Origin of the sequence: Psychrobacter piscatorii (assembly GCF_001444505.1) — a bacterium.
In the GTDB taxonomy this organism is placed as follows: domain Bacteria; phylum Pseudomonadota; class Gammaproteobacteria; order Pseudomonadales; family Moraxellaceae; genus Psychrobacter; species Psychrobacter piscatorii_B.
In genome coordinates this window covers 1-51,405 of record NZ_LNDJ01000049.1, presented here as the reverse complement: position 1 = coordinate 51,405, position 51,405 = coordinate 1, and the positions used below count along the sequence as shown (strand labels likewise).

The following is a 51,405-nucleotide window of genomic DNA, read 5'->3' as shown; positions in this document are numbered from 1 at the left end:
GTGTCTTAAGTTTGGGAGGGTTACCGTCAGACTGAACTATAATTTTAATAACAGCCTTTAAAGCTTCTCTTTGTCTGATTTGGTCATATGCAATACCTATATAAAAACACCCAATAAAAATCCAAAAAAATAAATCGGTGACGGCTACTTTCTTATTTAGAGGTAAGCCAAATAAGTCAATTAAAGCTATTGTAATAGGGGTAAGTACCATTAGTATGCCAAGCAAAAAATATATGAGTCCTAAGGTATTCGCCATTTTTAGCTTATAAGTTAACCAAGGTTTGTAATTCACGATAATATTATTATCTTTAAATTCTAAATGGTGTGTAGCTCGCTGTATATCTTCGCAGTCAATATTAACATCAGATTGACGCTCTATTTGTAATGCAATATCTCTATATTTTTTACTAAGATTTAGGCCATATATTTTCTTAAAAACAGCTCTATCTCTTGCATCCATAAGGCTTAATTTCATCTCATTACTTAGCCCACCTTCGTAGCTTGTTGTGTTGATTATTTGCTTAAATTTCGACATCTCAAAATCAATATAGGTATCTTTGAGAAATTTGAGCAAAGGTAGGAAAGATACAATAATAAGGGTTACTATTGCTATAGGCTTTATTTCATCGGGTATGTACGTCAAATCCATAAAGCAGTCTCATTAAATAAAGTATGAATAGGAATATAAACTATATAACTTATGCAAGAACGCCGCACTGCTTTAATCTCTGCTGCCGTTACAGGTAAGATTGATGCGAGGGGCTGGGTTGCGCCTGAGTAGTTAGTTGTTCTCTTTATACTTATTGCGTTTATCCTCTTTTTCTAAACGTTTAAAAAGCTTGTAGTTATTTAGAATTTCTGAATATATCTTATGCGTACAGCTGATTTCGTCATTAGTTCGGCATTCTATTTCGTTATACTGCTCTTTTTCATATAGATTCCAAACCGCTGTGCCACTTTCAAATTTTTTGCCTGATATGTACTTTAACAAGAGATCTTTTTTTGTTTTTGGATATGCAAACATAGAACTATGATTGAAGGTAGGTATAGCTAAGTTTGAAACATCTATAACGCGAAATTCTGTTTGGAAATAAAAAGCTTCTGCATTTGATAGTAGCTCGTACCTTTTTAATAGATCAAATATCACAGGAATGTCAGAAGATATGATACCGATACCGCATAAGGTTGCAGAGACTCTACCATCATTACCTGCTTTAGCGTCTTGACTGACTTGTTTTAATAGATTGAAAATATCGATCAATAGCGCTTTTTCGGAGTCATAATTCCATAGCCAAAATGATTGAATTTGGTCTGAATCAATATCTAAAGAGTTTTCAAAGTCTTTTGTGGGATTAGCGACAAAAAAAGAACCCCCTAGTAACTTGCAATCTGGATCCCAAGGATTGTAGCTTAGCCCCTTAGTTCTTCTGCTAGACTCTGGAACATAAAATTCTAGATCTAAAAATATGATTCTGCAGTCATGATAATTAATACTAAAGTTACGCATTGAATTTCCGTGCTAAAGTTGTGTTTTGTAATTATAAAATAATGCTACATCTAGCGATAGAGTGTATTACAAGGCACATTAAGAACAAAAGAAAGTTTGTACCTAAAAGTAGATCCTAAAGCCAAAATTATTACTGAAACGGACTTAACATGACAAAAGCGCACAACGTCACTTACGAATCTGTCTTTCAAGCCGATATCGTCACTCAAATGCAAGCGCACGGCTGGCAAGTAGGTCATGCCAGCGGCTATCAGGCTGAGACCGCGCTGTATGAGCAAGATGTACTCGACTTTGTGCAGACCACACAGCCGCAGGAATGGGAGAAGTTTTGCCGTACCTTTCCTATCGACTCTGAGCGCCACTTTATCGCCGCCTTAGTCAAGCAGCTCAACAAAGCGGACGCGCAAGCTACCGATAGAGCCTCGCGCACTTATGGCACATTAGGCGTATTGCGTCATGGGCTTAAGATTCGTAACGCGCGCTTCTCACTTTGCCAGTTCAAGCCTGAGCACAACCTCAATCCTGAGACCATGGCGCGCTATGAAGCCAATATCTGCCGTGTCGTCCCTGAGGTAGTGTATAGCCCTTATACCAGTCTTAAAGACGGCGCTGACGCTAATGGCAAGGTCGCTAAGCGTAACCGTATCGATATCGTGCTATTCGTCAATGGCTTGCCTGTCACCACGATGGAGCTAAAGTCCGAGTTTAAGCAAGCGGTACAAAATGCCATTACTCAGTACAAGAAGACACGCCTGCCAAAAGACCCTGATACTAAAAAACCCGAGCCGCTGCTGACGTTTAAGCGCGGCGCATTGGTGCACTTTGCCGTCAGTCAATATGAAGTTTATATGACCACAAGGCTGGCAGGTGACAGTACTTACTTCTTGCCCTTTAACAAAGGCACTAGTGATGGCGGTGCGGGTAATGACGTGCCAGCGGATAGCAGTCGTTATGCCACCGATTACCTATGGAATGAAGTGCTGACGCCTGATAACTTGCTGGCTATCCTTGGGCACTTTATGCACTTGCAGATTGATGAGGAAGAGGACGCGATCGGGCGCAAGTTCAAAAAAGAGACCATGATGTTCCCGCGCTATCATCAGTGGGACGTGGTGACCAAGCTGGTCGATGCGGCCATTACTGAGGGCGCAGGTCAAAAGTATCTCATTCAGCATAGTGCGGGTTCAGGTAAGTCTAATTCTATCGCATGGACTGCCCATCAGCTATCCACCTTATACAACAGCGACGGCGATAAGCAGTTTGACTCAGTCATTGTCATCACTGATCGCACTGTACTGGATGACCAGCTTCAAGATACTATCTATCAATTTGAACATGCTGATGGCGTAGTCGGCAAAATCAACCGTAAAGAAGGTGACGGCTCAAAGTCTGAGCAGCTTGCCGAAGCACTGGTCAACTCCCAGCCGATTATTATCGTCACTATTCAGACCTTCCCATTCGTACTCAAAGCCATTGAAGACTCTAGCGTTTTAAAATCACGTCGCTATGCCATTATCGCCGATGAAGCGCACTCCTCACAGACAGGCTCTACCGCACGCCAGCTCAAAGAAGTGCTGGTCTCAGGTGATATAGACAGTAATACAGACGATGATAAGCCGCTCTCTAGTGAAGATGTTTTAGACGCCACGCTCGCCGCCCGCCGTAGCAGTCCGAATCTAAGCTATTACGCTTTTACCGCCACGCCGAAGCCAAAAACCATTGAGCTGTTTGGCCGTCTGCCTAACCCTGACTTGCCAGCCGCCAGTGATAACCTGCCAGCCGCTTATCATGTCTATTCTATGCGTCAAGCGATTGAAGAAGGCTTTATCTTAGATGTGCTAAAAAACTACACCAACTACAAAGTGATGTATCAGCTCACTCAAAAGCTGGCTAGCGATGACGATGAGGTCGATGCCCGCCGCGCGAAGATTAAGCTGAATAACTGGGTGCGACTGCATGAGCACAATATCGCGCAGAAAGTAAAAATCATTATTGATCACTTTAACGACAATATTAAAGGCTTACTGGGCGGGCAAGCCAAGGCAATGGTAGTAACTGGTTCACGTAAAGAAGCAGTACGCTATAAGCTGGCCTTTGATAACTATATTGCAGATAGTGGCTATCGCGGTATCAATGCTATGGTTGCCTTCTCAGGGGAAGTCACCTTTAACGATAATGACCCTGATAGCGGCGCACTACTTGGTGAGAAGTTTACCGAGCATAATATGAATATCGGTCTCAAAGGCCGTGATATGCGTAAAGCGTTTGATAGTGATGACTATCAAGTGATGCTGGTGGCCAATAAGTTCCAGACAGGCTTTGACCAGCCGAAACTATGCGCCATGTACGTCGATAAGAAACTGACAGGCGTGGACTGCGTACAGACCTTATCAAGGCTGAATCGTACCTATAAGGGCAAAGCAGAGAGCGGCACGTTTGTACTCGACTTCTTCAATGATCCCCAAGACATCCTCGATGCCTTCCAGCCGTATTATGAGACCGCCACTTTAGTGAATGTGTCTGACCCCGATCAGGTGTATGACCTGTATGAAAAGCTACGCGCCAGCGGTATCTTCTTATGGCATGAGGTCGAGCAGTTTGTTGAAGCTTTTTATAGTAAGAGTAAGTCTAACGCTGCCATTAGTAACATCTGTAAGCCAGCAGTTGAGCGTTGGCAGAAACGCTATAAGCTAGCACGCGAGCAAGCCCAGCACGCTAAGGAAATGCTTGAGCGTACCAAAGCGACAGGCGATGTGGTGCTGATGACCAATGCCGAGAATGACTACAAAGGTTTTAAGGCTGATCAAGATGCGCTAGAGATCTTTAAAAAGGACTTAGGGACATTCACCCGCCAGTATGAGTTTATGTCGCAAATCGTGGACTATGACGATAAAGAGCTGGAAAAGCTGAGCTTATACGCCCGTAACCTGCGGCCATTATTACGCGAAAGTGTGGATAATGAGGATGATATTGACCTAACCAACATCGCTATGAGTCATTACCGCGTCTCAAAGCTGCACCAGCAGGATCTAAAGCTAAAGGAGGGTAGTGGTGAGTTAGAAGCTGGCGGCGGTGGCGGTACAGCAAAGCCAAAGGGTCAGAAAGAAGAGCTGTTATCAAAGGTCATTAATCGATTAAATGAGGTGTTCGCTGGCGAGGACTTTACCGATAAAGATATGATCAACTTTCAAAACACGATTTGGGATAAGGTCACAGAAAATGAGATCGTGGTAAAGCAGTTTAGTAATAACAGTACCGATCAGATTATGCTCGGCGGTTATCCTGATGCGGCGATGGATGCGTTATTTGAAAGCCAAGAAGCCTACGAAGGTATGACCATGCACTTACTGTCTAACCCTGATCAGTTTAAGAAATTTATTAGATTGATGCTTGATACGAAGCTGGGTAATGAGGTTTCGGGGTAGGCGATATAGAGAATAAGAGGTGGTTAAGGGTGATATTTACTTTAAGTGAATACCACCTTTTTTTCTGCTTCCTTTTGATTCCTTTTTTCTTCTCTGATTCCGCTGTACCCATTATAAGTTAAGCGATTGCCAAGATTCCAAAATCATGAAAAAGTCGTTTTTTGCTTCCTAACTTTCTTGCTTCCACGGTTTTGCTTCCTGATTTATGGTATCAGAGATAGTAAATGATGGCAGTTAGGAGGGGTAATCCAAGTTTGGATTAGGGTTTAATTTCAATAAGTTTGTATGCTGATAAATATATTGCTCTCAAGAAAAAAGGCAGACGATACACACCTACCTTTCATTATTAAATTGGGTTTGGAGACAATGCGAAGATGCTACATCTAAATTCGTAAACTTACTCATTTATTGTTCTCCTTGTTATCTAGCGTTTCAAGATATGCTTAATAGATGCTTTCGGCCATTGGCATCATTAACTTATAAAAACGCTTGTCACCTGTTTTATCAACACTACATAGCCTCACTACTTGTCTATAAGGATCGAACACATAAAATTCTCTGTATGGCTTACCGTTGTGTTGAATATCTAAGAATAGCTGCTTAAACTGCTTAAGTTGGTTGTAACCTATAATAGGTGTACGACTGGCTTAAGATAGGTGTTTGCTTAGTGTTGCTTAAACTGCTTAGATTCGTCTCAATTTGGCTGGCTTTAAGTTAAGTTTAAGCACTTTAAGCAAGTTTAAGATTTAAGAGTCTTAATTAAAAACCCCTAAATATAAAAGCTAAAGATTATTTAAGCAGCTTAAGCAAATTTCCTTGAGTGTTAATACTAGTCGTATAGTTTAGGGTTAATAAATATCACCCTGCTACGACCTTCCATTTCTTGCCTGATATGTTTAGCAGACTCTAACTTGTCTAACTCAATCTGTAATAACTTTGTGCTTTTACGCATGGGATTAGGTACATTGTTAGCAATATAAGTTCTATTTAATTTATGAGGGTTTTTATTTCTTGCTTTATCCACTAGCCAGCTACTTAACTTTTCGCTATCGTTCTGTTCACCTGTGGGCATTGCATCAAGATAGCGTAAGCGTTCGGTTGTTGAATATTCTACTAACATAAAGCCGCGTTTTATATCATCAGTGGTAACGGTCTTGCGGCCATCAAAGAATGCCATTAGTGAGGCTATGCGCGTGGCATTTTCTGCCATACGTGAGGCGTACGCTTTGAGATATTCTAAAACCTGTCCGCTTGCTTGGCGGTTCTCTATCGCTTGCATACCGTCCTCAAAAGCCTGTAATGCTTCATTGCTTGCCCATTGCATTTTAATGCGAATGGGTGCGCCTGTGCTGTCGTTTGGTAGATTGGCTGGTAGTGGGTCAAGTAAGCTTTGACAGCGTAACCAGTAGTCTATTAAGTAAGGGTTATCATGTGGCCTGTCATTCCTACGCTTTGGATCATTCCATACTCTTTTACCTCTTAAGTCCTCAGGGCAAGCAATCATAGCCCGTGCTAAAAATCCTTGTCCGCTCATCAGTGGGTCGGTTAATGCTTTCTCTAAGACTACGCGCTGTCCTTGTAGTAAAAAAGTCATACGCACATCATAAGCTTTGGTTCTTGGGTTTGCGTAAGCGTTCTTTTGCGAGCGTGTGCGTCCTGCTATGCCACTACTATAAAGCTTGGTTATCGCGCCTAACGCGCTGCCAGCGGTGTCACTTTTCATGGTGTGACCATTAAAAAATTGGCCTGCTTCATCAGTGGATAAACTGGCGTTATACATCTCACCATCAACAAAACGATCAATAAGCGGTTCAATCGTTGCATCATCAAACATAGTGACGGGGTTAGGCGGCTTTGGGTTTTCATCTAAAAAAGCGGCTCTGTCTTTACCTTTTAGACTTAATAAATTATTTTCCCATGATGATACGTCACTTAAATAATTAGAATATAGCTGCTTCTCATGCTGATCTATCTTAAAGTGACTTAGGCCCATTACTTGTGTTTTGCCTGTACCGCTTTCGCCCTCTGTAATGATAATAAGGCTCGTTGGCTTGTGTTCGCTGCCCATCGGTGCATCAATATGCGCTTGCCCTATATGGGCTATTGCACCTAAAACGGCTTGCCCTGCCATCGCTAACGGTACTTGAGTATAGTAAGCAATCGCTTCTATTGGCTTTCGCAGTATCGGCGGCCATGCTTCGATTGGGTAGCGTGTCGGTTTGCTTGGGTCGCTTAATAATGGTTCAGGTGTGGGCCATGCCAATATTGACAAGTCGATAGTGTCCGCGTCTGCAATAAGGTTACCTATCAAATCACCTTCATTCAGTCTGCTAATGATGGTATCTATCGTGATATGAGCAATGGCATTCACACCTGCTAAGCGGCTCGTTAATGCGTCTTTGTGCTGGGCCGTGTCTATAATATGAATGGTTTTGACCTCACTAAAATGTCTTAACGTCATATCAAACATACTTTGATTAAGGCACGCTAACACAGTCACTTTATTATCAAGTATCGCAAGAGCTGCATATAACGTAACGGCATCTTTTAAACTGGTCACTAGCCACCAGTCACTATCACGGCTCATTGAGCCAATAGCATACGCGCTAGGCTGTGTGGTGTCCGATATGATAGGCGGCTTGTCATCGCTGTTTATTGTGCGTGCTGCTATGTTGACAGGTTCGGCTTTATTGTTGACCATGACAAGGCCGTACCTGCCATTGGTATTGGGCAGTTTTTCACCTTTGCTATTGCCACCCCTCATGCTAATATCATCGTGTAGATAACGCGTATTATCTATATGATTGGTTGGTAGGTTTAAACCATCTTGCAAGCCGTCTAACTGGCTAATACTGTCATCTTGTGCGCGCTGTTCAGGTGTCGCATTTTCAATATCAGCAATATAGCCAATGAAGTTGCCCATGTTGTCCGCATGGGCTTTTTCTTTGCTGTCAATTTGTGGTGTAGTGGTCATCTATTCCCCCTTGCTTGCGACTGGTTCGGCTGGCATGTGACTCTATATCTCTTGTAGTAGGTTTTCATAGGCTGCTCATCCCTATAATGAAGACTACAGGTTGGTTTGGCTGGCAAGCTATCAATGAAAGTAGCAAGCCAATACCTGCTACCCATACCATGAATATGATAAAGCTAAGTAGCAAGCCACGCTTATGTGGCTGGCTGGTGCTGGGCTGCCCGTGACGGGGCTTTAGATTGGCTTTGTTATCGTTACTCATGGTCTTTTGCCTCCATTTGGTAAGGCAATGCGTAGTCACAAAACATTTCGCTAACAACACCTGCCAGCTCGCTATTGGCAAACAATGCCGCCTTGACTGCCACAAGAACGCCTTGGCTAACGTGGTCTTTTGTTTTGATAGCGTCTAGCGCGGTGGCTAAGTGTTCAGTACTGTTATAAATGTCTTGTACGCGATCATTCATAAGGCGTAAGTACATACTATCCACGGTTACTAGGCGTTCGACTGGAGTGTCGATAGTTACGCTGGGATGGTTATTCATAGGGTCACCTCGCTGTCGGTCGTGTTGGCTGGCTGGTCTATCCAGTAAGACTTGTACCGTTTGCCGTTTTTCTCAATCACTTCATCTTGAATAGCTATACCTGCAGCGCGTAGGTCACTAATACGCTGCAAGAAACAAGTCATACCGTACTGGTCGTAGGCTTGCATATTGGAAAGCCTTTTACCTGCCAGCATATGATTAAGGATTATTTGACTATAGGTTTGCTTGGTTGGCTGTTTTGAGGTAGTCATGACTTATACCTCGCTAGTAGTTGTGGCATGGCTGGCAAGCCATGCATTAATATCAGACAAACGCCACAAGCTAGCACGTCCGATCTTTACGGGTGCTGGGAACTTGCCTTCATTGATTAAATGGTAGATGTGCTTAGCAGAGAAGCCAGTGATGCCGCGTGTGGCGGCTTTGGCAGTGACGGTGCGCTGTTGGCCTGATCTAGTGGTATAAGTCTTGGCTTTACGCTCAGGTTGATTGGCAAGGTCTGCCATTCTTAGATATTGATCGACTAAGGTCATAATCATTTACTCCATAGCGGGGTTGGTTATAGCCAGTAATTGGCTGTGCTATGGGGCAAATGTTACGGATTAAGATAAGGTTATAAGGGTCACATGACGGTCACATGACCCTAAAATATTTGATATGACCCTATTTTGTACTATCGCTTTTAGCTTGATTGGCTAGTTCAATCCATTTTGCTATAAAGTTTCTAGTTATGGGAGTGCCATGAATTTGGGAAGCATTTTCTATCAATTCGTTTGCTTTACCTCTTGTAGCTGTAATGTCATATTTATGCTCTTTCAAGATTCCGTAAAGCATCCTAGCTACGCCCATTTGTGAGTTGTACGGCAATTCTTTATCCTCAGTTGCTTTTTGTGCTTGCTCGGTTAAATGTTTATTGAGCCTATTAATTTCTTGATCTTGTCGTTCAATTTTTGCATTAGCATCTGCTAACTCTTTGATTAGTTGCTCATTAGTCCTAGGTTCACCATGCGATAATGTTGGCGTTCCCATTGTAAAACTGCCATTAGATTTTTCTGCTTCTAACTCATCTACTCTTTCTTGTAGACGTTGCAACTCAATGAGAGATGCTGCATTAATCAAAGAAGAATTCATTTCTAAAGGACGAAGTTCTCCTGCGCCGAAAAATAATGGATTAGTAAAATCAACAATACCATTAGGAAGTACCTGTTCTATAGATTCTTTAAGCCAAAAGTAATTCTTAAATTGGTTCTGAATCTCTACTACTTCAGTAGGCGCAAGTTTTTTACCAGACTTTGGAAGTAATATTTTTAAAAATAGCTTTGCTTCATCAGTCTCTGGTTCATCTATTTGACTAAAAGTAAAATCATCAGGATCATAAATAAAGTAGCGAACTTTTTCATGCAGTTTCAATCTTAATAAAGCCTCTACTACTGTTGGATAAGTTTCATTACTAGCGTAAGAGCTATCGCTTCTTTCCTCATCAACAGCAATGATATTAGAAACTAACCCCCAAAAAGAAATATATTTATTATCCTGTCTGTCTTTTAACGTATCAAGTAACGCCACATTCGCACCCTCACACCCCTAAAGTAAAAAAGGAGCAAGGCGCTGACAGCTAAGGGTGCAGTTGCTGTCGTTCGGGTAATTAGTCCTAGCCTTGCAATTGGTTGTGACAGCGATTGACGCTATCATGTTCGGTTTTGTCAGTTCTGGCAGTGCTGTTTTGTGGCATATTTATAGCTAAAAGCTGACGTGTCATGTTGTTAAAGCTGCTCGGCAAGTTTGGCTAATATCTCTTGCGATACGCCTTTTGATTTTAAATAGCGAATTAGAGTCTCTTTTTCGTATGCTACAATTTGCATTTCCTGCCTGCCTCTTTCTGTCATGACATTATTTAATGCTTCAGGACTTAATAAGCCAAAGTTAACTGCGCAACCTGTTCGTAAGTTATCAATATGTCTTGCCCATTGATTCATCATTACTTGGCGTTCAGCAAGATGAGCAGATAGATCGTATCGGTTTTTAACACTCGATTGATCAAGATGCGATAGTTGGATTTCAATAACATTTTTCGAGAATTTGAGTTCATACAGCCCTGTGCTGGCAAGTTGCCTAAAACCATGGCCAGTCATCTTAGGGTAGGGATCGCCTGTGTAACCCATACGCTGTAGCGCCTGATTGAACCATGCTTCACTATAAGTCTTGTTTGACTCAAAGTTATAGAACACATAGCCTGTATGCTCTGTTAGGGGACGCATACGTTCAATGACCGCAATTGCTTGCGGTGATAAAGGAATAATATGATCTTGGCGCATTTTCATTTTATGCGCTGGAATGCGCCATACATTTTTATGATAGTCAATTTCTGACCATTCAAAAAATCTTAACTCTTTAGTACGAACAAAGCATAGTGTCATCAGTTGCAAGCCAGCAACCGTCTGCTCATGACCGTTAGGGTGGTTTTTTATATAATTGTCAATATGACGTAGCAACTCGGGGAATTGGTGCTGCTCTACCGCTTTCATGCGTTCGGCTTTATGCGGTCTAAGTGCCTTGTTACGTCCAATAGCAATATTGGTAATATCATAGCCTAGCGTATTAATAGCATACTCAAAGATGGCGCTGATCAACCCCATGCACTTATGCGCGGTCTCTGAGGTGTGTTTGCCTTGCTGCTCAAAAGTGGCTTGAATGGCAAGCCCTGTCTTAATAATATCTTGCGCGGTGATGGCACCAATAGGGTAGTCACCTAAATGTTTTAAGATGTGGTTGTCTAAGAACCCTTGCAGCTTTTGTACGTTCTTTGCGGTGGTCTTGGATTTTTCATCAAGATAGCTTGTAGCAATGACTTTAAATAAGTCCTTTTGCTCAAAGTTGTTCTTCTCAACGCTTTTGTGTTCGGTGGGGTCGATACCATCAGCCAATAATGCTTTTGCCTTGTCACGTTCGATACGCGCTTGCTTTAGTGATACTTGCGGCTTGAATGATGAATCAATCACTTGTTTTGATGATTTATAGATACCGATTTGGTAGGTTTTTTGTTTGGGCTTAATGTCTTTGACCGATTGATAGCGGTATGACATTTGCCAAAACAGTGAGCCGTTAGGATGTTGTATTAGAGATAAACTATTACCATCACTGTGACGGGTGACTTTGTCAGGTGCCGACTGCTTAGCTATGGCCTTCACACCGTTATCAGTTAATAGATAGTCTTTTCTCATAATCAGGGCGCCGTAAAAGATGTTAAATGTTTTAACAACAAATTTAACAACATTCTATAGGTGCTACTAGGTAATGACAAGTAATATTAAAAGACTTGAAGTTTTGATATTAAAGGGCTTTAGAGGTTTGAGGTAATGCTAGGAAGTGGTGAAATACGATGATTGGTGCGCTCGGCGGGAATCGAACCCACGACCCTCGGCTTCGGAAACCGATACTCTATCCAACTGAGCTACGAGCGCATATGATAACGATATGTCTGACTGTCACGCTTAGATGCGCATGATAACCAGCATAAGATGCCTAGAAATAAAGACCGCTTAGTCTAACAAATAAAACGCATAAAGCCAATAAATGACAGTCGTGATTGAGGTTTTTTAAGAAAAAACAGCCAAGTCATTAAACAAGCATGGCAATTTACCTGCCTTTTCCCTTATAATGTTGGGGAGAATTCATATTTATAATCACCGATTGCAAGTGCGCTGGCACGCGGGATGGCTGTCTGCTATTGAGGACTTAGAGGTCGTCAAAGGAGGACAGACAGAATGTCTGCGCCGTGCTAGTCCTTGTATACGTAATAAGAGAACGTGACGAATGAGAAAAGTAGTTATGTTATCGGCAGCTGCCATTCTAGGAATCGCTAGTATCGCGGTGAGCCAAGCTGAAGATATTGTCGACACGCCTGTAACTGTGACTGACGTCGCAGAAGGCCAAGAAGTCGTAGAAGAGGCGCCGCAAACGCTAGGTGGTGAGCCCCAAGCTGCTGCAGACACCACAGATGGCGCTGCACCTGCTGATGGTGCCGCTCCAGCAGGAGGCGAAGAGACCGCCGCTGCAGCACCTGCCGCTAACGAAGAGCCGATTCCGCAAGATACGCCGCAAGTACAAAAGCTGATTGCTTTGTATCCTAATCTGATTGCCCGTATTCAACCTGTTGCAACCGTATGTTTTGAAGACGATGAAGTGTGTGACGTAACAGCACGCTCATCTGGCCCATCTGCTGGCGACGGTCCTCGTGATGGTAAAGCGGTATACAATGCGGTATGCCATACTTGTCACGCCGCTGGTCTGTTAGGCTCACCTATCTTTGGTGATGCTGGCGCTTGGGGACCACGTATCGCGAAAGGTAAAGATACGCTATATACCCATGCTATCAATGGTTTCAATGCGATGCCTGCCAAAGGCGGCGCGGACATTCCTGATGAAGAAGTCCAAAACGCTGTAGACTATATGGTTGCAGAAGCAAGCTAATTTTTGCTAGCGGCTTTGCTGGCTCTTACAACAGTTATCGATAAAGCGCCTATTTCAGTAATGAGATAGGCGCTTTTTTATGATAAGTATTATTAATACGGTACTTCAAATATAAAACAGTTGAAATTTGCGATTAGCAGCCTCATTTTATGAGATTACACCGTGTCTTCTAGATAGTAGAGCGTGTTGAACATTTTTATATGGCCTCGGTCAGTATGATAATGACAGTCGAATGTTCAACACGGCCTATTATTCTAAAATCGTGTTTTATACAAATTGATAAAAAATAAGAGGTCTTCATGTCTGATGTACCAGCACTTTCTATCCAAGGCTTATCCAAAACCTATGACAATGGGTTTTCGGCGTTAAAAGGGGTTGATTTAACCGTACCACAAGGTGGGTTCTTTGCACTGCTTGGCCCAAATGGCGCAGGTAAGTCCACCATGATTGGCATTATCAGTTCACTATTTAAGCCAACAACGGGTAGTGTCCATATTTTTGGAACAGATTTATTAGAGAACCCTTCGATTGCCAAACAGTACCTTGGCGTAGTACCGCAAGAATTTAATTTCAACATGTTTGAGAAAGTCGAAGATATCTTGATTACGCAAGCAGGTTACTTTGGTATTCCAGCAAAAGAAGCCAAACCACGCGCAAAAAGACTGCTGACAGCACTGGGGCTTTGGGATAAACGCGACAGCAAATCACGTGATTTATCTGGCGGTATGAAGCGCCGTCTGATGATTGCCCGAGCGTTGATTCATAAGCCAAAATTATTGATTCTCGATGAGCCAACGGCTGGAGTCGATATTGAACTGCGCCGCTCGATGTGGGAGTTTATGCAGCAGATTAATATCGAAGAAAACACCACGATTATTCTAACGACTCATTATCTGGAAGAAGCTGAGCAGCTGTGTAAACGCATTGCGATCTTGGATCACGGTGAGATTCGTATTAATACAGAAATGAAAGATTTATTGGCGCAGTTGTCAGTAGAGACGTTTGTCTTTGATCTAGAGACGCCGCTCAATGAGCAATTGGCCCTGACCGGAGTGACAGACATCTCCCAGCCAGATAAGCAGACGCTAGAAGTCACCCTGACAGAAGGCGAGTCATTAAATGGTGTCTTTGATCAGTTGTCTGATAAAGGCATCAAAGTCGGTAGTATGCGTAATAAAGCCAACCGTCTAGAAGAGTTGTTTATGCGCTTGGTTGACAAAAATATTGAAAGTGCAAACAGCATGAAGGAGGCGGGATTATGAGTCAGGAACTAATCGATCATAATAAAACGATGTCACTCAGTAAAAAGTGGATTGCGTTTCGTACTATTTGGTTCAAAGAAGTGCGCCGTATTCTGCGTATTTGGCCGCAGACGCTATTACCGCCAGTGATTACGATGAGCTTGTACTTTGTCATTTTTGGTAAGATGATTGGCTCGCGCGTAGGTGAGATGGGCGGCGTGCCCTACATGCAGTTCATCGTACCAGGTTTGATCATGATGTCGATCATTACCAACAGTTACTCGAACGTGGTCTCAAGCTTCTTTAGTGCCAAATTCACGTCTAGTATCGAGGAGCTGCTCGTTTCACCCGTCTCCAAGCATGCAATTTTGATGGGTTATATCAGCGGTGGTATCTTCCGTGGACTGGCTATCGGGGTGATTGTCTCGATTGTCGCGTTATTCTTTACTGACCTCGGTATCGAGCATTTATTTGTCACTGTATTTACGGTACTTGGCACGTCTATTTTGTTCTCACTAGGCGGTTTTATCAATGCGGTGTTTGCGCGATCATTTGATGATATCTCTATCATTCCAAGCTTTGTATTGACCCCGCTGACCTATCTTGGCGGCGTGTTCTATTCGATGGAAAATTTATCACCATTTTGGCAAAACATCTCGCTATTAAACCCTATCGTCTATATGGTCAACTCTTTCCGTTACGGTATCTTGGGCTACTCTGATGTCAACGTTTGGTATTCGATGGCAGCGATTTTTGTGTTCTGTGCGATATTTTATACCATTGCTTATCGCTTGCTCAGTAACGGTTCGCGCGTGCGTTTGTAGTTTGCTTTATCGTCTAAGCTGCTGATTGTTAGTAGTTTGACGCCTTGTCTTTTTTCTTATTCAATTTGGTAGCATTATTTTTCGGATAGGTGTGTAGGTCTTGGTAATTTCTTTTGTGATAAAAGAAAGCATCAGTCTTATCATACCTATCCGTTTTTTTTGAATAAAATGACACTTGTTATGTAAATGCAGGGGTTAATCAGCACAAAGATAAGCTATAAAATGCCAGTAATAGTGCCGTTGTGCCTGCTAAACTGCGCTGCATATGACCCCAAAAAATGGCGTCTTCAGGGTCTTTTTGCGCGCAAGGGTGGTGCCAAAAATGACGAGGGCAGGCAATAGGGAGCGCCAAAACGCCAGTTCATCTTCATTCATGTGCAAGTTGGTGGCGGCATTTTTGACCAAAATACTCATCGTGGCAAACAAGAATGCAGCGTTGACCATCCAAGCTGAGCCTAAAGGGATTTTTTGTATCATAGGACGTGACAAGCAAAAAAAGGCAACTGTAACATTCCAAGCGATATAGGTTTTGGCTAATTTTGGTCAAACAATGAGGATAGTTAAAGGCAGCTTTATGATATCGCGCAACCTTTTCATAATGTAAAATATGACAGCGAGACACACATAAAAGGCGCACGCTGACAAGTCGATTGGGGTAAAATAGCGACCTATCAATATTACGTACATTATTTAGCAACTTATTTAGCAGTTAGGGCCGTTTATGAGTATTCATGGTATTTTAGGAGAACAAACCACCGATTATCCGACTGAGTATAGCCCAGAGACGCTATATCCTATTGCACGTAGTATGGGACGTGATGTGATTGGCTGGCACGCTGACAAACTAACGGTCGGCGTAGATTGGTGGCAGGCATTCGAGATCTCTTGGTTAAATCTACAAGGTATTTCGCAAGTGGCGATGGCGCGGTTTAGTATTCCTGCCAGCTCGCCCTTTATCGTAGAGTCAAAATCGCTCAAGCTATATTTGAACAGTATCAATTTTACAGAGTTCGCCAGTTGGAATGACGTTCAAGCGTTGATCGCTAAAGACCTGTCAGCCTGTTTGCAAGCGGAAGTACAGGTGGAGTTATTTACGCTGAATGATGCAGCAAGCCTGCTAATAGCCCAGCCAACAGGTATTTGTATTGATGACGCATTGGCAGGTAGCACGGGAAAAATCGAGTTAACTGAGCATCCTGATGCATCACTGTTGAGTAATGATGAAACAGAAGCGAGCAGTGAACGTGTGGCAAATAACAGCAATCAGCCTTATGTTTTTTATTCTAATCTGCTGCGTAGTAATTGCCCTGTGACCAATCAGCCAGATTGGGGCACACTAGCCGTGTCGATAACGACTGATAAGACTTTTAACAACGCAAATATGCTACGTTATATATTAAGTTTTCGTCAGCACAACGGCTTTCATGAGCAGTGTGTTGAGCAGATATTTGCAGATTTGAGTCAGTATTATCAGCCAGAGACGCTGATGGTGCGGGCATGGTACACGCGCCGCGGCGGTATCGATATTAACCCTTGCCGTGTTAGCGATATGGCACTATTGCCTGCGCCGAGTCGCCTGATTCGCCAATAATTTATAAGTCGTACAAAAAAGCGCCTATCTCATTTAATGGGATAGGCGCTTTTCTTGTGTCTCAAATCAAACATATCTGACGTTCAATTTACTGACGCTGTATGCTTGGACTACGATTTATTCACAGCCCAATTTTGCCAGTAGCTCGTCACGGCTAAGCAACTCTTTTTCACCGTCACGACGATTGACATATTCGTATTTGTCTTCAGCGATGTTACGATCAGACACGACGATACGGTGTGGAATACCAATCAATTCTAAATCAGCAAACTTCACTCCTGGGCGTTCGTTACGATCGTCCAGTAGGATGTTGACACCTTTGGCCTTTAGCGTCTCATAAAGCTCAGTGGCAGTCTGCATGACCGTCTCTTCTTTTGACTTCATCGGTACGATAGCCACTTCAAAAGGCGCAAGTGAGTCTTTTACATCAGGCGTTTGTGGCCACATGATACCGTTATCATCGTGGTTTTGCTCGATGGCAGCCGCGATGATGCGGCTGACGCCGATACCATAGCAGCCCATCATCAAGGTTACCGGCTTGCCAGCTTCGCCTGAGACGCTGCAGCCAAGTGCTTGTGAGTACTTATCACCCAACTGGAAGATATGACCAACTTCGATACCGCGTTTGATTTGTAGGGTTCCCTGACCATCAGGTGAGGCGTCGCCTTCGAGTACGTTGCGGATATCAACGATGCGTGTGATGTGCGCGTCACGATCCCAATTGACTCCGGTTGCGTGTTTGTTGACTTCGTTGGCACCAGCGACAAAGTCAGAGAGAATAGCCGCTGCGCGATCGACGAACACAGGGATATCTAGATCGACACCGATATAGCCTTTGAGCAGTCCTGCGGCTTTTAGCTCCTCTTCACTCGCCATAGTCAGCGGCGTGTTTACTTCTTCGATTTTTTCCGCTTTGATGTCGTTGAGCGTATGATCGCCGCGCAGTACCAACGCAACCAACTGCTCTTCGCCTTCTGGCGTATGACCTTTGACAATCAAAGTTTTCACGGTGGTGGCAAGTGGAATATCTAAATGCGCAGCAACCGCTTCGCAGGTTGGCATATTAACGGTATCAACGTTGGTCAGTTCTTGGGTCGCAGGCTGACGCTCGCCTGTGCTAATGGCTTCAGCAAGCTCAATATTGGCTGCGTAGTCAGAGATGGTTGAGAAGGCAATGTCATCTTCGCCACTGTCTGCCAAAACATGAAACTCATGTGAGGCAAAGCCGCCGATAGAGCCTGAATCCGCTTGTACCGCGCGAAAGTCAAAACCCAAACGGCTAAAGATACGAGTATAGGCGTCGTACATATCTCGATAAGTCTCAGCAAGTGAGGCTTGATCGATATGAAACGAGTAAGCATCTTTCATGGTAAATTCGCGTGCGCGCATCACACCAAAGCGTGGACGAATCTCGTCACGGAATTTGCTTTGAATCTGAAAGAAAGTAATCGGTAGTTGCTTATAACTACGTAGCTCGCCTTTTGCCAGATTGGTGATGACTTCTTCATGCGTTGGACCCAGCACAAAGTCACGATCATGACGGTCTTTGAAACGCAGTAGCTCAGGGCCGTAGTCTTCAAAGCGTCCGCTGGTCTGCCATAGCTCAGCAGGCTGCGTCATCGGCATCAGCAACTCTTGTGCGCCGATGTTTTGCATCTCTTCACGAACGATGCGCTCAACCTTTTGCAAAATACGCAGACCCATGGGCAACCAAATATACAATCCAGAAGCGATCTTGCGGATAAGACCAGCACGCACCATCAATTGGCTTGAGGCGATGTCGGCATCACTTGGGGTTTCTTTTAGTGTGGCAAATAAAAATTGACTGGCTTTCATAAATAAAGCGTAACCTTATCTTTGATAAAAAAATAAGAAATAGTAGGATGTTGAGCGTATGGCTAATCGTTTCATTGCCGCCGCAAGCTTACCTTTATCACTTAGCAATATTCTAGGGTATTTCCTAGTTACTCACATGCTGGTATAAAAAAGCACATCAGTAAGAACCACTCTTATAAGAGTAAACAAGAGAGGCAAATTTGATTTGAGGTATGAACATGCCGAAATGCAAGATATTCAGGGCAAGAGCCTGATAATGCTAAAAGACTGACATTTTATACATACAATCTGACTATGTTAGGTAAAGTTCGCCTAAGACGCAATGACTTTTTATCTTTTCAGACCGAACGTTATACAAAGGCTGAGATGAGGCTCGAATAATTGAGTTGTTGATAAGCTTTTAAGCCAAAGGTAATGTATGTTTTGGAGATTGCCTGATTTATGTATTATGTAGAAGATTGGTAGCCACTACTTGAATTTACTGCACAATAGTCGCATTTACAGGTTAAGTATTTGTTTTAATTACATAAAATCGTTAGTCATCTGAAAAACGATGCACTCTTATAACGATGCACTTTTATAAAGGTAACTTCTATGAGTAGTCCTGATATGAACAGTACCAATGGCACCCACAAGCCAGCGAAGCAGCCTATTGCTACGATGTCTTGGGTGATATTGCTCATTGGCTTAGCAGCCATCGTTTTTGCTATTTATAGCGCGCAAAAAATCACAGAAGAAGAACCGATAGAAACCATCACTCGAGAAGGCGTGGTCACGCAAATCCAGCAATTAAACAGACTCCATACCGTCGCGTTCAGCGTTGATACGGTGATTACGAGTGAGCGTCCAGGGAGTTGGATGAAGCTGTGGCAAGATGAACAAAAAGCGCTTTTCATCGCTCATGGCCGCGTCGAAGCAGGGGTTGATCTGAGTGCTTTGACGCCTGAGATGGTGCAGGTCATTCAGCCTACTCAAACTATAACTGATGCAGAGGATGAGCAAGCAGCGAATAATGCACCTGCCTCAGCCATGCCACAAATCAATATTACCTTACCACCTACAGAGATATTTTCAGTATATTTAGATGATATCGAGATTTATGACTGGCAGACAGGCGCTTTTGGCATGATGCAAGTTGATCCTAAGATATTGGCGCAAGCACAAACCATGGCAAAAAAAGAAGTGCTAGAGCGTGCTTGCCGAGGAGATGTCATGAATATGGCGCTGCAAAATGCTCAAACGCAATTGCAGCAGCTGTTTGCTTTAACGGGTGCTGTCGTGACGGTCAACACGCAGGGTGCAGGCGCATGTCAGTTGCCAGCAGTCACTAATAGCTAGTTTACTCTTTTTTAAATTCAGCAATGGCGAGCTTACGTGCTGATTTATGTTCGACCATAGGCGCAGGGTAGTCAGCATTTGCAAAGTCTCCACCCTTCGCCAGTGCTTTACGCATTTTATCCTCACTATGCAAAGTGCTCGCGGGGATGTCTTTTAGTTCTGGTAGCCACGTTTTGATAAATATCGCTTTTTTATCATGAGTGCTTCCTTGGCTAAAGGGGTTCATAATACGGAAGTAGGGCGCTGAGTCAGTACCTGTTGATGCGCTCCATTGCCAGCCGCCATTATTGGAGGCAAAATCCCCATCGATGAGCTGCTGCATAAAGTAGCGCTCACCCAAGCGCCAATCAATCAACAAGTCTTTGGTCAAAAACATTGCTGTGACCATTCTCAGTCGATTGTGCATAAATCCAGTAGCGTTCAGACAGCGCATCGCAGCATCGACCAATGGTACGCCTGTTTTGCCTGTGCACCATGATTTAAAATCCTCTTCATCGTATGACCAACTAACTTTGGTGTCAGTGTCCTCTTTATACGCTTTATGGCGAATCAGGTTTGGCTTATCGACCAGCACATGACGATAAAAATCTCGCCATGCAAGCTCGCTTATCCAGCGGTCGATATCTTCATTATCGCCATCATTACCGTGTAGCTTTTCTTGTACTTTGCTGGCTTGTAGATAGCAGAGTCGAGGGCTGATAGACCCTATAGTGAGATAAGCGGATAGCTGACTGGTGGCATGCAGGTGTGGCACATCGCGGCTGACATCATAGTCATTGATATCATCAGCGACAAACTCATCTAAGCGCTGGCAAGCAGCAGACTCCCCTGCAGGATAGGCGTCCCTTGCGGCTGTGAGTTGGGCTTTCATATCGATATGCTGTAACGAGTCCTCTTTTTGCAGCGTCTTTTGATAATCACCAAGCATTTCTTCACTGAGGGCTTTGATATCGTCAACTGTATGGGCACTATTTTTCGATGATTTTAGCTCGATTTTATCATCGCAGTCGACTGCTGGCGCGTCATGCGTCTGGATGGTGCTAACGTCTAGCGTATGTCGCCATTTCTTATGAAACGGCGTGAAGACTTTATACATACTATCGCCGTCATTTGTCGTGATACTCAGCGGTGGCAAGATACATTGTTCATGCCAGCGGACAAACTCGATGTCGTCTTTTGCAAGCTGCTCACTCAATGCCTCATCACGATCAATCTCATTGCCTTCGTATTCATGGTTAGCCATGACGCAGCTGATGTCGTTGTCCTTACATAAGCTCGTCAGAGACTCTATACAGTCAGAAAAGCTTGGACAGAGCTGTACTGTTAAAGTGATATTCAGTTGTGATTTCAAATCCTTTGCTAGTATAGGTAACGTACGAGTAATATGGTCGACTTGCACCAAAGAGGTGTCATGCTGTTGCCACTGCTCGGGCGTCAAAAAGAATATGGCGGATACCGATGCATTGTCTTCATTAGCCCGCTCGCACAGTGCTGCCAATGCAGTATTATCATGAATGCGCAAATCTCGACGAAACCACATCAAGTAATGCAACGGATTGTCGCTATCGCTACTGTCATTGTTTTTATTATTGCTACCATGGTTGTTAGTAGTCTTTGACATCAAAGTATCCCTATATGAATCAATCGCAATCATAAACAAAACTCGGCATAAAAGTATGCTAGGATAAGTTTTTGGATGCAATGGCTTTGCCGTTCGCGTAACAAATTCTCATCATATCTCACGATTTATCTTTAGTCTGACGCTATCTGATGCCGCTATAATCGATGTCAGATTTATGAATATAAAATCCAAGGTCACAAAATGCACGTTAAGTTTTGCGGATTTACTCAGCTTAGTGATATACAGACTGCGGCACAGTTAGGTGCAGACGCAGTCGGTTTGGTGTTTTATCCGCCAAGTCCGCGTGCGGTCACGATAGAGCAAGCACAGACATTGAGTGCTGCCGTGCCTGCTTTTGTGAGCGTGGTGGCGTTAGTGGTCAATATGCCTAAAGATGAGCTAGTCAAATTAGCAAACGATGTACCTTTTGATATCATTCAGTTTCACGGTGATGAAACGCCTGAACAATGCGAGCAGCTGGCAAGCAGTGTCAATAAACGCTGGATCAAAGCATTGCGTATCAATGCAGAGCAAGACACGCCAGATAGCGTTCGTGCTCAGATTGCACAGTTTGCTGACGCAGGTGCCAGTAGTATTTTGCTGGATGCTTATCATCAAGCGGCATATGGCGGGACAGGGCAGCGCTTTGACTGGAGTCTCATTCCCCATGACAGCGCGTTACCAATTGTATTGGCTGGTGGTCTTGATGCGCAAAATGTCGCAGAGACATCAAATCTGCCCATCTACGGCGTCGATGTCAGTGGTGGTATCGAGGTTGATAAAGGCAAAAAAGATGCTGCCAAGATGCGTGCCTTTATGAAAGCGGTCAAGCGCGACCGATGGCAAAACGCTACGGTCACTGACGCCATTTAAGTTTATTATCGTAGGTTATTTTCTATATATAATAGGCTTATTTGGTCGTTATTCCGATTTTTCCGTTCCAATCTTATTTCATTTTTCTCTTTATATTTATTCTAAAAAATACCACTTATTACAGTAGGAATTACCATGAGTCATGTCGCGAACAAAGATTTATCTACTACAGCACAATCTGTAAACACCTTTACCAATCCTGAAAACGTGCAAGATTTTAACCAATACCCTGATGCACGCGGCCATTTCGGTGTACATGGTGGACGCTTTGTCTCTGAGACGCTGATGGCCGCATTAGAAGAGCTTGAGACGCTTTATACCAAAGTCAAAGCAGATCCAGCGTTTTGGGAAGAGTATCATAACGATTTGGTTAATTATGTCGGTCGCCCAACGCCGCTATATCATGCCAAACGCTTGAGTGATGAGATCGGCGGCGCGCAAATTTATTTTAAGCGTGAAGACCTGAACCATACTGGCGCGCACAAAGTAAACAACACCATTGGACAAGCACTGCTTGCCAAGATGTGTGGCAAAAAACGTATCATCGCCGAAACTGGCGCAGGACAGCATGGTGTCGCGACCGCAACGATTGCTGCGCGCTTGGGCCTAGAATGTATCGTCTATATGGGTGCTGACGATGTTGAACGTCAAAAAATGAACGTTTATCGTATGCGTTTGCTTGGGGCGACAGTCGTGCCGGTTACTTCTGGCTCACGCACGCTAAAAGACGCGATGAATGAGGCCATGCGTGATTGGGTGACCAATGTTGATAGCACGTATTATATTATTGGTACCGTTGCAGGGCCGCACCCTTATCCGCTATTGGTTCGTGATTTCCAAGCCATTATTGGGAAAGAAGCCCGTATCCAGCATTTAGAAAAAACAGGCAAAATGCCAGATGCGTTGGTTGCTTGTGTCGGTGGCGGCTCAAACGCGATTGGCTTGTTTTTTGATTTCCTAAACGATACTGAAGTGAAAATGTATGGCGTCGAGGCGACAGGTGATGGCATTGAATCAGGTCGTCATTCAGCGCCATTAGCGGCTGGTCGTATCGGCGTGCTACATGGCAACCGTACTTACCTCATGGCAGATGATGATGGTCAGATCCAAGAGACGCATTCTATCTCAGCGGGTCTTGATTACCCAGGTGTTGGTCCGGAGCATAGCTTCTTAAAAGATATGAAGCGCGTCGAGTATGTCGGCTGTACGGATAAAGAAGCGCTAGAAGGTTTCCATGAGTCTACGCGTAAAGAAGGCATCATTCCTGCGCTTGAGACTGCTCATGCTGTCGCGTATGCATTGAAACTGGCTAAAACCATGACACCTGATCAGACAATCATCGTTAATATGTCAGGTCGCGGTGACAAAGATTTGCATTCAGTGATGAAGGCAGAAGGGATTGAGATGTAGTAAGAGTAGAGTAGTTTAGATGGTTGTATAAGAAAGTTTAGCAGCGTATTAACTTGATTAGGTATCATAAATCTCAATACGCTAATTGATAATTACTTCATTCTATAGAGTAGAGTAGTTATCAATATTGCTAGCTATTTTTTTATTATCGATAGTATACCTCCATGAATTTGAACCGCTTAATACCGAGTAAGCCTAGCCAGTTGGGCAAGTATCCAGACCAAGCAGTGCTAACAGCGCCAGTCACAATAAGTGTGGGTGTACCTACTGAAAGCGTCAGTTTTTGGCAGAGTTATGGTTTCTTTATAGTTGTCATTGTATGGTCAGTGATGTATGTCTTTATGGCCGTTTGGGAGTTTTCGACAGGTTATACGGTTACGACAATTGATGAAATTTTAAGAAATATTCTTGGGATTTGGTCTCTTTTAGCTATACCCATGTTGTTTTTATTTCTGATGATATATTGGTTGCATCGTGCCCAAAAAGGTTTTGTTGTGCCAAATCCATGGGTTGCAAAGCGGTTGACTTGGAAACATGTGCCAATCATGGTTATTAAAGAAGATAGCATTAGCTTTCTATCTAGCTTCTTTATATTCATTGATAAGCTACATCATGATCAGATAGTAAGCTTTGATGATGTTGAAAAGTTTTATCTAAATCAAAGTAGTCATTCTGGTATTGGTTTTTCGATAATATATAAAAAACAGCATGTTGCAGCTATGAAAAATAAAGGTAAAAGACTTGAAGGCTTGTTAGCTCACAAAAAATTTACGTTATATGAGCATTACAATGTTTTGAATGGCCGGTATTATATTGATTTGCGTGAAATTCTAAATATTATGAATACTTTTCATAAGCAAAGAACTGATGATATTAAATATTTGTCGCAAGATAACCATGATAATTTAATGGATATTGGCTGGTAAGAATACACTTATATAAGCTAAAAATTTATTTAACAAAATTATAAGAGACCACTATGACCAGAATTGAAAGCACTTTTGAAACTTTAAAATCACAAAATAAAAAAGCCCTGATCCCTTATGTGATGGCAGGCGATCCTAATCCTGCAACGACCGTCGGTCTATTGCATGACTTAGTCAAGCACGGCGCCGATATGATCGAAGTCGGCTTACCATTCTCTGACCCGATGGCAGATGGTCCTGTGGTTGCGTTGGCTGGCGAGCGTGCATTAGCAGCAGGTACGAGTACTCGTGATGCGCTAAAGATGGTGGCAGAGTTTCGCCAAACCGACACGCAAACGCCAATCATCTTGATGGGCTATCTTAATCCTGTAGAGATTATCGGTTACGATAATTTTGTGGATCTATGCGAGCAGTCAGGTGTTGATGGTTTGTTGATGGTAGATTTGCCACCAGCAGAAGCGGGTAGCTTTACGCAGCATTTGACCGACCATTCAATGAATGAGATTTTTTTGCTATCGCCAACGACGTTGCCTGAGCGCCGTGAGCAAGTATTGACTCATTGCGGCGGCTATATTTATTATGTATCGCTAAAAGGTGTGACGGGCTCAGCCACGCTAGATACTGACGATGTAGCAACTCAAGTTCAAGCAATCAAAGCAGAAACAGACTTGCCAGTATGCGTCGGCTTTGGTATCCGTGATGGCGCTTCTGCAAAAGCAATTGGTACTCATGCGGATGGTGTTATCGTGGGTAGTGCATTGGTACAGAATTTTGCAGATATTGATGCCAATGATACCGATGCGGTAGCAAGTGCTCAGCAAAACATCATGGCAAAAATGGATGAGCTGCGTGCAGCTTTAGACAGTCTGAGTGCTTAATATTCATTATCCTAGTATCGCTTTTATTAAGCTAACAGCGGCATGATGTTTTAAGTATCTAATTGAGGCGATTTGATAAAGGTAATAGTTATAAAGGCGATAACTGGTTTGAAGGGGTTATTTTGAGTAATTGGCCTTGAATCACGAAGTTAAATAATGGGAATCAATGACTCAAAAACGTTACTGAAAGATGACGTTAAATGACTTTGCTAAATTTAGTTTACGAGTGTAAACTAACATGACTATTATATGGCGTCTGATAGCCGTGGTTTGTCAGTGACTAGTTTCAAAAAGCATTTGCCAAAAAGCATTTGCCAAAAAGTCTCAACAAGCACATCATCTATCAACAAGCACCTAACCAAATGATCGACACGTAAGATTGATACATCAACGTGTCGCATAATTGCTCATGTTATGACTGGGTTTGACGCTTTGTTTAGACAACCATTAAACTCTCAATGACAAGCGAATGAGCCAACTTGTCAATAAGCCTTTTATGATGGCAAATAATATGACTGATACAGCAACAAAACTCGATAATAATACTGCTAAAGCCGAGCCAAACAGCAACGCGGAGAGGCAGTCATGGTTTAACCGTCCTATACCAGGTATCAAGCAGCAATTAACTGCGCAATTGACCGCGGTAGAGACTGAACCGTCGACCAAATGCAGCAATTGTCATTCTGTGATTACCAACACCGCACTGATTTTTAACTGCTATGTGTGTCCACACTGTGATCATCATTTACCGATGAGTGCTCGTGAGCGCTTGAATTGGTTGCTTGATCAAGTAGACGGCGAGACAGGGCAAGAATTCACTGCCAAAGATCCGCTGAGCTTTGTGGATAGCAAGCCATATCCTGCGCGTATGAGCGAAGCACAAGAAAAGACAGGCGAGAGTGAGGCGCTGGTTGCCATGTACGGTAAACTGCGTAACCTTGATATCGTCGCTTGTGCCTTTGATTTCCGCTTTATGGGCGGCTCGATGGGTTCAGTGGTCGGTGATCGTTTTGTACAAGCCGCTGAAAGAGCGCTTGAGCAAAAAGCACCGTTAGTGTGCTTTGCTGCTTCTGGCGGTGCGCGTATGCAAGAAGGTCTGTTGTCATTGATGCAAATGGCACGCACGGCGGCAGCGATTGAACGTTTGAGAATCGCTGGTATTCCATATATTGTGGTATTGACGAATCCTGTTTATGGCGGTGTGACTGCGTCATTGGCCATGCTGGGTGATATCCATCTGGCAGAACCAAAAGCGATGATTGGCTTTGCGGGCAAGCGTGTAATCGAGCAGACCGTGCGTGAGACGTTAGAAGAGCCGTTCCAACGTGCAGAGTTCTTATTAGAGCATGGCGTCGTAGATGAAGTGGTGCATCGTCATCAACTGATTGATACGATCTATCGTTTGCTCGCAAAACTGTGCCACGTACCTAATGTAGATGCTTAATGAGATGTATGGCTCAGTATCATGAGTCAATTATTGAGTGCATAAACGCCTAGCCGCGTGCTAACATCTACTGCATATGCAAGACCCTCTAATAGCATTTATCGTCATTGCACGGTAAATGCTATTTTTGGTTTTAGCCAACACATATATTTCTATTTCTTATTAAATTTCCTATAGGTTTTATCCATGTCTGATCTTGTAGCATCCAACTCTAGTAGCCCTAACGACAACGTTGGTTTGGTCAGCTTGACCGAATGGCTAAATTATATGCAGCAAATACATGTGTCTGCAATAGATATGGGACTATCGCGTGTATTGCCTGTTGCCGAAGCGCTAGGAGTAGTAAAGTCAGCTAAAGATGACGCTTATGTCTTCACTGTGGCAGGCACCAATGGTAAAGGCTCTACGACCGCTGTTATCGCCGAAATGTGTAAAGCTGCAGGTTATAAGACGGCACTATATCAATCGCCACACTTGAGCGTATTTAATGAGCGCGTGCGTATCAATGGCGAAATGGTCAGCGATGAGACGCTGATTGATGCTTTTAGCAAAGTCGAAGCAGCACGTTTAGAGTGCGATTTGACCTTGTCATTCTTTGAGATGACAACGCTGGCAGCATTACTCATATTTGCTGAGGCAGACTGTGATGTATGGGTGTTAGAAGTTGGATTAGGCGGACGGTTAGATGTGGTCAATATTATTGATCCTGATATGGCAGTGATTACTAATATTGGTATCGATCATGTCGACTGGCTCGGTGACAATGTTGAGGACATCGGTCGCGAGAAAGCAGGTATATTGCGCCAAGGTATTTCTTTAGTTTATGGTGCTATTGAAATGCCATCTAGCGTGCAGCACGCTATCGATAATAAGCAAGCGACTTGTTATCAAATTGGGCAAGATTTTAGCTACCGCGATATTGACTCAATAATTTGGCAATACAGTAATGCGGCAGTTACCTTGCAACTACCACGCCCTGCGCTATCCTTGACCAATACTGCTAATGCACTATCGGCGGTACTTGCAAGCCCGTTGAAAGTCGATGTAAGTGCCATCGAGCAGGCATTGCAAACTGTCAAACTGGCAGGGCGCTTTGATTATCGTGAAAGCCATCATCGCCATTGGTTGTTTGATGTGGCGCACAACGAGCAAGGTGTGGAATTTTTATTAGCGCAGTTATTGCCATTTTGGCATCAGCATTTGAGTAAACACGGCAGCCAAGCTGATAGAGACCTTCCAAAAATCAAAATGTTGTTCTCTATGTTGGGTGATAAAGATATCGACAAAGTAGTACAGCGTCTGACTCAAGCAGGCTTGCCGATTAGTGATTGGTTCATTGCTGAGATTGATTATCCTCGTGCCGCGAGTACCGAGCAGCTACAAGGCGTCTTAACTCAATATGTGGATAGCGCCAACATATATCAATTCGATGGCTTGCATGCAGCGACGTATGCGGTAATAGCTGATAGTCAGCCACAAGATCTAATCGTCGTATGTGGTTCGTTTCATACGATTGGCGAAGCGCTTGCTGCACTCACCATATAGTGATTGAGGTTAAAGTCATGCCTGTTTGATGTTAATCTTAGTGCAAGTCTGATAGCAGACAGCAAGAAAAATATGCTTTATAATCAAAATGATTTACAAGACTGGTATAAGAAGGTCGATATACATTTTGCATAATAATGGCAGTAACTGGCGGTAAATATGTGTATGAGAGCAATGGTCTATATTGTTTTGGAATCATCGCAGCGCCGCTCAATCAACCTTATCACCAACTAAGAGACGTAAACGGATGAACTTTTCGAGACAAGCCTTATTGGGCATTGGGATGATTCTAGGCGGTAGCGTGATGTTATACGCCATGGTGCAGCAGATTGGCGAGAGCAACCAGCCACAGCCAACATCAGCGATGATAGAGAAACCAACGACCGAGCAAGAATCTCCGCAACCGCTAACGACTGACATTGAGACAGAAAAACGTATCCTTGCGCAAAAGCAAAAAGAACGTGCTGCTCGTGTTGCCGAGCAGGAGAGACGCGCACAGGAGTTTTTGACAGAACAAGAAGTGGCTGAAGCAGAAGCGTTGGCCAAAGCCCGCGCTGAAAGCCAGCAGTATGTCAAAAATATCGCGGCGACAAATGAACAGAGTGAGAGTTCAGAAGACGTAAAAGACACAGAAAAAAGTGTCAAAAGTAAGGAAGTGCAAGATGCTGAAAAATTGGTTAAGGCAGCCGATGATGCAGTGAATGAAGCCAAAGCAAAAAAGCAGGCGGAAGATGAGCAGCAACAAGCCAAAGCAAAACAAGAAAAAGCCGCTGCTGAAAAACTAGCAGAAAGTAAAAAAGAAGCAGAAGCGAAAAGACAAGCGGACGCTCAAGCTGCGGCCGAAAAAAAGAGAGAGGCAGCTGAAGCGGCTAAAAATGAACCACCAAAATCGCCCTCTGATTATCAAGTCAAAAAAGGCGATGGGCTGATTAAGCTTGCAAGACAGTACAATATGCCTGTCGAAGTCTTGGCTCAAGCAAATAACATTTCACCATCGACCTCATTACAGCTGGGTCAAAACATTACCATACCTTCGCGTAATCAAGTGCAACGTCTGGAGCGAGAAGCCGCTGCTGCCGAAAAAGCAGCTGAGGCTAAGCGAGACGCTCAGCAAAAGCTTCGTGAGGCTCGTCAAGAAGTCAAAGAAACCGATGCGAAAGGCAGCTTTGGGGTGCAAGTAGCACTCGCAGATAATCAGGCCAAAGCGGATCAACTAGCGAAAAAATTCAAAGAGGCTGGATATCAAGTGAAGACCAGTCCGACCAGTCGCGGTGTACGCGTCATTGTTGGTCCTGAACGTGGAAAGGTCGCCGCATTGGCACTAAAAGATAAGATCAATAGTGATTCTAACGTCAATACGACCGGTGCTTGGGTGCTTTACTGGCGTTAAGCTATAACTATAGACTCAGCGACTGTCGTCAGAGATTGATGAGTAGATAAGTGAGATATTTTCTTTAGTACTGACTTGAATTATTATTTAATGATCAAAACACGACATTCGCTGTCGTGTTTTTTGTTTTATCGTTTGCCGATTGGCGCAAGCTTGGTTACGATGAGCACCATTTTTATTACTCATTTTTGTATAACCTGTCAGCCTATAAAGGTTGCCCTGTGGTGATCAGCCGATCATTGACTCTTCAGAGTTGTGAGGGCTAGCCGGTCACTGTTATATTGTATAAGGTAAAACCATGTCATTTGGCGCTATATTTTTAATCTTGGCCGTTGGGTTTTTAGGGCTGATTACGTTACCAAAGCTATTGGCGAAACGCCCAGTCGTAGAGCCTGACCCAAAGCCTGTGCGCGGTGATGAGCTGGCTATCTGGCCATTTGCCCCAATGCCAATCATGACCGACACTGAAGTGATATTTTTTAATAAATTAAAAAATGCGCTGCCAGAGTATCATATCTTCGTGCAAGTTCAGCTGTCACGAATCATTGAAGCCAATAGTGACGAGACATCCGAGCGCAGTTTTTGGTTTAATCGTATCTGTCGCCAGAGCGTTGATTATGTAATCGTGGATGTTGACGCTCAGACCACGCTAGTTGCCATCGAGCTTGATGACTGGACACATAGCAGCAAAGCGCGGCAAAAAGCCGATGATAAAAAAGACAAAGCCCTGGCGAGTGCAGGCATCGCCATCGTTCGTTTTCACGCTGAGCGTATGCCTAGTGCCGATATGCTGAGATACGAGCTAATGCAGGTGATAGAGAGTTATTAAGCATTCTGTGAAAGCTGTCCGATTGTTAAGACCAGAATATTATCTAAGCAGTTTCATCTTAAAACTTTAGGTTAGCTAAATTTATTCATCGATCTGGTCTGAGTGCCTTGGATAAATAACGATTGGTCGATTACCTTCAAAATATAAACCTGTCCTAGGTGGCTCATTATCTGACCAAACTATCGGCTGCTGGCGATTATCATAAGCATTTCGCTCATCATGAAAGTCGCGCTTAGTGAACCATTCAATATAATGCGCGGCTCGCAATGCAGTGGTGTCAATCGTCGCAAGAGCGGCTTGATCTCTCTTATCACACCACTCATGCATCGGAAAGCTCGGCGTTAGCCAATGAGGACAATCATAATCGCCAAGGTTGGTTGTGTTTATCGGTAAAAAGAATCGTCCTTTGATCACACCATAGCGCTTATTTATTTTTACCTGCCCGTGATTTTCTGTATCTACCCACACCGCTCGAAACTGCTTGGTTTGCATGTGCGTCATTTTGCGCTGTAGATTATCATTGGAGTTAATCCCCACCCAGTTCACAGGCTCAAAAGGTACTGATCCCATAAAAAATTTAATGGCTAGTTCCCAATGCTCCACCAGCCTCTCTTCATGGTTGTATAAAATTAAATCTAGCTCACCGACAGTCTGCTTACCATTGTACAGCTGTACATTATTAGCCAGGGTCTCATACGGATGCAGATTACGCGCAAACCCATCCTCTAACCAAAACGATAGTAGTCCCTCAAAGTGAAAGCCCAATCGATTGGGACTAGGGCGTTTGAGTAAATAGCGGGTCAGCTCTTGATAGGCGGCAGTGGTGTCTAGCTCTGTTAATCGTTGCTCATACGCTTCAAACTGTGTCTGCCAAAATTGTGCACTATGCACAGCAACGGTATGTGTGCTCTGATGCGGTGCAAAGTCTAGCCACGTGGTCAAGACATTAGGACATGCCAGTACATAAGCCAAATCGCGCACGTAGGGCCGCTTATACGCTTCCCAAGGTGCATCATCTATGAGGCGATTATGTGTGGGTTTATTGATAGGCTCGGGCATAGGATAAACCATCATTGTGGTGAGGCATTTACCCTAACGGCTCGCTCTATAAAAGTCTATAGGACACGAGTATCTGCTAAGGTAGCGCTCAATCTCTTGGCGTTAAAATATGATATTAATGTGATGAATATGAATGCTGATATCAGTAAAATTTAGCACAAAAAAAAGCCAACCATTGAAAACAATGATTGGCTTTTCTCTTTACTGCTATGTTTGGTCGGAACGGCAGGAAGTAAAGTATTGGCTGTAAGCATTGGTACTAAAGGTTTTATGTTTTATGAAAATAAAATATACCGCAAAATATACCGCATTATGCAAAAGTCACTTAGCTTTTAGCCCTCATTTGGCTGTAAAAAGTAAAGATAACAGACGATAGGTTATGGTTATTAGGGTCATCATTATTATCAACATGCCAGCAACTTAGGCGTACTTTTTTATACTTGCACTTTGTTTGCATGGGGTTAAATTGCTGATTGCTGCACGCGCGTGATTAATAGCATTTTAAGCCGTGCAAAATAGGTGCAAATATCGTGCATATGTATTGCGTTTTCTTTGCATCACCTCACATTTAGATACCCTCAATTTGAGGATAACCACCATTGGCGAGTGTGCTAAATAGATGCGTCCAGTTTTGGGTGTATCTCGTTACTTACTGAGTAAACGCTTATGCAAAAGTCGCGCATATCTTAAGCGTTTTTCGTGCGTTTTCTTTGCATATATCGTGCATTATTGCACTGTGATTGATTGCGTTTTTAGTGCGTTTTTGTGCGTTTGGGGTCTTATTTAATTCCCCCCATTGGTGGTTATTTATTTGAGCCAGTGGCGATAATTAGCTTTCATCGTGCCAGCCCCTTAAATTTATTACTGTAATTTGCTGATACTAAAATCAACTTGCGCTTTGCTTGCATGGGGTTGTCTTGCTAAACGCTCTTGGTGCGTCATATTTATACCTTGAGAGTAGTATTAATGTGCGCCTTTCGTCTTTTAATCAGGTACAAAAAAAGGCAGACGCTAAACGCCTACCTTTGATTATTTTTTCTGTACCCTATGTTTTTGCATGGGACAGACGGGACAGACGGGACAGCCCTTACGTGATATGGCTTACAGCCGTCCCGTTTATGTTTCTAGCAATGGGACAGACGGGACAGAAAAGTTAAAATGCAAAATCCTGTCCCGTTCGTCCCGTTACGGTTTTTAGCAATGGGACAGCGCAATCCCTTGCTGCATATAGCTTGTCCCGTTCGTCCCGTTTGTCCCGTCCTTTTTCATAGGTTCACAACAAAGTATGTTAGCAGTAACCGCATAAACAGACGGGCGTTGCTTGCCACTAAATAAAGTATCAGGCGCTTTATAGGTTTTACGATCACCTTGATTGAGTAGTAATAGGTTGGCTTCCTCTAACACTTGTAAGACTTTCTTTTTACCAAAAGGCGCACATACGCTATCAAAAGTTCCCTTAGAAAAATAATAATCCCCTGTTTCCATATTGCGATAACCTACACGGTTGGGGGTTCTTTCCTCAAAGTCTAAGCGCGTGTTTCTATAGCAAGGTTGAAAGCGACTTGATCCATGCTGTTCAATAAATGCCTTGATATGGTCTATGATTTGGCGCTGCTCATGCTCACCATCACGCCCATAGTTATCAAGCCAATTATCTAAGCATGTCATAACGGCTGTAGTAGCTTGTCCTGCTTGCCAGCCTGTTATGTCTGCACCTGTTGCCATTTCACCAGCAGCAGCCACAATAGCGAACCTTCTAGCTACTCTATGCGCTTGTGGTGCAAGGTCTGTGTATTGGCTCATAAAGTCACTGACAAGCTGCTTAGCGGCGGCTGTGGTCGCTGCTTTGTCGCTGGTAATGTGATCTAACCATGCCATGCCAGCTACACCATAGTAAGTGTGTGATAACTCCTTGATCTTATCGGCTTGTGCTGCGCCTGTGTCTGCTAGTACCAAACTATCAAACGTTTTATAGCCTTTGCCAGCATCAGCATCTATATGCGCCACTCGAACCTCAATACCTGCATTAGTTTTTTGTCCTGCTTGTGCCATGAAGTTCTGTAGCGACTCCTCGCCATTAGATAAGAAAATAATGCGCCATGTCTTAGCAGTGCGGTTATGTCCTGTGGTGGTGCTTCTACCTTTAGGCTTTCCATTAGCTAGCATATAAGCCGCTTTACCTATTATTTTAGGGTCGCTTTCACTAATTTCATCGAGGGGTAAAAAACTGTCGTTATGCTCGCTTGCTGTGCCCTCCAATGCGTTGTCAGTGCTGCGCCATGTCTTACTGTAGTTATCAGGATTACCCCATACACTAGCAGCTACTTTAAGCGATAAAGACTTGCCCATGCTTGATGATCCCAAGATATGAAAACCGCCCCCGTCATCATCAAGCAATTCCAGTAATTGACCAGCAAACGCGCAAGCAATAGAGAAAACAAAACGGCTCTGTTCGGCTAGTGGTTTGCATAATTCATCACGCCATTGTGCAAGCGTGCCTTGCTGGGCTATGGTGCTATTGATTGCATGGGCAGACTGGTAAACAATCAACTCCTTGCCATCGTTGCCTATCGCACCATCGGGTAATATATATTGCTCACCATGCCAGCCCAGCTTATCCACGCATAACGCCCGTTTGTGAATAGGGTAGTCCTGAATATAGGTGTCTAAGTAATTGCGCTGTTTGGGGTTGGTGGTAATGTTCAATCCTTGACTGGCTAGCTCTCTACGATACTCACGGGCATCACCTTGTAATAGCGATGACGGCATTGCCCATTTATGCAGCACGTTATCATCATCACGCCATTGTAATAACCGCCCCCATGTAACGCTGCTTTTGTCCCGTGTCTTAGCGATAACCTCAATCGGTGAACAAATAAACGCCTTAAACTTAAAGGTTATGTTTGCTGGGTCGTCATCGTTATACTTCACAAAAAACAGTCCGTCATGGTATAGCTCAAAACGTCCATCAGAATAAACCATCGGTTCATTAAGCTGTGGATCATCGCGCCATTCAGGATAGTAAGCAGTATCTTTTAGATTAATGATTTGGCTATCATCATCTGCCAGTATTGCTTCATAGCTGTTATTAGCATGTAGCATCGTGACAATATCAGCCATAGTAACCAATGCCCTAGCATTCACACCTGCCAATAGGTTTATCATGCCTTTATCAGTAAGTGTCATCGGTACGGTTAGCAGTGATCCGCTACTCCAATGCTGTACCATCTTTTTAAAGCACTGCCTTGTTTTTTGAGGGCTAACAATAACGGTCTTATTACTAGCCATCAGGCACGCATAAGCATCTATGCCATTATCTAAACCATCAAGGGCTATCAACTCATTGGCTCTGTTAGTGTCACCAATGACGATAGCGCCATACCCTGTAGGGTCAATGACAATGGGCTTAGCTTTGCTGTTTGGTGTGTAGAATATTGCACCTACAATATCGCCTTGTTTATCGGTCAATCGTAAGCCTATCGTGCCATCTGTCGGTACTATTGATGCGTCACCTGTAGTAAGATTGTCTGTGACGTTAAGCAAGCTATTAGGCGGTAGTAGGTCAAATAGTTTCAGCAATAGCTTATCGTTTGCCAGTCCTTGTCGTGTGACTGCATCAAAACTATTCATTACCAATGTAAAGCCTGTGCTAAATGCACGGGCTTTTTCTTGGCTGTCTGTTTGTGGTGTGGTGGTCATCTTTTCCCCCTTGCTTGCGGCTGGTTCGGCTTGCGCTCGGCTCTATATTTCTTGTAGTAGCTCTTACGCTTTGCATACTTACGGCTTTGTTTTGGCTGTGGGTAAAGCTTCATAATTGAACCCTCCACATGCTGCAAATAATGGCAAGTTTTGTGGTACCTGCCAGCCTAAAAAATACGCTTTTCAAGGGGTGAAAATAACCAGCTAAAAACTCATTTATTTTCGGCTGTAACGGGACATAGGGAATAATTTTTGACGGCTTTTGGTGAGCATTTAATGGTCGATTTGAACGGGTTAAATTACTCATTATCTACCCCCACCTTGCTGTAACCAGTCATTGCTAGAGGTTCGTTAATAATATCCAGTTGAGTGCGGAGTATGTCCTCCCATGTGTTAGTAGCGTCATGTGCCAAACGTGCCATAGACTTAACGGCTTCCCCCTCTATCTTGCCGTAGTAGATAAGCCCTAGCAGATAACCAACATCATGTAAGGCATTGGCTGCCCCGTAAATGTCGCTAGTAATGTGAGATAGGTCATGTGACGACATAGTGACGACTATTTTGTCGTCTGCTTCGGTGGTGTCTATTACTTTGCGTTGATCGGCTTGAGTAGTAAACCTGCCGTTATATAGCGTGGCTATCGCTTGGCGGTTGGCTTCGGTATCTTGGAATAATGACGGTTGATAATCGCCTGTTTCTTTGTCGCGTGACGGGACAAAATAACCTTTATTATCGTAGTAGATGTTGCTGCCATCGTGAGTAAGTGCCAATAGGTCACGCTTGCCGTATGGGTCGGCTGTCAGCACAAACGAGGTAAAGCTTAATGATGGACATAGAACACTGTCACCAGCTTTGAATGTGGCTAGTGTAGGGGTGTTTTGAGTGTTTGAGGTCGTGCGGATTGAATTACCCATGATGGATAGCTCCTTGTAGTTTTTGAGTTAATGCCACGCTATACAGTAAAGATATAGGGTGACGGGTCTTACTCTCGGTTCTACAAGAAACCGCCCTGCATATTCGCCTTACGGCTATTGTATTTTGCAGCGTCAACCCGTCATAGTCGGTTAGCAAGTGATTTGCTATAGATATGAGGGAATGCCCCCTTGATGCGCTTAAATGCGTGTTTGGGGCTGTGCTTGATGGCATAGTGACAGCTTGAGAGGCTGGGCTATTATCAGGCACAAAAAAAGCCAAAAAGTCACGGCTGGCTTGTCCGCTTGTAGAATTTGAGAGGTCTATATAGTAACCGCTGTTATCATCGGTTGCAATCTGTTTTGCGCTGGCTGGCTTGCAAGTCACCAATGACAGTAGTAAGCCAATGCCAGCCACCCATGCCATAAAGATAGTAAACCTTAGCAGTAAGCCACGCTTGCCAGCCTGTGCCCCGTGCTGGGGCTTTGGATTGGTTCTAGTCTTATCACTCATGGTCTGTTACCTCCTGCTTCGCTGTGGTAAGCATGTAGTCTAATTCGTCAGTAATGCCCTCCAGCGACTTTGACGCAGCTCTTAGCGCAGTTATGACGGTATTAATAACGCCACCTGATACCGCGCAATCTACTTGCACGGCTTGCAATGCCATTGCTAGATGACTGGTATCAATATCGAGTAGCACTATCTGCTCATTGATACTTTCTAGCTGGTCGGCTGATACTGATATTTGATTACTCATTGATTGATACCTCGTCTTGTGTGATTAGCTCGCCCATGATGTCCGCGCTCATTTTGCTGGCGTGTTCGCTGTGTGCCAGTAGTGCAGAACGTACCGCCACAATCACGCCTTTGCTTGCTGGGTCGCTGGTTTCTATCAGGTTCAAGGCATAAGCAAGGCTTTCACAATCATTCGATATGTCTTGTATGTAATCGTCCACATGGCACAGCGTATAAGTGTCCACTGCCACTAGGCGCGGCTCTAGGACTTCTAACTGTTCGGTTACGCTCATTTAGTTCACCTCACTATTAGATAGTTCGCTTTCAAGTAAGGTTTGTTCATCAAGCCAATAAACCGAAAAACGCTTGTCGTTATGGGTGACTATCTCGCTTTGAATGACTAAGCCCTGACTTCTCAAGTCATGTATGCGCTGTGCTAGGCAAGTGATTTGATAGAAGCGGTAAGCGTCCCATGTGGTAATAGTTGCGCCTGTCATTAGATGCGCTCTAACAATCTCTATTTGGGTCTTGGGTGCTTGCTCATTGGTAACGGGTGCGGTTGCTGTAGTAGTCATGGCTTACACCTCCTCGCTAGTGGTTGAGGTGTGACTTTCCAGCCACTCGATTACATCAGCATTGCGCCATGCCGTCATAGTAGGGGATAGTTTTACTGGTGCTGGGAAGCGTCCATCGCGTGACCATGCCCATAAGGTGCTGGTACCAAACGGTAAGAATGGTATTAGCTGGCTGGCACGGCTCATGCCTTGCGGTGGTAGATATTTGACGTTTAGGCTTTCGGCTATTTGTTCAATGCTGTGTGCTGTGTCATCAGCGAAAGCGATAACGGGATTATCTATATTGATGTGGTCTGTCATGTCAATGACTCCGTACTAAGTGCCACTACGGTAGGTAATGGCTTATCTTGTATGGGTCTATGTTAGGCGGTGGTATTGGCTATCAGGCAAGTGCTATTGCTATGACGTAAGGGCAATAGTATTGATATGAGGGCATTAAAAAACCCTTGATAGACAAGGGTTCATTGACCTTATAGCAATAGATTAAAAATCTAGCTATCTTTTATATTTTCCACCACTTCGCGCATCGCTATGACGGCAAACTTTATCAATATTTAATGCTAAAGCGTCCGATATACCATCAAAGTTATCTATTATCCATTTTGTAATAGTGCTTTGTTTAGGTGCTGGCTGGTCAGGGTGGTAGTTAATCCAAAACTCTGTGATAACTGCATTCATTATGTTAATGGCTGGTGTGGTGTATAAAGCCTTATTATTGATAATGGCTTGTTCAAAATCTACCCTAGCTTGTGTGAGCTGGCTATCGAGGTCTACTATTTTGGCATTGGCGGCTGCCAGCGACTCTCTAAATTGTTCAATGGTTTCAGGTTCGTCATACGCTACTGTTGGGTTGCCCATCTTAAAGCTATCAGCAGATTGATCCTTTGCCTCTATTTTTTCTAGTGCTTTTTGATAATCATTAGTGATCTGCTTAATGGTCGCTTGTGCATCTGTTAGCTGTGCTGTTAGCTCTTTAACCTGTGTTATTGGGTCGGCTGGCATATTGTCGTTAAAGTCTTTGTAAATATAGTTATTGCGTGCCAGCCATACCTTGACCTGTTGAGCTGGGATATTTTGCGTACCTTTAAGCGGTACCAGTTCCTTTGACTCCAACGCAATGTCAACCATTCGCCAATGAGTAAGATACTCCTCGTCTTGTTTTATAAATTCTGGGTTCTCGTTAATGATTAAGCATACCAACTGGTCATGGGTAAATAGCGCGTAGGTGATTAAAATCTTTTGATTGGCACCTAATTGTTGATGCTTTAGCGTGCTTGTTTTAGGCTGATTGCTATCTGTAATATCAAAATGCAGTAAGTCTTTTAAAGGTTCAAAGCTTAGTAAGTCGGATATTTTAAAAAACGAGTGCATATTATCAAAGGTAAATTTTGTTACTTGCCTCCTAACGTCATCGCTTAATTGTTCTAAACTTTTACCGTTATGGAATATCCAGTCATCGGCACCAAAGATCACCGACATTTGAATTCCAGTCAAAAAACACTTTATAGACTTATCGTTTAAATCAGCCTTTATTATCTTGTAGTTCCCATCAATATAGTAAAAATCTTTATCAGATAGATCATGATGTAATAAGTAAGTAACTACCTCATAAACTGGCTGATTATTAAGCCCTGATAGATGACAGAGAAAATCCCTAAAGCTAATATAGTCATTTATCGGCTCTATAAGCCTATCTATTAAACTCATATTCACACCCCTACACCCTTAAATCAAAATAGGTGCAAGGCAGTGACAGCATAAGGGTGTGAATAGCTGTCGTTCGGGAGCAACCCCTAGCCTTGCATGGTCGTTGTCACATGGCGTTACCCATGCTTCTGTGCTTGTTGTTTGAAGTTACCGTGAATGACGTTATCAATCTTGCCAGCGTAGGCATCATCAATGAAGTTTGCCCACTGGTGCATCATGTCTGTTCTATATTTTAAGTGCTGCGCCCCGTTGTATGCTTTGCTTACTTTGTTCTCTTTCTCATGTGCCAGTTGCAGCTCTATAGCTTCGTGCATAGCGCCTTGCTCATGTAGGGTAGTGCTGGCAAGTCCACGGAAGCCGTGCCCTGTCATACGCCCTTTATAGCCCATGCGCCATAGGGCAGTGATAAATGCGTTTTCACTATATGGCTTACGGGTTGTGGTATTAAAGAACACATACTTGTCCGAAAGTCCTAGCTGTTTAATCTGCTCTAAAATTGCCATTACTTGAGGGGCAAGCGGTACTAGGTGCGGTCTATCCATTTTCATCTTGTCGGCTGGTATGCGCCATATTTTGGCTTGATAGTCTATCTCGCTCCATTCCATAAAGCGCAATTCTTGCGTCCGCACGAACGTATAGCACAAGAACCAAAAGCCTAGCTTCACCAGTAAATCACCACCATAGGCATCAATGTCTTGAAGTAGTTTAGGTAACTGCTGGCTAGTCACACGGCTATGATGCTTAACCTTATGCGGTTTTAAGGCTATGGTTAGGTCGTTGGCTGGGTTATGAGTTACTAAGCCCTCACGTATGGCTTGCTTGAATATCTGCCCTGTTTGACGCATTGCACGCCTTGCCATATCGGGTGCGCCCCTCGTTTCGATAGCTTTACCAATGGCTAAAACATCAGGCGCGGTTATGTCCTCTATGTTCATGTGACCAATGAAAGGCTTAATATCGCGCTGGTACTGCGAGTAATCACGGCTATAGGTCTTAGGGGCAATATGGGCTTTGCGGTCGTCATGCCAGCGTTCTGCTATGGCATCAAATGCCTTTGTACCGTCAGTGTCGGCTTGCAAGCGTTTCTTATCGTGCTTAGGGTTGATGCCTTGCTTTATCAGGTCTTTTATCTGTTGGTTGCGCTGGCGAGCATCGGCAAGGCTCATTGCTGGATATTTACCAATGGTTAGGCTTTGGCGCTTGGCTGCATACTTATAGTCACTTACCCATACCTTGCTACCTGTACTACGCACCCATAAGCGTAGGTTATTACCATCACTATATTTGTCAGGTCGGCTAGGGGTGCAAGTATCGGACGGCTTAAGGCGTTTGATTTGGCTATCAGTTAATGACATGACGGTATATTTCCATGACGGTATAAAATATACCGTAAAATATACCGCACTTTGACATGGATTACCATGCTTTATGATGGGCTATAGTGTAGTACATAACGTTTGAAACGCCCATAGAAAAAGGGCAGACGGTCAATGACGGTCTGCCCTAATATAGTGTTTGGTCGGAACGGCAGGATTTGAACCTGCGACCACTACACCCCCAGTGTAGTGCGCTACCAGACTGCGCTACGCCCCGAATGACTGACTATTTTACGCAAAATTATGTATATTGCAAGGGCTATTTATATTAGTCAAAATCTACAATACCATTCTGCCTAGTATAGTCAGTCTAATTGCTACGCTGCTCGTGTTAACCCAACAATTCTTTTAGAATTTGGTTCACTTGCTGCGGGTTAGCGCTACCACGACTGGCTTTCATGACTTGACCGACCAGACCGTTAAAGGCTTTTTCTTTACCACCGCGATATTCTTCAACCATCGCTTCATTTTTTGCGATGACTTCTTCGACCATTGCTTTGATAGCGCCCGTGTCAGTCTCTTGCTTGAGGCCTTTGTCTTTGATGATTTTATCTGCTGCATCATCGCCATCGCCGCCTTCGCGCTCATATAGCGCACTAAAGACTTTTTTGGCCAATTTGCCAGATAGCGTGTCATCTTTGATACGCTTCAGCAGTCCTGCCAATTGTTTGGCGCTGATAGGGGAGTCGATGATGTCGGTGTCATCTTTGTTCAGTGCGCCGAGCAAGTCGCCCATGACCCAGTTACCAGCCATTTTGGCATCTTGCTGTCCGATTTCAGCCACTACATTTTCGAAGTAATCGGCAATTTGACGACTACCAGTCAAGATACGAGCGTCGTATTCTGACAGACCAAGCGCTTCTTCAAAACGTGCGCGACGAGCGACCGGCAGCTCTGGCATCGCCGCTTTGATCGCATCAACGGTATGCTGCTCGATACGGACAGGCAACAAGTCAGGGTCAGGGAAGTAGCGATAGTCGTTGGCGTCTTCTTTGGTACGCATGGTACGCGTTTCATCACGCTCTGGATCATATAGCATGGTCGCTTGAACGACTTTGCCACCATCTTCTAAGATATCGATTTGACGTTCGATTTCACGATTGATAGCACGTTCGATAAAGCGGAACGAGTTTAGGTTCTTTAGCTCGGTACGCGTACCGAGATCAGCGCCTGGCTTGCGCACAGAGACGTTACAATCGCAGCGGAATGAGCCTTCAGCCATTACGGCGTCTGAGATACCGAGCCAAGTGACCAACTGATGAATGGCTTTGATGTAGGCCAATGCTTCATTCGCTGAGCGCATGTCTGGCTCAGAGACGATTTCGATCAGCGGCGTGCCAGCACGGTTCAAATCCACACCTGTCATACCATCAACAGCGTCATGGACAGACTTGCCCGCATCTTCTTCTAGATGCGCGCGGGTGATACCCATACGTTTAGGGTATTCGTTCTTTTCGCCCTCATTGACCACGACATCGATGTAGCCTTCACCCACGATAGGATTGGCCATCTGGGTGATTTGATAGCCTTTAGGCAAGTCAGGGTAAAAGTAGTTTTTACGGTCAAACGTATTAAACAGACCCAGCTCAGCATTGACACCGATACCGAATTTTAGCGCGCGATCGACCACACCAGCATTTAGCACTGGCAATACGCCAGGTAGACCTAAGTCAACGATACTGGCTTGGCTGTTTGGCTCATGACCGAAGTCAGTCGGCGCACTTGAGAATATTTTACTTTCTGTGTTTAGCTGGCAGTGAATCTCGATACCGATGACCACTTCATAGCCATCGACAAATAGCTCTTTACGCACGGCGTGTTCACGGACGGCATTGTTATCAGTAGTAGCTGTACTCATTATACCGTCTCCTTTGCGATGGTAGAGTGTTGTAGGTGATGATCAGTATGCTGCTGGAACAGGTGCGCAGTCGTGAGCAGTTGACTCTCTTGCCAATGCTTACCGATTAATTGCAAGCCAATAGGTAGGCCTTCTGTCGTCAAACCTACTGGCTGACTGAGCGCAGGTAGACCCGCTAGGTTGACCGCGATGGTATAAACGTCGCCTAGGTACATGGTCGCAGGGTCGAGGTCTTCTGCCAGCTTATAAGCTGCGGTCGGCGCGGTGGGACTGGCGATGACGTCACAATTGGCAAAAGCATCATCAAAGTCTTTGACAATTAAGCGGCGGATTTTTTGTGCTTTAGTATAGTAAGCATCGAAGTAACCAGCAGATAACGCATAAGTCCCTGTCAAGATACGGCGCTGTACTTCAGGGCCAAAGCCTTCAGAACGTGAGCGTGTATATAGATCGATAAGGTCGGTTGGGTTTTCACAGCGATAGCCAAAGCGTACGCCATCGAAGCGTGATAAGTTCGAAGACGCTTCGGCAGGTGCTAGCATATAATAGGTGGCGAGCGTGATTTCAGGGTCAGTGATGTTTACTTCTACAATCGTTGCGCCCAGCTCTTCGTATTTCTTTAAAGCGGCACGTGCTGCTTGTTCGACTTCGCTATCAAGCCCTGTACTGAAATATTCTTTAGCCACACCAATACGCAAACCGTCAAATGGCTTATCACCAGCAGCAGCCTCTGCATCATTGATGTCTTGTACGTAGTTAGGCATATCGTATTTGATAGAAGTGGCATCACGCGGATCGTGCCCAATCATTGGCTGTAGCAAATAAGCACAATCTTTAGCGCTGCGTCCCATGCTACCCGCTTGATCCAAACTTGAGGCATAGGCAATCATACCAAAGCGTGACACACGGCCATAAGTAGGCTTGATACCGGTTAGGCCACAGAATGAAGCTGGCTGACGAATAGAGCCACCCGTGTCACTACCGGTAGCAACAGGGACAAAACCTGCGGCAACGGCAGCGGCACTACCACCTGATGAGCCACCAGGGACGCGCTCTAGGTTCCAAGGATTCTGTACGGTGCCGTAGTATGAGCTACTGTTGTCTGAGCCCATCGCAAACTCATCCATATTGAGCTTACCTAAGCTAATCATGCCAGCTTTGTCGATGTTAGAGACGATAGTCGCGTCATATGGTGAGACAAAGTTATGCAGCATCTTAGAGCCACAAGTCGTTAATACGCCTTGGGTACAAAAGATGTCTTTGTGCGCCATCGGTACGCCAAGTAATGGACGCTGATCGCCTTGTGCACGCATCTCGTCAGCGGCTTTTGCTTGTGCACGTGCTGTCTCAGAAGTATGCGTGATAAAACTATTGATCTTGCTGTCTAGCGCATCGATACGCTTGATGTAATGCTCGGTTAATTCTGCGCTGCTAAATTGTTTGTCTTGCAAGCCAGTAATTAGCTGCTCGGTACTTAATAAATGAAGTTCAGACATAAGGTGTCGTCCGTCAAAATGTGAATAACATAAAATAAAATGGGGTCATGAAGAGGGCGTAACGATATCAGTTAGCCAAAATATTAGTCAGCCTCGATCATTCGATGACTTGTGGCACAAGATACAAGCCTTCTTCGACAGCAGGCGCGACGGACTGATTGCGCTCGCGATTGATATCGTGTTTGGCCACGTCAGCACGTAACTCTTGGCAAGCTTCATGGATATTGGCTAGTGGTTTGATGTCTGTTGTATCAACGTTAGATAAGGTATGCATCAATTTTAATACTTTACTGATATCGGCGGCATAGCTATCGGCCGTGCTTTCATCGACACCCAAGCGTGCAAGGTTGGCCACTTCTAGGATTTCTTCACGGCTGACAGTGTTGTCAGACGTTGCTGATTGCTGAGACATAGTTTCTCCAGTTAAGGACAGTTTTTGTTAGAGTAGGGATAAGGCAAATATATAAGCGCTCAAATGTAATTGGCTATAAAGTTGGCTTATTATAAAGCATCTGACCCAAGTTTACAGAGTATGAGGCTTGATTGATGCACAATATCAATCAACATCCGTATCAATCAGGGCAGAGTGCCGGCATAGCAATACGCAAATACTTGCAAAACTGACCGCATAATTCATGATTGATTTTCAATTGCTTCCCAATTAGGTTCTAAAATACGTTACAGTATGCACCTACTACTAAGCAAAACAATTATCTGCCTGTAGAGCCTTGTTAGTTATCACATTAAAAGCAGTTTCATTGAGTTGAATGATAGTCACTACTATTTCAAACTTTGTAACAACTTTTAGCGTCTCAGACAAAAATCCTTGCTTACTGATGCAAATACCTATGTTTTTTTTGAGCTAAATCGGTATAATTTAGCTCAGTTTTTCATTTCATCATTATTGCTTAGGTTTGACTGGTTGCGATGATTCACTTTCGCTCCCGTTAATGTCTAACGACGACCTGCTCAACACTGACGAGTAACACCTCAGTCAATCTCATTCGCCTCATTCGTAAGACGCTGGATATATTAGTCATGAACCTGTTTGGATTTTTATCAAATAATATCGCTATCGACCTCGGTACTGCGAACACCCTTATTTTTATTCCTAATAAAGGCGTCGTACTTGACGAGCCTACGGTGGTCGCATTACGAAGCAATCGTACTCAAAACCCGACCGTCGCTGCTGTGGGTATCGATGCCAAGCAGATGCTGGGTCGTACGCCTGCCAATATCACAGCGATTCGCCCGCTAAAAGACGGTGTGATTGCTGATTTTGAAGTGACGCAAAAAATGCTAAAACACTTCATCACTAAGGTAAAAGCCAAGCGTTTTATGGCACAGCCTAACGTGGTGGTTTGTGTACCATGTAAGTCTACCTTGGTTGAGCGTAAGGCGATTCGTGAGGCAGTATCATCAGCAGGCGCGAGCAAAGTATTATTGCTAGAGGAGCCAATGGCTGCGGCTATCGGTGCTGGCATGCCTGTTCATGAAGCCAGTGGTTCTATGGTCGTCGATATCGGTGGTGGTACAACTGAGATTGCTGTTATCGCGCTATCTGGTTGCGTCTATGCTGAATCTATCCGTATCGGTGGCGATATGTTTGATGAGGCGATTATTACACACGTGCGCCGTACGCATGGTTGTGTGATTGGTGAGACGACCGCTGAGCGCATCAAAAAAGAAGTTGGCTCTGCATTGAATGAAAATAGCCAGCTAGAAGTAGAGGTTCGTGGTCGTAGCATGGCAGAAGGCGTGCCGAAAACCTTTATCGTCAATTCAGAAGAAGTACAAAAAGCATTGACTGACCCACTAAGCGGTATTATCAGTGCAGTCAAAGTCGCTCTTGAGCAAACACCGCCAGAGTTGTCATCAGACATCGCAGAGCGCGGTATCGTATTGACGGGTGGTGGCGCATTGCTACGCGATCTTGACAAGCTTATCTCACAAGAGACGGGCTTACCAGTGACGGTAGCAGAAGACCCATTAACTTGCGTTAGCCGTGGTGGTGGTATCGCCCTTGATTTCATCAATAACAAAAGCTTGAACATGATTTTTGTCTAAATAGTTTTTGCTCATGAGCATGGTTTCCTTGTTAGGATACCTATAATGCCTCATGGTTTATGCATCAATCATTGATGTAGCCGATGCGATCACAAGTAAATAACATTAGAGGTAGCCAATTGCGCTGCCTTTAATTGCATTAATCCATGCTAGAACCCAATATCACCGATAAACATTCATGCTCTAAATAAGTGCTATTGCTCATTTTAGAATTCTTAAATCAGACGACTTATGACTCCAAGTATTTTTGCGCGCCAAGCACTATCACTTCGTAAGACTGCCATCGTGTTGATAGCGGCCTTAATTCTGATGTGGTTTGATAGCAAAAACTCGGAGTGGTTCAATCCAGTGCGCAGTACCAGCCACGCCGCTATGCAGCCTATTTATGAGCTGTCTTTATTGCCAAGCTATGCCACGCATTGGGCGAGTGGTAGCATCCAGTCAAAAGAAGCACTACGCCGCGAAAACATGCAGCTAAAATCACAACTTATTCATGCACATGCCAAACTGCAGCAGCAAGATTATATCTTGGCACAAAATGCGCGCTTGCAAGGGATTTTATCCACCACAAAGCCTGAGCAGTTTGATTTGAATTTGGCGCAAGTCATTGGTACAGATACCAACTTGCTTAGACAGATTGTCGTACTCAATAAAGGCAAGCAAGACGGCGTGCAAGTTGGACAAACGGTCATTGATGAAGATGGTATTTTAGGACAGATCATTAACGTCTATCCTAATACGAGCCGTTTGTTATTGATTACAGATGAGCAGCAGTCAGTGGCTGTCACTGTCAAACGTACTGGTCAGCGGGCTATTGTGACAGGCCAAGGTATCCCATCTGCACTGAGCCTAAACTATGTCTTTAAGACTTCAGACGTGCGCGTGGGTGATGAGTTGGTATCATCTGGTTTGGGTGGGCGTATCCCAGCGGGCTATCGTGTTGGCCGTATTGCCCACATCAAAGATGAGCAAGCGGATAATTTTAGAAGCATTGAGGTCACGCCAGCTGCAAACTTTATTGATAATGCGTACGTATTGATACTCCAAGACAAGCTACTCAATAAAAATGACACAGCTATTGGTCAGTAGCAAAGATAAATTAACACTTTATGCAAAACTACCAAATGGCTCATCAATTTTTTTATCCATAGTATCCTATCTATTCAATCAACCATATCACAGTAGCCACTATACAATCGCTAAGGTAAGTACTCATGTCGTATCCTGATTCTGAGAATTCAACGGCACTGTTGATTGTGGTCATTGTTCTAAGCTTTATCATTGCTTCATCGCTCAATGTCTATCCGTTAAGCCCAAGTATGGCAACATTACGGCCCATGATTATGATCATGGTGCTGATATATTGGCTACTGTTCCAGCCGCGCTATGTGGGTATCTTTACCGCATTTACTATTGGGCTTATTGCAGATTTGCTGATGGACACCCATCTAGGACAGCAAGCCTTTGCCGCTGTCGTGGTGGCACTAGTGATCAAAATTACTAGTATCTATGTTAGACAACTAAATACCATCAGCGCATGGTTGATAGCCAGTTTAGGATTAATTGTTTTTCAGCTAAATTTATGGATGCTGCAGATGTTTATCCAAAATACCTTTATCGCAAAATCTGCTTTGTCGCTTATGATGAGTATCATCAGCTGGCCACTTGTCTTACTGGCTCTACGCAAGTTTGCGCGTTAATGATGTTTATTAACTTATATACAAAATATCTAAAAAGTACATACCTCATAAATCTGTAAATGAAGAGAAGAGCGATGGATATCATTTTAGCGTCTGGTTCGCCGCGCCGTCGAGAGCTACTAGCAAGAGCACAGTTAGATTTTAGAGTATTGAGTGTAGATATTGACGAAACGCCGCAAGATGATGAATTACCCAAAGACTATATTGAGCGTATGGTCGCTACCAAAGCCATGGCTGCCATAGAGCAACTAAACGGCACATTAGAAATCGATGAGAACGGGACCAACGAATTAATTATCATACTGACTTCTGATACCATCGGTGTGCTACCAGATGGCAAAACGGTATTGGTCAAACCAACCGGTCATGATCACGCTTATAGCATGTGGCAGCAGATGTCAGATAATATTCATGAAGTATGGACTGCCGTACAAGCCACCAAAATACAGCGGCTACCTAAAGGAACAGAACACAATGCATCAGAGCGCACTCAGGCATTTCAAATTATCGACCAGCAGCAAATTACTGAGCGTACAGCAGTAACCTTTATACCATTGACTACAGAGATGATGAGCAATTATTGGGACAGTGGAGAGCCTGTTGATAAAGCGGGTGGCTATGGTATTCAAGGTTTGGGTGCTGCTTGGGTCAGCCGTATCAACGGCAGTTACACCAATGTCGTTGGATTGCCACTGGCGCAAACGCTGGCCTTAATCAAAGACATGACAGAAGGCAGTGAGGATATCGTTGACCCGTTATAATTATATATGCACATAATGACACGGTAGGGCAATGGGCAATGGGCAAGAGCAAGGCGCATTTGTTACACTGTCAATCTAATAGACGATGACCGTCTGATAAGAAAGCTGAGAGATAAGAGAAAAAACTATGTCCGAAGAGCTGCTGATTAATATTAGTCCAATGGAATCCCGTGTTGCGGTTTTAGATAATGGCATCTTGGGTGAGATTTATATTGAGCGACATCACAAACTGGGTTTGGTCGGCAATATTTATCTGGGCACAGTCGTACGTGTCCTTCCAGGCATGCAGGCAGCCTTCGTTGATATCGGTCAATCGCGAACCGCATTTCTACATGTTAATGATATGCAGCGTGAGCCTCGCCCAGTTGCAGAAGACAAAAGCAAAGCCGCTACAAATATCAAAAAAGATAATAGTGACAATAGCGCCACCTTAGAAACATCCACGGATAGCTTAGCAGTCACGCCACCTGTTGTCAGTGCTCAAAGTACGGAGGTCGTGCCTGTTTCTAAGACATTGATTCAGCATCGATTACACGAAAGCCAGCGTATCTTGGTACAAGTTACTAAAGACCAATTAGGCAGTAAGGGTGCTCGCTTAACGACCAATATATCGTTGCCATCTCGCTATCTGGTTTATCTACCATCAAGCGATCATATCGGTATATCACAGCGTATTGATGGTGAAGAAGAGCGCACGCGTCTAAAAACTGAGCTCAGCAGTTTGATGCAAACGGTCAATCTAAAAGGTGGTCTGATCGCTCGTACTGCCGCCGAGCGTGTCCCTGTCGATAAGCTAGAAGAAGATATTTACTATCTGTTGCAGCTGTGGCGTACTATCTGTGCTCGCCGCCAAGAGATCAATCATCACCAAAGCTCAGAACTTATTTATCAAGAACTATCGCTACCACTGCGCTCTATTCGTGACTTGGTACATGCTGATACCGAAAAAGTCATCATTGATAATACGCAAGTTTATGAGCAAGTCAGATACTTTGCCAAAGAGTTTGTACCGTTCATTTACGATAAAATCGTGCATTATACGGCAGAACAGTCACTGTTTGACGTGCATCGGGTTGAAGATGATTTACGTGACGCATTGAAACGTCGTGTTGACTTGAAGTCTGGTGGCTATCTGATTATTGACCAAACAGAAGCAATGACGACGATTGATGTTAATACAGGCTCTTTTGTAGGCGGTCGCTCATTAGAAGACACCGTTTATAAGACTAATCTAGAAGCCACACATGCCATCGCACGTCAGCTGCGCCTGCGTAATCTAGGCGGCATTATTATTCTAGATTTTATCGATATGCTTGAACAGCAGCATAAGGATGATGTATTAGAGAGCTTACAGGCGCAGCTAACCCAAGACTATGCCAAAACCAAAATTACGCAGGTTAGTGAACTTGGCTTAGTGGAGATGACGCGCAAGCGCACGCGTGAATCATTGGGTCAGCAGCTTTGTGAGCCGTGCTCAACTTGCCAAGGTCGTGGGTTCGTTAAAACCGCAGAGACCGTTTGCTTTGAGATTTTCCGTGAGATCATGCGCTGCGCCCGTACCTATAATTCTCCTAAGAAATTCACAGTAGTGGCTCATGCGGCAGTCATTGATTTATTGCTGACATCAGAGTCAGATACAGTAGCAGATTTAGAGTATCTACTGGGTCGAGTGATTACATTTGACGTAGAAAATCTATATACCCAAGAGCAGTATGACATTGTTTTGGACTGAGATTACTGAGCCTACTGCCAGAGACTTATTACAAGTATCTTGACCAACAAAACAGTTTTCTGAAAATTGAGGTCTTTAATTACGTTAGATATTGCCCTTGCAATACCTAAAATACTCTGTATAATACACACCACTGAATTATATATGCGCAGCTGACTAAAAAAGCTGACGCTATGACAGCTGGAGCATCGTTTCTAGCACTATTTCATTATGCCTTTGCTGACATCCATTATAGGAGAGTTGGCGGGGCTTTAAACTATTTTGCTTTTGGCACGCTATAAGTTCAGATAAAGAACTCATTCTGGTTAAGAACAGAAGGCCGCTTTAAGTGAATATTTAACCAAACTGCTTTTGATCATAGTCTTGCAAACCAAGAATGACGAAAGCACATATTAGGAGCTTGCTGGCATGGCTAACCAGAGAATCCGTATCCGTCTTAAGTCTTTTGATCATCGTCTGATTGATCAATCTGCACAAGAGATTGTTGATACTGCAAAGCGCACCGGTGCGCAAGTTTGTGGTCCTGTACCGTTGCCGACTCGCATTGAGCGCTTCAACGTTCTAACCTCACCACACGTTAACAAAGACGCGCGTGATCAGTACGAAATCCGTACTCACAAGCGTATGGTTGATATCGTTCAGCCTACTGACAAAACTGTGGATGCGCTAATGAAATTAGATTTAGCGGCGGGTGTTGACGTCCAAATTGCTTTGGGTTAATGCACATTACACACCCAACCCATTAATATAAGATATAAAGAGGTCTAAAATGGCGATCGGTTTAGTCGGTAAAAAATGCGGCATGACCCGTGTCTTCACTGAAGCAGGCGCATCTATCCCTGTAACAGTGGTTGAGGTCGATGCAAACCGCATTACTCAAGTAAAAAATACTGATGTAGATGGTTACCAAGCCATCCAAGTCACCACAGGTACCCGTCGTGACAGCCGCGTAACTGCTGCACAAAAAGGTCACTTCGCGAAAGCTGGCGTTAAAGCTGGTCGTGGTGTTTGGGAATTTCGTGTCAACGATAGCGATCTTGAAGGTCGTGAGATTGGCGGTGAGATTCTAG

The 51,405-nt window shown here is 44.0% G+C and carries 46 protein-coding genes, 2 tRNA genes and 2 pseudogenes; 22 read left to right on the top strand and 28 right to left on the bottom strand.

The genetic code is table 11. The features are described from left to right. The coding region (locus tag AS194_RS03240; protein ID WP_058024037.1) for a hypothetical protein at positions 1-649 on the bottom strand (649 nt) is incomplete at its 3' end. Between the two features lie 48 nt (positions 650-697). Between AS194_RS03240 and AS194_RS14115 the strand changes: the two are divergent. Beyond that, positions 698-781 (top strand): annotated as a pseudogene (locus tag AS194_RS14115) (type I restriction endonuclease subunit S); the annotation flags it as partial. On the opposite strand, the gene AS194_RS03235 reads toward AS194_RS14115, so the two are convergent. Beyond that, positions 782-1,507: a hypothetical protein gene (locus AS194_RS03235; protein ID WP_058024036.1), complete on the bottom strand. Its 726-nt coding sequence runs from the start codon at positions 1,505-1,507 to the stop codon at positions 782-784. A gap of 149 nt (positions 1,508-1,656) precedes the next feature. On the opposite strand from AS194_RS03235, the gene AS194_RS03230 reads away from it, so the two are divergent. Beyond that, positions 1,657-4,932 carry a type I restriction endonuclease subunit R gene (locus AS194_RS03230; protein WP_058024035.1) on the top strand — a complete coding sequence of 1,092 codons (3,276 nt, stop codon included), beginning with the start codon at positions 1,657-1,659 and terminating at the stop codon, positions 4,930-4,932. 443 nt (positions 4,933-5,375) lie between these two features. Here the strand turns inward: AS194_RS03230 and AS194_RS14160 are convergent, their stop codons facing one another. From AS194_RS14160 to AS194_RS03190, 9 genes are all read right to left on the bottom strand, one after another. Next, positions 5,376-5,516, bottom strand: a complete 141-nt coding sequence (locus AS194_RS14160) for a type II toxin-antitoxin system RelE/ParE family toxin (protein ID WP_227511564.1) — start codon at positions 5,514-5,516, stop codon at positions 5,376-5,378. Between the two features lie 245 nt (positions 5,517-5,761). Next, positions 5,762-7,906 carry a DUF3987 domain-containing protein gene (locus AS194_RS03225; protein ID WP_058024034.1) on the bottom strand — a complete coding sequence of 715 codons (2,145 nt, stop codon included), beginning with the start codon at positions 7,904-7,906 and terminating at the stop codon, positions 5,762-5,764. 64 nt (positions 7,907-7,970) lie between these two features. Next, the gene (locus tag AS194_RS03220) at positions 7,971-8,165 is read right to left on the bottom strand and encodes a hypothetical protein (RefSeq protein WP_058024033.1); all 195 of its coding nucleotides are present in this window, start codon (positions 8,163-8,165) and stop codon (positions 7,971-7,973) included. Then, the gene (locus tag AS194_RS03215) at positions 8,158-8,445 is read right to left on the bottom strand and encodes a hypothetical protein (RefSeq protein WP_058024032.1); all 288 of its coding nucleotides are present in this window, start codon (positions 8,443-8,445) and stop codon (positions 8,158-8,160) included. Before AS194_RS03215 ends, AS194_RS03220 begins: the two co-directional genes overlap by 8 nt. Next, complete coding sequence (locus AS194_RS03210; RefSeq protein WP_058024031.1) at positions 8,442-8,696, bottom strand: helix-turn-helix domain-containing protein; 255 nt, start codon at positions 8,694-8,696, stop codon at positions 8,442-8,444. The genes AS194_RS03215 and AS194_RS03210 overlap by 4 nt, the downstream gene beginning before the upstream one ends. Before the next feature lie 3 nt (positions 8,697-8,699). After that, entirely contained in the window at positions 8,700-8,975 is a 276-nt protein-coding gene (locus AS194_RS03205) for a helix-turn-helix transcriptional regulator (protein ID WP_161808410.1), read from the bottom strand. Positions 8,976-9,105: 130 nt separating this feature from the next. Further along, positions 9,106-10,008: a hypothetical protein gene (locus AS194_RS03200; RefSeq protein ID WP_058024029.1), complete on the bottom strand. Its 903-nt coding sequence runs from the start codon at positions 10,006-10,008 to the stop codon at positions 9,106-9,108. Between the two features lie 197 nt (positions 10,009-10,205). After that, complete coding sequence (locus AS194_RS03195; protein ID WP_058024028.1) at positions 10,206-11,663, bottom strand: tyrosine-type recombinase/integrase; 1,458 nt, start codon at positions 11,661-11,663, stop codon at positions 10,206-10,208. Between the two features lie 163 nt (positions 11,664-11,826). Further along, positions 11,827-11,903, bottom strand: a tRNA-Arg gene (locus AS194_RS03190). A 352-nt stretch (positions 11,904-12,255) separates the two neighbouring features. Here AS194_RS03190 and AS194_RS03185 point away from each other — a divergent pair. From AS194_RS03185 to AS194_RS03175, 3 genes are all read left to right on the top strand, one after another. Beyond that, positions 12,256-12,912 carry a c-type cytochrome gene (locus AS194_RS03185; RefSeq protein ID WP_058024027.1) on the top strand — a complete coding sequence of 219 codons (657 nt, stop codon included), beginning with the start codon at positions 12,256-12,258 and terminating at the stop codon, positions 12,910-12,912. Between the two features lie 299 nt (positions 12,913-13,211). Continuing rightward, positions 13,212-14,174 carry an ABC transporter ATP-binding protein gene (locus AS194_RS03180; RefSeq protein WP_058024026.1) on the top strand — a complete coding sequence of 321 codons (963 nt, stop codon included), beginning with the start codon at positions 13,212-13,214 and terminating at the stop codon, positions 14,172-14,174. A gap of 29 nt (positions 14,175-14,203) precedes the next feature. Beyond that, positions 14,204-14,977: an ABC transporter permease gene (locus AS194_RS03175; RefSeq protein WP_057762348.1), complete on the top strand. Its 774-nt coding sequence runs from the start codon at positions 14,204-14,206 to the stop codon at positions 14,975-14,977. 249 nt (positions 14,978-15,226) lie between these two features. Here AS194_RS03175 and AS194_RS03170 read toward each other — a convergent pair whose 3' ends face one another. After that, entirely contained in the window at positions 15,227-15,454 is a 228-nt protein-coding gene (locus AS194_RS03170; RefSeq protein WP_152978593.1) for a hypothetical protein, read from the bottom strand. A gap of 244 nt (positions 15,455-15,698) precedes the next feature. Between AS194_RS03170 and queF the strand changes: the two genes are divergently transcribed. After that, positions 15,699-16,568, top strand: a complete 870-nt coding sequence (gene queF, locus AS194_RS03165; RefSeq protein WP_058024024.1) for an NADPH-dependent 7-cyano-7-deazaguanine reductase QueF — start codon at positions 15,699-15,701, stop codon at positions 16,566-16,568. A gap of 117 nt (positions 16,569-16,685) precedes the next feature. Here queF and AS194_RS03160 read toward each other — a convergent pair whose 3' ends face one another. Further along, positions 16,686-18,404: a proline--tRNA ligase gene (locus AS194_RS03160; protein ID WP_058024023.1), complete on the bottom strand. Its 1,719-nt coding sequence runs from the start codon at positions 18,402-18,404 to the stop codon at positions 16,686-16,688. A 594-nt stretch (positions 18,405-18,998) separates the two neighbouring features. Here AS194_RS03160 and AS194_RS03155 point away from each other — a divergent pair. Next, a complete protein-coding gene (locus AS194_RS03155; RefSeq protein WP_058024022.1) occupies positions 18,999-19,742 on the top strand; it encodes a DUF4230 domain-containing protein in 744 nt (247 codons plus the stop codon). Between the two features lies 1 nt (position 19,743). On the opposite strand, the gene AS194_RS03150 is transcribed toward AS194_RS03155, so the two are convergent. Next, on the bottom strand, positions 19,744-21,363 hold the full coding sequence (locus tag AS194_RS03150; protein ID WP_058024021.1) for a cryptochrome/photolyase family protein: 1,620 nt from the start codon (positions 21,361-21,363) through the stop codon (positions 19,744-19,746). Positions 21,364-21,564: 201 nt separating this feature from the next. Here AS194_RS03150 and AS194_RS03145 point away from each other — a divergent pair, with 201 nt between their 5' ends. The 8 genes from AS194_RS03145 to AS194_RS03110 all read left to right on the top strand — a co-directional run bounded on the left by AS194_RS03145 (position 21,565) and on the right by AS194_RS03110 (position 30,658). After that, positions 21,565-22,236 carry a phosphoribosylanthranilate isomerase gene (locus tag AS194_RS03145; RefSeq protein ID WP_058024020.1) on the top strand — a complete coding sequence of 224 codons (672 nt, stop codon included), beginning with the start codon at positions 21,565-21,567 and terminating at the stop codon, positions 22,234-22,236. A 135-nt stretch (positions 22,237-22,371) separates the two neighbouring features. After that, positions 22,372-23,646, top strand: coding sequence for a tryptophan synthase subunit beta (gene trpB / locus AS194_RS03140; RefSeq protein ID WP_227511563.1), 1,275 nt, complete (start codon positions 22,372-22,374; stop codon positions 23,644-23,646). Between the two features lie 164 nt (positions 23,647-23,810). Next, positions 23,811-24,572 (top strand): hypothetical protein, encoded by a 762-nt coding sequence (locus tag AS194_RS03135; protein ID WP_058024019.1) that lies wholly within the window; start codon positions 23,811-23,813, stop codon positions 24,570-24,572. A gap of 53 nt (positions 24,573-24,625) precedes the next feature. Continuing rightward, positions 24,626-25,450: a tryptophan synthase subunit alpha gene (trpA, locus tag AS194_RS03130; protein WP_058024018.1), complete on the top strand. Its 825-nt coding sequence runs from the start codon at positions 24,626-24,628 to the stop codon at positions 25,448-25,450. A gap of 499 nt (positions 25,451-25,949) precedes the next feature. After that, positions 25,950-26,894, top strand: a complete 945-nt coding sequence (gene accD, locus AS194_RS03125) for an acetyl-CoA carboxylase, carboxyltransferase subunit beta (RefSeq protein ID WP_200960309.1) — start codon at positions 25,950-25,952, stop codon at positions 26,892-26,894. Positions 26,895-27,080: 186 nt separating this feature from the next. Beyond that, positions 27,081-28,439, top strand: coding sequence for a bifunctional folylpolyglutamate synthase/dihydrofolate synthase (locus tag AS194_RS03120; protein ID WP_058024017.1), 1,359 nt, complete (start codon positions 27,081-27,083; stop codon positions 28,437-28,439). A gap of 247 nt (positions 28,440-28,686) precedes the next feature. Continuing rightward, entirely contained in the window at positions 28,687-29,829 is a 1,143-nt protein-coding gene (locus AS194_RS03115) for a LysM peptidoglycan-binding domain-containing protein (protein WP_058024016.1), read from the top strand. A 298-nt stretch (positions 29,830-30,127) separates the two neighbouring features. Next, a complete protein-coding gene (locus tag AS194_RS03110; protein WP_058024015.1) occupies positions 30,128-30,658 on the top strand; it encodes a DUF2726 domain-containing protein in 531 nt (176 codons plus the stop codon). Positions 30,659-30,739: 81 nt separating this feature from the next. Here AS194_RS03110 and AS194_RS03105 read toward each other — a convergent pair whose 3' ends face one another. From AS194_RS03105 to gatC, 14 genes are all read right to left on the bottom strand, one after another. After that, the gene (locus tag AS194_RS03105) at positions 30,740-31,717 is read right to left on the bottom strand and encodes a DUF1853 family protein (protein ID WP_058024039.1); all 978 of its coding nucleotides are present in this window, start codon (positions 31,715-31,717) and stop codon (positions 30,740-30,742) included. A 1,194-nt stretch (positions 31,718-32,911) separates the two neighbouring features. Beyond that, a complete protein-coding gene (locus AS194_RS03100; protein WP_083499580.1) occupies positions 32,912-35,416 on the bottom strand; it encodes a DUF927 domain-containing protein in 2,505 nt (834 codons plus the stop codon). Positions 35,417-35,715: 299 nt separating this feature from the next. Then, positions 35,716-36,330 carry a hypothetical protein gene (locus AS194_RS03095; protein ID WP_058024014.1) on the bottom strand — a complete coding sequence of 205 codons (615 nt, stop codon included), beginning with the start codon at positions 36,328-36,330 and terminating at the stop codon, positions 35,716-35,718. Beyond that, positions 36,323-36,841: a hypothetical protein gene (locus AS194_RS03090; protein WP_058024013.1), complete on the bottom strand. Its 519-nt coding sequence runs from the start codon at positions 36,839-36,841 to the stop codon at positions 36,323-36,325. The genes AS194_RS03095 and AS194_RS03090 overlap by 8 nt, the downstream gene beginning before the upstream one ends. Beyond that, on the bottom strand, positions 36,834-37,085 hold the full coding sequence (locus AS194_RS03085; protein WP_058024012.1) for a hypothetical protein: 252 nt from the start codon (positions 37,083-37,085) through the stop codon (positions 36,834-36,836). Before AS194_RS03085 ends, AS194_RS03090 begins: the two co-directional genes overlap by 8 nt. Next, on the bottom strand, positions 37,078-37,356 hold the full coding sequence (locus AS194_RS03080) for a hypothetical protein (protein ID WP_058024011.1): 279 nt from the start codon (positions 37,354-37,356) through the stop codon (positions 37,078-37,080). The genes AS194_RS03085 and AS194_RS03080 overlap by 8 nt, the downstream gene beginning before the upstream one ends. After that, on the bottom strand, positions 37,357-37,638 hold the full coding sequence (locus tag AS194_RS03075; RefSeq protein ID WP_058024010.1) for a helix-turn-helix domain-containing protein: 282 nt from the start codon (positions 37,636-37,638) through the stop codon (positions 37,357-37,359). A 3-nt stretch (positions 37,639-37,641) separates the two neighbouring features. After that, entirely contained in the window at positions 37,642-37,938 is a 297-nt protein-coding gene (locus AS194_RS13455; RefSeq protein ID WP_083499579.1) for a helix-turn-helix transcriptional regulator, read from the bottom strand. A 195-nt stretch (positions 37,939-38,133) separates the two neighbouring features. Beyond that, entirely contained in the window at positions 38,134-39,345 is a 1,212-nt protein-coding gene (locus AS194_RS03065; RefSeq protein WP_058024009.1) for a coiled-coil domain-containing protein, read from the bottom strand. A 116-nt stretch (positions 39,346-39,461) separates the two neighbouring features. Continuing rightward, positions 39,462-40,700: a tyrosine-type recombinase/integrase gene (locus AS194_RS03060; protein ID WP_058024008.1), complete on the bottom strand. Its 1,239-nt coding sequence runs from the start codon at positions 40,698-40,700 to the stop codon at positions 39,462-39,464. A 161-nt stretch (positions 40,701-40,861) separates the two neighbouring features. Next, a tRNA-Pro gene (locus tag AS194_RS03055) sits at positions 40,862-40,938 on the bottom strand. A gap of 114 nt (positions 40,939-41,052) precedes the next feature. Further along, the gene (gatB, locus tag AS194_RS03050) at positions 41,053-42,579 is read right to left on the bottom strand and encodes an Asp-tRNA(Asn)/Glu-tRNA(Gln) amidotransferase subunit GatB (RefSeq protein ID WP_058024007.1); all 1,527 of its coding nucleotides are present in this window, start codon (positions 42,577-42,579) and stop codon (positions 41,053-41,055) included. Further along, positions 42,579-44,075 (bottom strand): Asp-tRNA(Asn)/Glu-tRNA(Gln) amidotransferase subunit GatA, encoded by a 1,497-nt coding sequence (gatA, locus tag AS194_RS03045; protein ID WP_058024006.1) that lies wholly within the window; start codon positions 44,073-44,075, stop codon positions 42,579-42,581. The genes gatB and gatA overlap by 1 nt, the downstream gene beginning before the upstream one ends. A gap of 97 nt (positions 44,076-44,172) precedes the next feature. Then, positions 44,173-44,487 carry an Asp-tRNA(Asn)/Glu-tRNA(Gln) amidotransferase subunit GatC gene (gene gatC / locus AS194_RS03040; protein WP_058024005.1) on the bottom strand — a complete coding sequence of 105 codons (315 nt, stop codon included), beginning with the start codon at positions 44,485-44,487 and terminating at the stop codon, positions 44,173-44,175. 626 nt (positions 44,488-45,113) lie between these two features. Between gatC and AS194_RS03035 the strand changes: the two genes are divergently transcribed. From AS194_RS03035 to rplC, 7 genes and pseudogenes are all read left to right on the top strand, one after another. Beyond that, complete coding sequence (locus AS194_RS03035) at positions 45,114-46,142, top strand: rod shape-determining protein MreB (RefSeq protein WP_083499578.1); 1,029 nt, start codon at positions 45,114-45,116, stop codon at positions 46,140-46,142. A gap of 231 nt (positions 46,143-46,373) precedes the next feature. Then, on the top strand, positions 46,374-47,231 hold the full coding sequence (mreC, locus tag AS194_RS03030) for a rod shape-determining protein MreC (protein ID WP_058024003.1): 858 nt from the start codon (positions 46,374-46,376) through the stop codon (positions 47,229-47,231). Positions 47,232-47,356: 125 nt separating this feature from the next. Next, positions 47,357-47,842, top strand: a complete 486-nt coding sequence (mreD, locus tag AS194_RS03025; protein WP_058024002.1) for a rod shape-determining protein MreD — start codon at positions 47,357-47,359, stop codon at positions 47,840-47,842. Positions 47,843-47,916: 74 nt separating this feature from the next. Further along, positions 47,917-48,603, top strand: coding sequence for a Maf family protein (locus AS194_RS03020; protein ID WP_152978592.1), 687 nt, complete (start codon positions 47,917-47,919; stop codon positions 48,601-48,603). Positions 48,604-48,730: 127 nt separating this feature from the next. Continuing rightward, on the top strand, positions 48,731-50,335 hold the full coding sequence (locus AS194_RS03015) for an Rne/Rng family ribonuclease (protein WP_058024000.1): 1,605 nt from the start codon (positions 48,731-48,733) through the stop codon (positions 50,333-50,335). A gap of 408 nt (positions 50,336-50,743) precedes the next feature. Continuing rightward, positions 50,744-51,055 (top strand): 30S ribosomal protein S10, encoded by a 312-nt coding sequence (gene rpsJ / locus AS194_RS03010; RefSeq protein ID WP_010196670.1) that lies wholly within the window; start codon positions 50,744-50,746, stop codon positions 51,053-51,055. A gap of 49 nt (positions 51,056-51,104) precedes the next feature. Next, positions 51,105-51,405 (top strand): annotated as a pseudogene (gene rplC / locus AS194_RS03005) (50S ribosomal protein L3); the annotation flags it as partial.

Bases quoted from the DNA above. Each gene is read 5' to 3' on its own strand.
- AS194_RS03235 (WP_058024036.1), bottom strand. From the start codon at position 1,507: ATGCGTAACTTTAGTATTAATTATCATGACTGCAGAATCATATTTTTA.
- AS194_RS03230 (WP_058024035.1), top strand. From the start codon at position 1,657: ATGACAAAAGCGCACAACGTCACTTACGAATCTGTCTTTCAAGCCGAT.
- AS194_RS03225 (WP_058024034.1), bottom strand. From the start codon at position 7,906: ATGACCACTACACCACAAATTGACAGCAAAGAAAAAGCCCATGCGGAC.
- AS194_RS03220 (WP_058024033.1), bottom strand. From the start codon at position 8,165: ATGAGTAACGATAACAAAGCCAATCTAAAGCCCCGTCACGGGCAGCCC.
- AS194_RS03215 (WP_058024032.1), bottom strand. From the start codon at position 8,445: ATGAATAACCATCCCAGCGTAACTATCGACACTCCAGTCGAACGCCTA.
- AS194_RS03210 (WP_058024031.1), bottom strand. From the start codon at position 8,696: ATGACTACCTCAAAACAGCCAACCAAGCAAACCTATAGTCAAATAATC.
- AS194_RS03205 (WP_161808410.1), bottom strand. From the start codon at position 8,975: ATGACCTTAGTCGATCAATATCTAAGAATGGCAGACCTTGCCAATCAA.
- AS194_RS03195 (WP_058024028.1), bottom strand. From the start codon at position 11,663: ATGAGAAAAGACTATCTATTAACTGATAACGGTGTGAAGGCCATAGCT.
- AS194_RS03185 (WP_058024027.1), top strand. From the start codon at position 12,256: ATGAGAAAAGTAGTTATGTTATCGGCAGCTGCCATTCTAGGAATCGCT.
- AS194_RS03180 (WP_058024026.1), top strand. From the start codon at position 13,212: ATGTCTGATGTACCAGCACTTTCTATCCAAGGCTTATCCAAAACCTAT.
- AS194_RS03175 (WP_057762348.1), top strand. From the start codon at position 14,204: ATGTCACTCAGTAAAAAGTGGATTGCGTTTCGTACTATTTGGTTCAAA.
- AS194_RS03170 (WP_152978593.1), bottom strand. From the start codon at position 15,454: ATGATACAAAAAATCCCTTTAGGCTCAGCTTGGATGGTCAACGCTGCA.
- queF (WP_058024024.1), top strand. From the start codon at position 15,699: ATGAGTATTCATGGTATTTTAGGAGAACAAACCACCGATTATCCGACT.
- AS194_RS03160 (WP_058024023.1), bottom strand. From the start codon at position 18,404: ATGAAAGCCAGTCAATTTTTATTTGCCACACTAAAAGAAACCCCAAGT.
- AS194_RS03155 (WP_058024022.1), top strand. From the start codon at position 18,999: ATGAGTAGTCCTGATATGAACAGTACCAATGGCACCCACAAGCCAGCG.
- AS194_RS03150 (WP_058024021.1), bottom strand. From the start codon at position 21,363: ATGTCAAAGACTACTAACAACCATGGTAGCAATAATAAAAACAATGAC.
- AS194_RS03145 (WP_058024020.1), top strand. From the start codon at position 21,565: ATGCACGTTAAGTTTTGCGGATTTACTCAGCTTAGTGATATACAGACT.
- trpB (WP_227511563.1), top strand. From the start codon at position 22,372: ATGAGTCATGTCGCGAACAAAGATTTATCTACTACAGCACAATCTGTA.
- AS194_RS03135 (WP_058024019.1), top strand. From the start codon at position 23,811: ATGAATTTGAACCGCTTAATACCGAGTAAGCCTAGCCAGTTGGGCAAG.
- trpA (WP_058024018.1), top strand. From the start codon at position 24,626: ATGACCAGAATTGAAAGCACTTTTGAAACTTTAAAATCACAAAATAAA.
- accD (WP_200960309.1), top strand. From the start codon at position 25,950: ATGGCAAATAATATGACTGATACAGCAACAAAACTCGATAATAATACT.
- AS194_RS03120 (WP_058024017.1), top strand. From the start codon at position 27,081: ATGTCTGATCTTGTAGCATCCAACTCTAGTAGCCCTAACGACAACGTT.
- AS194_RS03115 (WP_058024016.1), top strand. From the start codon at position 28,687: ATGAACTTTTCGAGACAAGCCTTATTGGGCATTGGGATGATTCTAGGC.
- AS194_RS03110 (WP_058024015.1), top strand. From the start codon at position 30,128: ATGTCATTTGGCGCTATATTTTTAATCTTGGCCGTTGGGTTTTTAGGG.
- AS194_RS03105 (WP_058024039.1), bottom strand. From the start codon at position 31,717: ATGCCCGAGCCTATCAATAAACCCACACATAATCGCCTCATAGATGAT.
- AS194_RS03100 (WP_083499580.1), bottom strand. From the start codon at position 35,416: ATGACCACCACACCACAAACAGACAGCCAAGAAAAAGCCCGTGCATTT.
- AS194_RS03095 (WP_058024014.1), bottom strand. From the start codon at position 36,330: ATGGGTAATTCAATCCGCACGACCTCAAACACTCAAAACACCCCTACA.
- AS194_RS03090 (WP_058024013.1), bottom strand. From the start codon at position 36,841: ATGAGTGATAAGACTAGAACCAATCCAAAGCCCCAGCACGGGGCACAG.
- AS194_RS03085 (WP_058024012.1), bottom strand. From the start codon at position 37,085: ATGAGTAATCAAATATCAGTATCAGCCGACCAGCTAGAAAGTATCAAT.
- AS194_RS03080 (WP_058024011.1), bottom strand. From the start codon at position 37,356: ATGAGCGTAACCGAACAGTTAGAAGTCCTAGAGCCGCGCCTAGTGGCA.
- AS194_RS03075 (WP_058024010.1), bottom strand. From the start codon at position 37,638: ATGACTACTACAGCAACCGCACCCGTTACCAATGAGCAAGCACCCAAG.
- AS194_RS13455 (WP_083499579.1), bottom strand. From the start codon at position 37,938: ATGACAGACCACATCAATATAGATAATCCCGTTATCGCTTTCGCTGAT.
- AS194_RS03065 (WP_058024009.1), bottom strand. From the start codon at position 39,345: ATGAGTTTAATAGATAGGCTTATAGAGCCGATAAATGACTATATTAGC.
- AS194_RS03060 (WP_058024008.1), bottom strand. From the start codon at position 40,700: ATGTCATTAACTGATAGCCAAATCAAACGCCTTAAGCCGTCCGATACT.
- gatB (WP_058024007.1), bottom strand. From the start codon at position 42,579: ATGAGTACAGCTACTACTGATAACAATGCCGTCCGTGAACACGCCGTG.
- gatA (WP_058024006.1), bottom strand. From the start codon at position 44,075: ATGTCTGAACTTCATTTATTAAGTACCGAGCAGCTAATTACTGGCTTG.
- gatC (WP_058024005.1), bottom strand. From the start codon at position 44,487: ATGTCTCAGCAATCAGCAACGTCTGACAACACTGTCAGCCGTGAAGAA.
- AS194_RS03035 (WP_083499578.1), top strand. From the start codon at position 45,114: ATGAACCTGTTTGGATTTTTATCAAATAATATCGCTATCGACCTCGGT.
- mreC (WP_058024003.1), top strand. From the start codon at position 46,374: ATGACTCCAAGTATTTTTGCGCGCCAAGCACTATCACTTCGTAAGACT.
- mreD (WP_058024002.1), top strand. From the start codon at position 47,357: ATGTCGTATCCTGATTCTGAGAATTCAACGGCACTGTTGATTGTGGTC.
- AS194_RS03020 (WP_152978592.1), top strand. From the start codon at position 47,917: ATGGATATCATTTTAGCGTCTGGTTCGCCGCGCCGTCGAGAGCTACTA.
- AS194_RS03015 (WP_058024000.1), top strand. From the start codon at position 48,731: ATGTCCGAAGAGCTGCTGATTAATATTAGTCCAATGGAATCCCGTGTT.
- rpsJ (WP_010196670.1), top strand. From the start codon at position 50,744: ATGGCTAACCAGAGAATCCGTATCCGTCTTAAGTCTTTTGATCATCGT.